54 protein-coding genes, 1 tRNA gene and 1 pseudogene (2 of these 56 cut by a window edge) are annotated in these 55138 nt (G+C 74.6%); 18 read left to right on the forward strand and 38 right to left on the reverse strand.

Translation table 11 applies throughout. The features are described 5' to 3' along the window. The 3 genes in view from ACFC2L_RS04235 to ACFC2L_RS04245 are tightly spaced (at most 56 nt apart) and all read left to right on the forward strand, a layout consistent with a single transcriptional unit that may run on beyond the window. Window positions 1–626 carry the 3' portion of a type II toxin-antitoxin system HipA family toxin gene (locus ACFC2L_RS04235; RefSeq protein ID WP_375823052.1) on the forward strand. It extends 316 nt beyond the left edge of the window, so only the last 626 of its 942 coding nucleotides appear in the window; its start codon lies beyond the left edge, outside the window; it ends in the stop codon at window positions 624–626. A gap of 56 nt (window positions 627–682) precedes the next feature. Next, a complete protein-coding gene (locus ACFC2L_RS04240; protein WP_375823053.1) occupies window positions 683–985 on the forward strand; it encodes a DUF1778 domain-containing protein in 303 nt (100 codons plus the stop codon). Continuing rightward, window positions 982–1143: a hypothetical protein gene (locus ACFC2L_RS04245; protein WP_375823054.1), complete on the forward strand. Its 162-nt coding sequence runs from the start codon at window positions 982–984 to the stop codon at window positions 1141–1143. The genes ACFC2L_RS04240 and ACFC2L_RS04245 overlap by 4 nt, the downstream gene beginning before the upstream one ends. Before the next feature lie 119 nt (window positions 1144–1262). Here the strand turns inward: ACFC2L_RS04245 and ACFC2L_RS04250 are convergent, their stop codons facing one another. The 5 genes from ACFC2L_RS04250 to ACFC2L_RS04270 form a co-directional block, all read right to left on the reverse strand. Next, on the reverse strand, window positions 1263–2123 hold the full coding sequence (locus ACFC2L_RS04250) for a hypothetical protein (RefSeq protein WP_375823055.1): 861 nt from the start codon (window positions 2121–2123) through the stop codon (window positions 1263–1265). Continuing rightward, window positions 2120–2278 (reverse strand): hypothetical protein, encoded by a 159-nt coding sequence (locus ACFC2L_RS04255; protein ID WP_375823056.1) that lies wholly within the window; start codon window positions 2276–2278, stop codon window positions 2120–2122. Before ACFC2L_RS04255 ends, ACFC2L_RS04250 begins: the two co-directional genes overlap by 4 nt. 469 nt (window positions 2279–2747) lie before the next feature. Continuing rightward, window positions 2748–3887: a restriction endonuclease subunit S gene (locus ACFC2L_RS04260; RefSeq protein ID WP_375823057.1), complete on the reverse strand. Its 1140-nt coding sequence runs from the start codon at window positions 3885–3887 to the stop codon at window positions 2748–2750. Further along, entirely contained in the window at window positions 3880–5460 is a 1581-nt protein-coding gene (locus ACFC2L_RS04265; protein WP_375823173.1) for a type I restriction-modification system subunit M, read from the reverse strand. Before ACFC2L_RS04265 ends, ACFC2L_RS04260 begins: the two co-directional genes overlap by 8 nt. Window positions 5461–5552: 92 nt before the next feature. Next, window positions 5553–7712 carry a hypothetical protein gene (locus tag ACFC2L_RS04270; RefSeq protein ID WP_375823058.1) on the reverse strand — a complete coding sequence of 720 codons (2160 nt, stop codon included), beginning with the start codon at window positions 7710–7712 and terminating at the stop codon, window positions 5553–5555. A 393-nt stretch (window positions 7713–8105) separates the two neighbouring features. Here ACFC2L_RS04270 and ACFC2L_RS04275 point away from each other — a divergent pair, with 393 nt between their 5' ends. Together ACFC2L_RS04275 and ACFC2L_RS04280 are read left to right on the forward strand one after the other, a co-directional pair. After that, window positions 8106–8387 carry a DUF3892 domain-containing protein gene (locus tag ACFC2L_RS04275; protein ID WP_375823059.1) on the forward strand — a complete coding sequence of 94 codons (282 nt, stop codon included), beginning with the start codon at window positions 8106–8108 and terminating at the stop codon, window positions 8385–8387. A gap of 43 nt (window positions 8388–8430) precedes the next feature. Then, complete coding sequence (locus ACFC2L_RS04280) at window positions 8431–9171, forward strand: hypothetical protein (protein ID WP_375823060.1); 741 nt, start codon at window positions 8431–8433, stop codon at window positions 9169–9171. Here ACFC2L_RS04280 and ACFC2L_RS04285 read toward each other — a convergent pair. The 4 genes from ACFC2L_RS04285 to ACFC2L_RS04300 form a co-directional block, all read right to left on the reverse strand. After that, a complete protein-coding gene (locus tag ACFC2L_RS04285; protein ID WP_375823061.1) occupies window positions 9168–9629 on the reverse strand; it encodes a DUF779 domain-containing protein in 462 nt (153 codons plus the stop codon). The two genes, ACFC2L_RS04280 and ACFC2L_RS04285, sit on opposite strands and share 4 nt — an antisense overlap. A gap of 112 nt (window positions 9630–9741) precedes the next feature. Continuing rightward, a complete protein-coding gene (gene adh, locus ACFC2L_RS04290) occupies window positions 9742–11265 on the reverse strand; it encodes an aldehyde dehydrogenase (RefSeq protein ID WP_375823062.1) in 1524 nt (507 codons plus the stop codon). Between the two features lie 151 nt (window positions 11266–11416). Continuing rightward, entirely contained in the window at window positions 11417–12727 is a 1311-nt protein-coding gene (locus tag ACFC2L_RS04295; protein ID WP_375823063.1) for a transcriptional regulator, read from the reverse strand. A 71-nt stretch (window positions 12728–12798) separates the two neighbouring features. After that, the gene (locus ACFC2L_RS04300; protein WP_375823064.1) at window positions 12799–13749 is read right to left on the reverse strand and encodes a LysR family transcriptional regulator; all 951 of its coding nucleotides are present in this window, start codon (window positions 13747–13749) and stop codon (window positions 12799–12801) included. Between the two features lie 102 nt (window positions 13750–13851). Between ACFC2L_RS04300 and ACFC2L_RS04305 the strand changes: the two genes are divergently transcribed. The 3 genes from ACFC2L_RS04305 (at window position 13852) to ACFC2L_RS04315 (ending at window position 16953) form a co-directional block, all read left to right on the forward strand. Then, window positions 13852–15249: an aspartate aminotransferase family protein gene (locus tag ACFC2L_RS04305; RefSeq protein ID WP_375823065.1), complete on the forward strand. Its 1398-nt coding sequence runs from the start codon at window positions 13852–13854 to the stop codon at window positions 15247–15249. 173 nt (window positions 15250–15422) lie between these two features. Next, the gene (locus tag ACFC2L_RS04310; RefSeq protein ID WP_047232734.1) at window positions 15423–16334 is read left to right on the forward strand and encodes a sulfurtransferase; all 912 of its coding nucleotides are present in this window, start codon (window positions 15423–15425) and stop codon (window positions 16332–16334) included. 160 nt (window positions 16335–16494) lie between these two features. Next, the gene (locus ACFC2L_RS04315; protein ID WP_375823066.1) at window positions 16495–16953 is read left to right on the forward strand and encodes a SufE family protein; all 459 of its coding nucleotides are present in this window, start codon (window positions 16495–16497) and stop codon (window positions 16951–16953) included. 85 nt (window positions 16954–17038) lie between these two features. Here ACFC2L_RS04315 and ACFC2L_RS04320 read toward each other — a convergent pair whose 3' ends face one another. The 5 genes from ACFC2L_RS04320 to ACFC2L_RS04340 all read right to left on the reverse strand — a co-directional run bounded on the left by ACFC2L_RS04320 (window position 17039) and on the right by ACFC2L_RS04340 (window position 20542). Beyond that, a complete protein-coding gene (locus ACFC2L_RS04320; RefSeq protein ID WP_375823067.1) occupies window positions 17039–18025 on the reverse strand; it encodes a bile acid:sodium symporter family protein in 987 nt (328 codons plus the stop codon). Between the two features lie 21 nt (window positions 18026–18046). Beyond that, the gene (locus ACFC2L_RS04325) at window positions 18047–18817 is read right to left on the reverse strand and encodes an SDR family NAD(P)-dependent oxidoreductase (protein ID WP_375823068.1); all 771 of its coding nucleotides are present in this window, start codon (window positions 18815–18817) and stop codon (window positions 18047–18049) included. A 25-nt stretch (window positions 18818–18842) separates the two neighbouring features. After that, window positions 18843–19307: a zf-TFIIB domain-containing protein gene (locus tag ACFC2L_RS04330; protein WP_375823069.1), complete on the reverse strand. Its 465-nt coding sequence runs from the start codon at window positions 19305–19307 to the stop codon at window positions 18843–18845. 136 nt (window positions 19308–19443) lie between these two features. After that, on the reverse strand, window positions 19444–19815 hold the full coding sequence (locus ACFC2L_RS04335) for a hypothetical protein (RefSeq protein WP_375823070.1): 372 nt from the start codon (window positions 19813–19815) through the stop codon (window positions 19444–19446). A 109-nt stretch (window positions 19816–19924) separates the two neighbouring features. Then, window positions 19925–20542, reverse strand: a complete 618-nt coding sequence (locus tag ACFC2L_RS04340; protein WP_375823071.1) for a TetR/AcrR family transcriptional regulator — start codon at window positions 20540–20542, stop codon at window positions 19925–19927. A gap of 105 nt (window positions 20543–20647) precedes the next feature. Here ACFC2L_RS04340 and ACFC2L_RS04345 point away from each other — a divergent pair, with 105 nt between their 5' ends. After that, the gene (locus ACFC2L_RS04345; RefSeq protein WP_375823072.1) at window positions 20648–21442 is read left to right on the forward strand and encodes an SDR family NAD(P)-dependent oxidoreductase; all 795 of its coding nucleotides are present in this window, start codon (window positions 20648–20650) and stop codon (window positions 21440–21442) included. Window positions 21443–21496: 54 nt separating this feature from the next. On the opposite strand, the gene ACFC2L_RS04350 is transcribed toward ACFC2L_RS04345, so the two are convergent. Both ACFC2L_RS04350 and eda read right to left on the reverse strand, forming a co-directional pair. After that, complete coding sequence (locus ACFC2L_RS04350; protein ID WP_375823073.1) at window positions 21497–22618, reverse strand: PfkB family carbohydrate kinase; 1122 nt, start codon at window positions 22616–22618, stop codon at window positions 21497–21499. Between the two features lie 3 nt (window positions 22619–22621). Next, a complete protein-coding gene (gene eda / locus ACFC2L_RS04355) occupies window positions 22622–23281 on the reverse strand; it encodes a bifunctional 4-hydroxy-2-oxoglutarate aldolase/2-dehydro-3-deoxy-phosphogluconate aldolase (RefSeq protein WP_375823074.1) in 660 nt (219 codons plus the stop codon). A 73-nt stretch (window positions 23282–23354) separates the two neighbouring features. Between eda and ACFC2L_RS04360 the strand changes: the two genes are divergently transcribed. Further along, a complete protein-coding gene (locus ACFC2L_RS04360) occupies window positions 23355–24260 on the forward strand; it encodes an IclR family transcriptional regulator (RefSeq protein ID WP_375823075.1) in 906 nt (301 codons plus the stop codon). A 43-nt stretch (window positions 24261–24303) separates the two neighbouring features. Then, the gene (locus tag ACFC2L_RS04365) at window positions 24304–24687 is read left to right on the forward strand and encodes a universal stress protein (RefSeq protein WP_375823076.1); all 384 of its coding nucleotides are present in this window, start codon (window positions 24304–24306) and stop codon (window positions 24685–24687) included. A gap of 63 nt (window positions 24688–24750) precedes the next feature. Here ACFC2L_RS04365 and ACFC2L_RS04370 read toward each other — a convergent pair whose 3' ends face one another. After that, window positions 24751–25629 (reverse strand): SDR family oxidoreductase, encoded by an 879-nt coding sequence (locus ACFC2L_RS04370; RefSeq protein ID WP_375823077.1) that lies wholly within the window; start codon window positions 25627–25629, stop codon window positions 24751–24753. Window positions 25630–25770: 141 nt separating this feature from the next. Between ACFC2L_RS04370 and ACFC2L_RS04375 the strand changes: the two genes are divergently transcribed. Continuing rightward, entirely contained in the window at window positions 25771–26181 is a 411-nt protein-coding gene (locus ACFC2L_RS04375) for a winged helix-turn-helix transcriptional regulator (RefSeq protein ID WP_375823078.1), read from the forward strand. 3 nt (window positions 26182–26184) lie between these two features. Here ACFC2L_RS04375 and ACFC2L_RS04380 read toward each other — a convergent pair whose 3' ends face one another. Continuing rightward, window positions 26185–27510 (reverse strand): GYF domain-containing protein, encoded by a 1326-nt coding sequence (locus ACFC2L_RS04380; RefSeq protein ID WP_375823079.1) that lies wholly within the window; start codon window positions 27508–27510, stop codon window positions 26185–26187. Window positions 27511–27658: 148 nt separating this feature from the next. Here ACFC2L_RS04380 and ACFC2L_RS04385 point away from each other — a divergent pair, with 148 nt between their 5' ends. Further along, window positions 27659–28372 (forward strand): NTP transferase domain-containing protein, encoded by a 714-nt coding sequence (locus ACFC2L_RS04385; protein WP_375823080.1) that lies wholly within the window; start codon window positions 27659–27661, stop codon window positions 28370–28372. A gap of 51 nt (window positions 28373–28423) precedes the next feature. Here the strand turns inward: ACFC2L_RS04385 and ACFC2L_RS04390 are convergent, their stop codons facing one another. Genes ACFC2L_RS04390 through ACFC2L_RS04400 form a run of 3 tightly spaced genes read right to left on the reverse strand, consistent with a single transcriptional unit; the run spans window position 28424 to window position 33623 of the window. Beyond that, window positions 28424–31381 (reverse strand): molybdopterin-dependent oxidoreductase, encoded by a 2958-nt coding sequence (locus tag ACFC2L_RS04390; RefSeq protein ID WP_375823081.1) that lies wholly within the window; start codon window positions 31379–31381, stop codon window positions 28424–28426. Further along, window positions 31378–32253: an FAD binding domain-containing protein gene (locus ACFC2L_RS04395; protein WP_375823082.1), complete on the reverse strand. Its 876-nt coding sequence runs from the start codon at window positions 32251–32253 to the stop codon at window positions 31378–31380. The genes ACFC2L_RS04390 and ACFC2L_RS04395 overlap by 4 nt, the downstream gene beginning before the upstream one ends. Then, a complete protein-coding gene (locus ACFC2L_RS04400; RefSeq protein WP_375823083.1) occupies window positions 32244–33623 on the reverse strand; it encodes an XdhC family protein in 1380 nt (459 codons plus the stop codon). The genes ACFC2L_RS04395 and ACFC2L_RS04400 overlap by 10 nt, the downstream gene beginning before the upstream one ends. A 258-nt stretch (window positions 33624–33881) precedes the next feature. Here ACFC2L_RS04400 and moaA point away from each other — a divergent pair, with 258 nt between their 5' ends. Together moaA and ACFC2L_RS04410 are read left to right on the forward strand one after the other, a co-directional pair. Further along, the gene (moaA, locus tag ACFC2L_RS04405; protein ID WP_375823084.1) at window positions 33882–34988 is read left to right on the forward strand and encodes a GTP 3',8-cyclase MoaA; all 1107 of its coding nucleotides are present in this window, start codon (window positions 33882–33884) and stop codon (window positions 34986–34988) included. Window positions 34989–35086: 98 nt separating this feature from the next. Beyond that, window positions 35087–35359, forward strand: a complete 273-nt coding sequence (locus ACFC2L_RS04410) for a hypothetical protein (RefSeq protein ID WP_375823085.1) — start codon at window positions 35087–35089, stop codon at window positions 35357–35359. A 197-nt stretch (window positions 35360–35556) separates the two neighbouring features. Here the strand turns inward: ACFC2L_RS04410 and ACFC2L_RS04415 are convergent, their stop codons facing one another. From ACFC2L_RS04415 to ACFC2L_RS04430, 4 genes are all read right to left on the reverse strand, one after another. Continuing rightward, entirely contained in the window at window positions 35557–35967 is a 411-nt protein-coding gene (locus ACFC2L_RS04415; RefSeq protein ID WP_375823174.1) for a molybdenum cofactor biosynthesis protein MoaE, read from the reverse strand. A 53-nt stretch (window positions 35968–36020) separates the two neighbouring features. Next, window positions 36021–37325, reverse strand: a complete 1305-nt coding sequence (gene glp, locus ACFC2L_RS04420) for a gephyrin-like molybdotransferase Glp (RefSeq protein ID WP_375823086.1) — start codon at window positions 37323–37325, stop codon at window positions 36021–36023. An 83-nt stretch (window positions 37326–37408) separates the two neighbouring features. After that, window positions 37409–38884, reverse strand: coding sequence for an NCS2 family permease (locus ACFC2L_RS04425; RefSeq protein ID WP_375823087.1), 1476 nt, complete (start codon window positions 38882–38884; stop codon window positions 37409–37411). A 68-nt stretch (window positions 38885–38952) separates the two neighbouring features. Continuing rightward, the gene (locus ACFC2L_RS04430; protein WP_375823088.1) at window positions 38953–39432 is read right to left on the reverse strand and encodes a nucleoside deaminase; all 480 of its coding nucleotides are present in this window, start codon (window positions 39430–39432) and stop codon (window positions 38953–38955) included. Window positions 39433–39850: 418 nt separating this feature from the next. Between ACFC2L_RS04430 and nhaA the strand changes: the two genes are divergently transcribed. Beyond that, complete coding sequence (nhaA, locus tag ACFC2L_RS04435; protein ID WP_375823089.1) at window positions 39851–41266, forward strand: Na+/H+ antiporter NhaA; 1416 nt, start codon at window positions 39851–39853, stop codon at window positions 41264–41266. A gap of 50 nt (window positions 41267–41316) precedes the next feature. On the opposite strand, the gene ACFC2L_RS04440 is transcribed toward nhaA, so the two are convergent. Next, a complete protein-coding gene (locus tag ACFC2L_RS04440; protein WP_375823090.1) occupies window positions 41317–41865 on the reverse strand; it encodes a DsbA family protein in 549 nt (182 codons plus the stop codon). Between the two features lie 166 nt (window positions 41866–42031). Then, the gene (locus ACFC2L_RS04445; RefSeq protein ID WP_375823091.1) at window positions 42032–43162 is read right to left on the reverse strand and encodes a DUF2235 domain-containing protein; all 1131 of its coding nucleotides are present in this window, start codon (window positions 43160–43162) and stop codon (window positions 42032–42034) included. 147 nt (window positions 43163–43309) lie between these two features. Between ACFC2L_RS04445 and ACFC2L_RS04450 the strand changes: the two genes are divergently transcribed. Further along, window positions 43310–44428, forward strand: a complete 1119-nt coding sequence (locus ACFC2L_RS04450) for a M15 family metallopeptidase (protein ID WP_375823092.1) — start codon at window positions 43310–43312, stop codon at window positions 44426–44428. A 72-nt stretch (window positions 44429–44500) separates the two neighbouring features. On the opposite strand, the pseudogene ACFC2L_RS04455 reads toward ACFC2L_RS04450, so the two are convergent. The 3 genes and pseudogenes from ACFC2L_RS04455 to ACFC2L_RS04465 form a co-directional block, all read right to left on the reverse strand. Beyond that, a pseudogene (locus ACFC2L_RS04455) lies at window positions 44501–44737 on the reverse strand (acylphosphatase); the annotation flags it as partial. Further along, window positions 44734–45210, reverse strand: a complete 477-nt coding sequence (locus ACFC2L_RS04460; RefSeq protein ID WP_375823093.1) for a dsRBD fold-containing protein — start codon at window positions 45208–45210, stop codon at window positions 44734–44736. The pseudogene ACFC2L_RS04455 and the gene ACFC2L_RS04460, both read right to left, overlap by 4 nt. A gap of 73 nt (window positions 45211–45283) precedes the next feature. Next, window positions 45284–47287, reverse strand: coding sequence for a thioredoxin domain-containing protein (locus ACFC2L_RS04465; RefSeq protein ID WP_375823094.1), 2004 nt, complete (start codon window positions 47285–47287; stop codon window positions 45284–45286). Between the two features lie 97 nt (window positions 47288–47384). On the opposite strand from ACFC2L_RS04465, the gene ACFC2L_RS04470 reads away from it, so the two are divergent. Then, a complete protein-coding gene (locus ACFC2L_RS04470; RefSeq protein ID WP_375823095.1) occupies window positions 47385–49592 on the forward strand; it encodes a serine/threonine-protein kinase in 2208 nt (735 codons plus the stop codon). A gap of 7 nt (window positions 49593–49599) precedes the next feature. Here the strand turns inward: ACFC2L_RS04470 and ACFC2L_RS04475 are convergent, their stop codons facing one another. The 8 genes from ACFC2L_RS04475 to ACFC2L_RS04510 all read right to left on the reverse strand — a co-directional run. Continuing rightward, entirely contained in the window at window positions 49600–50175 is a 576-nt protein-coding gene (locus tag ACFC2L_RS04475) for a hemerythrin domain-containing protein (protein WP_375823096.1), read from the reverse strand. A 279-nt stretch (window positions 50176–50454) separates the two neighbouring features. After that, on the reverse strand, window positions 50455–51258 hold the full coding sequence (locus ACFC2L_RS04480) for an amino acid ABC transporter ATP-binding protein (RefSeq protein ID WP_375823097.1): 804 nt from the start codon (window positions 51256–51258) through the stop codon (window positions 50455–50457). Next, window positions 51255–52184 carry an amino acid ABC transporter permease gene (locus ACFC2L_RS04485; RefSeq protein WP_375823098.1) on the reverse strand — a complete coding sequence of 310 codons (930 nt, stop codon included), beginning with the start codon at window positions 52182–52184 and terminating at the stop codon, window positions 51255–51257. Before ACFC2L_RS04485 ends, ACFC2L_RS04480 begins: the two co-directional genes overlap by 4 nt. Before the next feature lie 7 nt (window positions 52185–52191). Then, complete coding sequence (locus ACFC2L_RS04490; RefSeq protein WP_375823099.1) at window positions 52192–53073, reverse strand: ABC transporter substrate-binding protein; 882 nt, start codon at window positions 53071–53073, stop codon at window positions 52192–52194. A gap of 156 nt (window positions 53074–53229) precedes the next feature. After that, window positions 53230–53643: a PIN domain-containing protein gene (locus ACFC2L_RS04495; RefSeq protein ID WP_375823100.1), complete on the reverse strand. Its 414-nt coding sequence runs from the start codon at window positions 53641–53643 to the stop codon at window positions 53230–53232. Then, complete coding sequence (locus ACFC2L_RS04500; protein WP_375823101.1) at window positions 53640–53852, reverse strand: type II toxin-antitoxin system VapB family antitoxin; 213 nt, start codon at window positions 53850–53852, stop codon at window positions 53640–53642. The genes ACFC2L_RS04495 and ACFC2L_RS04500 overlap by 4 nt, the downstream gene beginning before the upstream one ends. A gap of 287 nt (window positions 53853–54139) precedes the next feature. Continuing rightward, window positions 54140–54213 (reverse strand) — tRNA-Met (locus ACFC2L_RS04505). A gap of 62 nt (window positions 54214–54275) precedes the next feature. Next, a protein-coding gene (locus tag ACFC2L_RS04510) for an aldose 1-epimerase (RefSeq protein ID WP_375823102.1) crosses the window boundary here: on the reverse strand, window positions 54276–55138 show its 3' portion. Its footprint extends 178 nt past the window's final position; only the last 863 of its 1041 coding nucleotides appear in the window; the start codon falls outside the window, past its right edge — the gene reads right to left on this strand; the stop codon is at window positions 54276–54278.

The following is a 55138-nucleotide window of genomic DNA, read 5'->3' on the forward strand; positions in this document are numbered from 1 at the left end:
CCCGCAGCGAGCTGATCGCGGTCGACGGGCGGGACGTGATCGTCGTCGAGCGGTACGACCGCACGGGCGGGCGACGGTCGCACCAGGAGGACCTCGCCCAGGCGCTCGGTCTCGCCGCGCAGGACAAGTACGAGCCGTCCGGACGGTCGCCGGGACGACTCGCCAGCGTCGCACGCACGGCCTCGGCCGAGGCGATCGACCCCGCGGCCCTCCGCCACGACCTGCTCCGGCTCGTCACCTTCAACACGATCGTCGGCAACGGCGACGCGCACGCGAAGAACTACTCGCTGCTCGTCGACACCGAGGCGTCGTACAGCGTCGCACCGCTGTACGACGCCGCGCCGGTCTACCTCGTCTCGTCCGCGTACCGGCACTCCGGGCTCGCCGTCGCAGGCCGGAACCGGCTCGACCTCGTCACGGGTGCACTCCTGGTCGAGGAAGCGGTGTCATGGGGAATGGGACGCGCGACGGCGGTGGAGACCATCGCCTCGATAGCGGACGCCGTTCTGCACGGCCTCGATGCAGTCCCGACCGATGTCCCACACGCCCAGGTTCCGGAACGCGTTGCCGAGAGGGCGACCGCGGTCGCCAGATCGGCGATGGGGAGTCCCCCCAATTCAGCGTGACCATCGACGGGGCGTGTCCGTACGGTGTCCGTACGGGTTGAGTCCTGGGGGAGATCATGGCGACCGCACGTCAGACAAAGAACCGACGCATCGAGGTCCGCGCCACCGAACGCCAGGAAGCGCTGGTCCGGCAAGCTGCGGCTGCAAGCAGTCAGACCATCGCCAGCTTCGTCCTCTCGTCCGCGGTCGAGCGAGCGGAGCGCGTGCTCGCCAAGCGTCGATGGTTCACCGGGTCGCCCGGCGAGCACCAGGCGCTTCTCCGGCTCCTCGACGAGCCGCTCCCCTCGACCGTCGCGTTCGAGAAGCTCTGGTCGCGTCCGTCGCCGTTCCGGCAGCCGTTCACACCGAACGCTCGATGAGCGAAGAGTCCCTTGACCCTCCGCGTCGCCTGCGGCGGGACGACGACCGGGAAGCCTTCGAGGGCGGCGCGAGCGAGCTGGACGACTGGTTCCAGCCGATGCACCTGGTTCTCCCGATGAAGGAGATCCGGAGAAGCCTGCGGAATCCGGCGCCGTGAGCGACGCTCACACGGGCTCGCCCCAAGCGCCCAGTGCCTAGGAGTGCACGACGAACCGCACCACTCGTCGAGGTAGGTCTGCGTGACCCGGTCGTCGGTCCAGACCCTCGCGACCGGCCCTACGGCGAACCTCGGACGACACCCCCGGGCGACCCGTCGAACGGCTGGTCCTTGGCCCACCAGAGGAACTCCGCCGCGTGCTGCTGGTTCTCGAACCCGTCGCCGACGAGCGCCCGCAGGAGAGTGTTGCTCCACACGATGAGCCGACCGATGGTCCAGGTGACGCGGTGCGGGTCCGGCAGCTCGACGCCCCAGATCGCGCGTGCGACCTCGACCTTCCCGGCCGTGCCGGTGTACTTGAGGATCGTCAGGTACTCGTCGGGGTGGACGATGCACAGCACCTTGGTCAGCAGCGCCTCCTTGAACCCCTTCATCCCGAGGGACGTGGTGTCGTCGATCAGCTGCGTCAGCCGGTCCTCGAGCGGGGTGGACTCCGGGCCGCGGAGCAGGTGCTCGACGGCCGTGCGCACCTGCGCGGCGGCCGCGTCGTCGCCGATCCGGTTCCACTCGGTGTTGAACACGGACATGTTGCCCGGGTTCGCCCCGACGGACAGGTTCGCGAAGTCCTTGAGGTCCTGAGGCGCTGCCGTCGGCAGACCCTCAGCACTGAAGATGCGCTGGTACTTCGCCCAGAAGGGCGCCACGGCAGGGTCAGGCGTCGGGCTGCCCGCGAGGAATGTGGCCTTGAGCTTCCGCGCGTGCTCGACCCGTTCTGGTGCGACGTCCTCGGGGCGCGGGAAGGTCGTCCGCAGCTCGTCGTAGGTCGGCAAGGGTCTCGGGCGCGTCGGCGCGTTCGCCGTCCCGCGCACCCACGTGTGTCCGCACTCGACACAGCTGACCCGACGGCGCCCGTCCGACAGGACGTCGAGCAGGTCGACGTCGTCGGAGCCGCACGCGCTGCACACGAGGTCGGTGATCACGGCTGCAGCTCCGAGGGGCCGGCAGGCATCCGCTCCGCGGCGGCGAGGAAGCGCTCGGCCGCTGTCAGGTTCTCGACGACGGCGAGACCGTCGCCGTCACTGACCAGCCGGACCTCGCCGACGGAGTCGGCTCCTCCGGCGGTGCTGTCGATCATCGGTGTCCCCTTCCGAGGGTCGGGAGGCCGCCCCGGGACTCGCAGGCGCGGTGGAGCGTGTCGTCGAGGTCCTCGCCGGCCGGGCCGTCGTCGAGGTCGAGGATCGCGCGCTCGCGGAACCGGGCCTCGCGACGCTCGAGGTACGTCGGGCGGCCCTCGTCCGTCTCGTCCCGCGAACGACGGCGCGGGGTCTCTGCCAGAGCGTCCGGGTCCGGGGTGCTCGGGCTCGCGCCGGTCGGGGCTGGGGCGTTCCGGGTAGCCGTGCCCGACGACGCAGCGTCCGTCCGCGCGGCACCTCGCCTCGCGGTGCGGCGTGGGCCGGGGCAGACGGCGGTGCCGGTCGCATTCAGGTGTGGCGGCCACAACCCGTCCGGGTTCGCCGCGAGCGCGCGTCCGCACGTCGGACAACCCCGGCGTGCGGACGACGCGGGCGCGGGCGTGCTGGACCCCGGCGACACGGGAGGCATGGTCACAGCCCTGCCATCTCGGCCGCCTCGCGCACCCGGAGCTTCCCGGACATGAGTTGCGGCAGCAGCGTGTCGCGCGTCGCAGAGAGCACCGAGTTCTCACGAAGAGCCGCGCTCGCCCGCTCGTGAAGCACCCGCGCCTCCGCTTCAAATCGCCGTTCGGCCTCGATCGAGAGTCGACGAACCCGTAGCTTCTTGAAGTTCCCCCGCGAGAGTTCGAGGAACGTCGCTCCGTTCGCGTGGTCGAGGAACTCCGGGACCCGGCTCCGCATCTCGTGGAACAGCCAGTACCGCGACACCCCGTCACGAGGTTGAAGGGCGATAAACCCTTGGTTCGCAGCCATCGGCTCTTCGGCGATCGCGAAGGCACCGATCGTCGCGCGCGAGGTCATGAAGATCGTGCCGCGCGGGTAGAGCAGCGACGAGATCGCGGCGAGCCCTTCCTCGCTGATCGTGCGCTTCGTCTCCCAGACGTACGGTCCGGTCAGCGCAGTCACGTCAGTCGGCGTCAGCCAACGCACTCCGCCGTCCCAGTACTCCGGCACTTTCGAGCGTGGCGTCGCACCACCACCGATATGCGCGACATCGGCGAAGGTCTCTTCCGACAGTCCGGTACCTTCGACAGCCTGCGCGAAGCGAGCACTCGCGAGGGCGTCGGCGGTAGCGGCGAGGCGGCTGTTGGCCGCGATCTTGTCGTCGAGTGCACCGAGCACCTCTGCGATGGCACGACGCACTGAGAGGTCAGGAACGCGAAGACGAATCGCGTCCATCGACCCTCGAGATAGTTTAGGTTGCGCCGATCCGGTGAGATAGCCGGTAATGTCGGTCAACGCCAGCGCGTACTTTAGAAACGCAGTGTCTACCGACTCCTTTCCACGCAGTACATGCACATGGTTATTGGGCCAGAACTTGCCTGAGACCGTGAAGGCGATCGGCGTGGTGCGCGATCGCAAGTTCTCACCGTCCTCCGAAACAAGGAGATACTCACCGTCCAGCAGGTAGTCGTCTACCCAGTCCACAACACCAGAGGCACCGTAGTACGGATGTGGACCTTCACGGCGTTCAGATGCCTTGACCGGGAGCCGTTTCGAATCGAAATTGTCAACAAGGTCGCCAAGTCGGACATCGTGCCACTCAGCCATCGATCCGGCCCAGCTGCTCGCGGACGACCTGCTCGAGCCGTGCCGACTCCTCGAACTGCTCGAAGAGGTCCTTGGTGAGTCTCACGATCTTGTCCTCGACGGGCTCGCCGTCGTCCTCGACCTCGGCGGCGCCGACGTACCTGCCAGGAGTCAGGGCGTAGCCTGCGTCCTTGATCTCTCCGAGCGTCGCGGAGTAGGCGAACCCGGGGACGTCCTCGTAGGAGAGCCCTGCCTCGACGGCCGACTTCGTTCCGCGCCAGGCGTGGAACGTGCCGGCGATCTTCGCGATGTCGTCGTCGGACAACGCACGCTCGGCGCGGTCGACCATGTGGCCGAGGTTGCGGGCGTCCAGGAAGAGCACCTGGCCGGTGCGGTCGACGGACCCCCGGGAGCCCGCCGCCTTGTCCTGGGCGAAGAACCACACGCATACGGGAATACCGGTGGACCGGAAGAGCTGCGTGGGCAGCGCGACCATGCAGGACACGAGGTCAGCCTCGACGAGCTGGGCGCGGATCTCGCCCTCGCCCCCCGAGTTGGACGACATGGACCCGTTGGCCATGACCACACCGGCGGACCCGCCGGGCGCGAGCTTGGACAGGATGTGCTGGATCCAGCCGTAGTTGGCGTTCCCTGCGGGCGGAACGCCGTAGCGCCAGCGGGCGTCGTCGGTGGCGCGGGCCCAGTCCTTGATGTTGAAGGGCGGGTTGGCCATGACGTAGTCCATCTGCACGTCGGGGTGCAGGTCGCGCGCGAACGTGTCGCCCCAGCGCGAGCCGAGCTGGCCGGTGAGGCCGTGCACGGCGAGGTTCATCTTCGCCATGCGCCAGGTGCGCTCGTTGAGCTCCTGCCCGTACACGGAGATCGCCTGCGGGTCGGCGCCGTGGCGCTCGAGAAACTTCTCGGCCTGGACGAACATGCCACCGGACCCGCACGCCGGGTCGTACACGCGGCCCGAGTACGGCTCGAGCATCTCGACGAGCACGCGCACCACGCCGGGGGGCGTGTAGAACTCGCCGCCGCGTTTGCCCTCGGCGGCGGCGAACTTCGCGAGGAAGTACTCGTAGACCTCACCGAGCACGTCGCGCGCCCGGATCGCGCCGACGCCGGTGAACCGCGCCGAGCTGAACAGGTCGACGAGCTCGCCGAGGCGGCGCTGGTCCACGCTGTTCGAGTTGAAGATCGTCGGGAGCGTCGCGGCGAGCGCGGGGTTCGACCCCATGATGTGCACCATGGCGTCGTCGACGAGCTCGCCGATCGTCGCGCCAGGCTCCTCGGTCGTCGCCGCCCGCCCCTTGGCGTGCTGCGCGAGGTAGCCCCAGCGCGACCGCGTCGGGACCCAGAACACGCCCGCGCCGCGGTACTCGTCCTGGTCCTCCAGCAGGGGCTGCGCGTCCTCCTCGCTCAGGCCGTCCGCGACGCACTCGGCGAGGATCGCGCCACGCCGCTCCTCGAACGCGTCGGACACGTACTTGAGGAACACGAGCCCCAGGACCACGTCCTTGTACTGGCTCGCGTCCATGGAGCCGCGGAGCTTGTCCGCGGCCTTCCACAGCGTGTCCTTGAGCTCCTTCATGGTGGTCGCCGTGCTCGGCGTGGCCACCGCCTGCTTCGTCCTCGGGGGCACTTCTGCTCGCTTCCTCGAATGGTCCTCGTGAACAGCCCTGCTCACGAGCCGGGCTCATCCTTGCGCATGCGTACGACACCGCTCGTGACGCCGTCGACCAGCACCTGCTCCAGCTCCTCGAGCCGCACCAGCTCGGCGCGCGCTGTGGCCCGCCTCTCGCGCACCCGCGCGAGCGCCGACGCGACGTCGTCCGCCTGCTCGGCGGGGACGAGCCGCACGTCCCACGACCGCCACCGGGTCCCCCTGGCCTGCGCCGCGACGTCGCGCGCGAGCACCTCGGGCACGAGCAGCGCGTCGGCCCCGACAGCGCCCGGGCGCTCCCCCGGGCCGTGCGCCCGCAGGCGCAGCACCCGGGCCGGGAAGGCGACCACGGAGAAGCCTGCGGTGTCGACGATCGCGGCGGGGTGCGGCGTGGTGCAGAACACGACGTCGCCCGGCTCGGTGACGCGGCCGGCGGGATACCGGGCGGCGAACTCCAGGCGGTCGACGACGCGCGTCCCGACATCCAGGTCACCGAGCAGCTCGGGGACGCCCAGGACCCGCGACTCGCCCGCCGGGTCGTCGCCGGGCGCGCGCACGTCGGCGTCGTCGATCCGATTGCCCGGCACGCGGCGCACGACGCCTCCGTCAACAAGGCTTCCCAACCGCGCCCGCCGCACCGGCTCGGCGTGGCCACGATCGACCCGGACGTCGAGCGCCGGGCGCGGGACGCCGTCGAGCGCGTCCACCAGCTCGACGGCGCGCGCGACGGCAGCACCGCCGTCGTCGCGTGCGACCGGTGCGAGCGGTCGCACGACCTCGACGAGGCTTCCCCGCGCGGCGAGCAGCTCGCGCACGTGCACGAACCGGGAGAACCGAAACGCGTGCCGCGCCACGTCGTCCCGCGTGCCGAGGGCCGCGACGACGTCGGTCACGAGGTCCTGGACCACCCCCGGCGGGAACGCGCCGTGCACGGGCGAGACCCCCGAGAGGTCGGCCACGGTCGTCCAGCGATCCGCGATGTCGAGGTTCGGGTCGGGGTCGCCGCCCCGGAGGACCCAGAGCGCGAGGCGCTCGCGCGAGCGCTCCACGAGCAGGCCGGCGGGCAGGAGGACCGCCGCGCGCAGGCGGTTCGGTCGCAGCAAGGCCGCGCGCACCGACTCCGCCTCGGGCGACGACGACGCGTCGATCAGCGCGCTCGCGGGGCCGATCACGAGCGCGAACTGACCGTCGGCGAGGCCGAGCACGAGGTCGTCCACGAGGTCGAGGACGGCGACGTCGTCGAGCACACCGGAGCCGACGGACGGGACCTGGGTCACCACGAGCGGGAGCTCGTGCGACCCGGGAGCACCGGCGACGGGCTCGGTCTCCAGGGGCCGCACGGACCAGCCGTGCGCGCCGAGCCGGCGGCGTACCAGACGGTGGGCGTCGCCCGTCGGCACGTGGGCCGTCGGAGACTCCACGACCTCGCCGCGGCCGAGGACGACCGCCAAGAGGTCCCCGCAACCCGGGTACGGGTCGGCGACGGCGCGCTCCACCGTCACGCCCGACGCCGCGTGGTCGCCCCCGACCGCGCCGGCTAGGTCCGCGACGAGCGCGAGCGCTGCGGGCGCGAGCGCCGATCGGGAGAGCTCGTCGCGTCCCGTGCGGAACCGGTCGGCGAGCAGTGCCTCCACCGCGGCGCCGGGCGTGTACGCCGACCCGGCGGCGAGATCCGCGAGCGCGGCGAACCGGTCGAGGTGATCCCCGAGCGCTTCGACCTCCGCGTAGAGGGCGTCGTCGCCCGGGTCGAGCTCGTCCGCCAGGTCGAGGACGTCGTCCGCGTCGAGGGATCCGAGGGGCTCGGACACGTAGGCCTTGAGGCGCAGGAGCGCGGTGAGACCCGCGAAGGCGACGTCGCGGTCCGGGCCGGACGCGTCGTCGAGCATCGCCCGCAGCGCGACGTCCGCGCGGAAAGCGCGGTTGTTGCCGAGGCCGCTCGCCTCGATCCAGTCCGCCACGTCCGACGCGCGGAACAGCAGCGCCTCCGAGCGCGGTCGACCCGGGACGGCCACCGCCCGTCGCACCGGCGCGGGGAACGGCGTGGGGCCGGTGGCGTGGCGCCGGCGCCAGACCGACACCACCGGACGGCGCACGCGGGCGAGCTCGGCGACGTCGGCGAGCGTGAGGCGCAGGTCCGTGAGCAGCGGCTGCGGCGCGGGGACTGCAGGAGAAACGGTCACGGTGGGGCACCTCCTCAGGTCGTGTTCGTCGTCGATTCCCGACCCTATCGGGATCGAACACGTTCCCATGCACCCCCGCGATAAGCCCTCTTATCACGTCTCGCATCGCCGCCCGACCGGCTGTTCGAGAACGCTCCTCCATGACCGGTCACCACGGCCGGCGCAGGGCGAAGGAGCTCGTATGACCTCGATCAGCCACGTGAGGTGCCGTTGCGGGTCCGTGTACCCCGTCCACGAGGGACGCGGCCTGTGCCCGCACTGCGTGTCCCTCACCCCGCCCGTCGACCGAGCCGTCGCCGAGCCGGACGCCGACGAGGACTGAGCTCCGACACCCCGTCTCGTCGCACCCGCACCGCACCGCACCGCACCGCACCGCACCGCAAGGAGGCCACCATGCCGTTCATCCGCTCCGTCCGGGTCGCGCACCCGGGCACGACCAACGAGCACGTCGTCGACGTCCGCTACTCGACCACCACGACCGGACCGCTCCGCGCCGGGACGCGCGAGGCCGTGCATGCCGCCATCCGCCGCGGCGAGCGGTTCCGGACGTTCGACGAGCGCACGCACAACCAGGCCGACGTCGTCGCCCGCGTCAGCCCGCGCGGGACCCGCTACATCGCGACCGTCGCGAACGGACGCGAGACCGACAACCTCCTCCACCTCCCCCGCCACTGATCGCGTCCGACCCACCGAAGCCGCACCGAACCGAAGGAGCACCATGTCCCCGTACAGCCAGCCCCTGTCCGTACCGCCGCTGCGCGGCGCTCGCGCGATCGCGGTCGCGTTCTCACTCACCGGGTCGCTCACCGCGTGCGGCCTCGCGGCGCCGGTGGCCCCGGAGGTGACCCCGACCGCATCGTCGGCGGCGTCCGAGGCCCCCGCCGCCGAGGCGACCCTGATCGGCACGTACCAAGAGGGCTACGGCCTCGGGTACGAGCACGGGTCGACGACCGGAGCCCGGGCGGGCACGGACTTCCTCGCCGCCCGGACCGAGCAGTTCAACGATGGCTACGAGGCCGGGTACTCCACGGGGAAGGACGAGGCGGAGGCCGCGAACAAGAATCCCGTGACGTCGTTCGGCACCCCCATGGAGTGGGAGGACGGGCTCACCCTCACCGTCACCAACGACGGATACTTCACGCCGAGCGAGTGGGCAGCGGTCGGCGAGTTCTCCACCTACCTCAGCTTCACCTTCACGGTGACCAACGGGACCGCCACCACCTGGTCCTCGTCGGGCTACACACAGGTCACGAGCGGGGGCGTCGCCGGCGACGAGGTGTACGACTCCGACCAGGGATACGGCGGCGCACCCACCGCTCCCGTCCTCCCGGGGCAGTCGATCACCTGGAAGCAGGGGTTCGGCGTCACGGACCCGGCGGACCTCACGATGAACGTCTCGCTCGACTGGGACCACGTCGATGTCGTCTACACGACGGTCGAGGACGCCTGGACCTTCTAGTGCCCCGCGAGGGCGTCGAGCGCGGCCCACTCGTCGTCGGTGAGGAGGCGCGACCGGATGATGAAGCGCACACCCTCGGGCGCCTCGACGCTGAACCCGGCGCCGCGGCCGGGCACGACGTCGATCGTCAGGTGCGTGTGCTTCCAGTACTCGAACTGGGCGCGGCTCATCCAGACGGGCACGGTGAACGTGCGCGCGCCGTCGGGCGCGCCCGGGACGTCGACCGCGTCGTCCACGACGACCAGGTCACCCAGGTGGACGTCGGCGTCGCCGAGCAGGAAGTCGCCCTGCGGGTAGCACATGGGCGACGACCCGTCGCAGCACCCGCCGGACTGGTGGAACATGAGCTCGCCGTGGACCGGGCGCAGCCGCGCGAGCAGCGCCGCGGCGTCGTCGGTGACCGCGACCCGCGCGGGAGCCGAGCCGCCCGCGCGGGGCGAGAGAACGTCGTCGTGCATGAGAACCTCCACGTGTCGGAGCCGACCAGGCGATCCCGGCACCCCGACCAGGCGGTCCTGGCTCGTCGGCGTCGCAGGACGAGCCAAGACCACCTGCTCGGCGGCCGGGGGCCTAGAAGAAGCCGAGCTTCTGGGCCGAGTAGGAGACCAGGAGGTTCTTCGTCTGCTGGTAGTGGTCGAGCATCATCTTGTGGTTCTCGCGCCCGACGCCGGAGCCCTTGTACCCGCCGAACGCGGCGGCCGCGGGATAGGCGTGGTAGCAGTTCGTCCAGACGCGCCCGGCCTCGATGGTGCGGCCCGCGCGGTAGGCGGTGTTCCCCGACCGTGACCAGACGCCGGCGCCGAGCCCGTAGAGGGTGTCGTTGGCGATGGTCATGGCGTCGTCGAAGTCGGAGAAGTCGGTGACCGCGACGACGGGACCGAAGATCTCCTCCTGGAAGATCCGCATCGAGTTCTTGCCCTCGAAGATCGTGGGCGTCACGTAGTACCCGCCCGCGAGGTCGCCGCCGAGCTCGGCGCGCGTCCCGCCCGTGAGGACCTTCGCGCCCTCGGCCTTGCCGATCTCGATGTACGACAGGATCTTCTCGAGCTGGTCGTTCGACGCCTGCGCGCCGATCATCGTCTCGGTGTCGAGCGGGTTGCCCTGCTGCACGGCCTTCGTGCGCTCGACCGCGTCGCCGAGGAACGTGTCGTAGATCGACGACTGGATGAGCGCCCGCGACGGGCACGTGCAGACCTCGCCCTGGTTGAGGGCGAACATCGTGAACCCCTCGAGCGCCTTGTCGTAGAAGTCGTCGCGCGCGTCGGCCACGTCGGAGAAGAAGATGTTCGGCGACTTGCCGCCGAGCTCGAGCGTGACCGGGATGATGTTCTGGCTCGCGTACTGCATGATCAGGCGGCCGGTCGTCGTCTCGCCCGTGAACGCGATCTTGCGGATGCGCGGGCTGGACGCGAGCGGCTTGCCCGCCTCGACGCCGAACCCGTTGACGACGTTCACCACGCCGGGCGGCAGCAGGTCGCCGACGATGTCCAGGAGGAACAGGATCGACGCGGGAGTCTGCTCGGCGGGCTTGAGCACGACGCAGTTGCCGGCCGCGAGCGCGGGAGCGAGCTTCCACACGGCCATGAGGATGGGGAAGTTCCACGGGATGATCTGCCCGACCACCCCGAGCGGCTCGTGGAAGTGGTACGCGATGGTGTCCTCGTCGATCTCGGAGATCGACCCCTCCTGCGCGCGGATCGCGCCCGCGAAGTAGCGGAAGTGGTCGATCGCGAGCGGGATGTCGGCCGCGAGCGTCTCGCGGACGGGCTTGCCGTTCTCCCACGTCTCCGCGACGGCGATCCGCTCGAGGTTCTCCTCCATCCGGTCGGCGATCTTGTTGAGGATGTTCGCACGCTCGGTCGCGCTGGTGCGGCCCCACGACCGGGCGGCGCCGTGCGCGGCGTCGAGCGCCCGCTCGATGTCGTCGGCGTTCCCGCGGGCGACCTCGGTGAAGGTCCGGCCCGTGACCGGGCTGGGGTTCTCGAAGTACTGCCCGCTCGCCGGCGCGACGTACTCGCCGCCGATCCAGTGGTCGTACCGGGGCTTGTACTCGGCGATAGCCCCGTCGGTGCCGGGGGCTGCGTAGACCGTCATGCGTCTGCCTCCTCGCAGTGCTGACCCGCCGCGCCCCAGGGAGGCCGGGCGGGGGGATGCCCGACGGCGGTGCGCGGCACGGCGCCTCGTCGCGCCGTGGCACGACGCTAGGCACCCGAGGGTTGCAGGACCGTTGCAGCGGGGGTGGCGGTCAGCCGAGCTCGTCGTCGAGCAGGTCGAGGTGGGCGCGGGCACGGACCCAGCGCGGGCTGCCGTGGTCGGCGACGCGCTGGAGGCGCGTCCACGCGGCGTGGTCCTCGGCGCCGTCGTCGGTGCGGGTCCAGGCGTCGAGGACGTCGGCGTCGCCCGCGGAGACGACGGCCGCGCGGAGCTCGGCCGCGAGCTCGGCGCGCAGGTGCTCGACGGCGGGCGCCCCGGAGCGCGGGAGGAGCGGCGCGCCGTAGGCCGCGACCGCTCCCCGGACGTCGCCGACGGCGAGCCGGTCGCGGACGACGTCGGCGTCGGTCCGCAGCGGGCGCGCGAGCCGGTACGGGCGGGACCCGGCGAGGAGGGGCCCGGCGACGCGGCGCAGGCGCGAGACCTCCGCGCGCACGGTGACGTCCGAGAGCGCGCCCGGGTGCAGGAGCACGGCGAGCTCGTCGGCGGAGAGGCCGCGGGGGTGCGCGGCGAGGAGCGCGAGGATCTCGGCGTGCCGCAGCGAGAGGCGGTGCTCGAGGCCGTCCGGTGCGCGGAGCACGGGCGCCGGCCCGAGCACGACCAGCTCCGGCGCCCCGTCGCGCGGCGGCGCGGGGACGGTCCCGGCGCCGTCGGTCGTCGGCGCCGCCGCGCGCTGGGCCAGCTCGCGCTCGAGGCTCAGCACCGTGGCCCGCACGAGCGAGAGCACGACGCCCGAGGCGGCCGACTGGCGACCCGTGACGTCGAGGACGCCGAGGACGCGGCCCGTCCCTGGCTCGTGGATGGGGACCGCCGTGCAGCTGAACGCCTGGACGGGGCGCGAGAAGTGCTCGGCGCCGAGGACCTGCACGGCGCGGCGCGCGGCGAGCGCAGTCCCGGGGGCGTTGGTCCCGACGCGCTCCTCGCGCCACACCGACCCCTCGACGAACCCGACGCGCTCGACGGCGTCCCGCAGGGAGCGGCTGCCCTCGACCCACAGGAGCCGGCCCGCGTCGTCGGACACGGCGACGGCCAGGCCGTCGTCCGCGGCGGCGTCGACGACGAGCTCGCGCACCACGGGCATGACGGCCGCCAGCGGTTGGGTGTCGCGGTAGGCGACGAGGTCGTCGTGGGCGAGCCCAGAGCCGGTGCGCGGGCCCTCGGGGTCGACGCCGCTGTGCACGGACCGGCGCCACGAGTCGGCCACCACGGGGTGGATGCCGGGCGGGAGCACGCCGTCGACGAGGAAGGACCGGTAGGCGGCACGGACCGAGCGGGCGTCGCGGCGCGCGTCGGGGCGGCGCGGGTGCGCGTCCGAGCGCAGCGGCGGTGCGAGAGTGCGCGGCACGGGACCTCCCACGTCGTCGTGCGGTGCTGGGGTCCAGTGTAGGGGTCGCCCCGCGCGGCGCGACCGGGCCGTCAGCGACGTGCGGGGCGAGCACGTGCCGCGGCGGTGCTCTCGCTCGCGACGCGGCGCAGCCCGGCGAGGACGACGCTCGTCGCCGCGGTGGGCGGGGCGCCGCGGCGCACGGCGGCGTAGACCGGGCGCGTCCGGGGCACCCGCAGCGGGCGGGCGACGACGTCGTAGCGCGGGTCGACGGCGAGGCCTGGCAGGAGCGCGACGGACAGTCCCGCCTCGACGTGGGCGAGCAGCAGCTCGTAGCTCGGGAGCCGCGCGACGACGCGCGGCTCGAACCCGGCCTCGCGGCACGCGCTCTCGACGAGGGTCGAGAGGTACCGGCCGGGCAGGTCGGCGGCCCAGCACGCGTCGGCGAGGGCGGCGAGGTCGACGGGACCGTCCCCCACCGACACCCCCGCCGTCGTCCGTGCCCACGCACCCGCCGGCGCCACCAGGACGACCGGGTCCTCGAGCAGCGGGACGGTCGCGACGTCGGGACCGGCGAGCCGCGCGCCGTCGAGCAGGTCGGCGGTCACCGCGACGTCGACGTCCGCGCGGCGGAGCGCGGGCCCGCTCTCGCGGGGATCGAGCTCGACGACCTCGACCTGCACCCGCGGATGCTCGACGGCGAGCCGCCGCGCGAGGGGGATCACGAGGGCCCGGACGCCGCTCGAGAACGCCGCGACGCGGACGACCCCGGCGGGCTGGCCGTCGGGGTACGCGAGCTCCGCCTCCGCGAGCGCCATCTGGTCGAGGATCACGCGGGCGTGCCGGGCGAGGGTGCGGCCGGCGGGCGTCAGGCGCACGCGCCGTCCCGTCCGTTCGACGAGGCGCGCCCCGGTCTCGGCCTCGAGGGCCGCGAGCTGTGCGGACACCGCGGACGGGCTCACGTGCAGGGACGCGCCCACCGCGCGCACGGTGCCGAGGCTCTCGAGCCGGGCGAGGATCTGCAGCCGGGCGGCGTTGAGCACGCGGTCCTCCGTTCGGGCGGGTCCCGCTGTGCGGGTTCTCCGCACAGACTGTACGAGAACTCGTGCTGTACGCGCACAGGCCGGCGTCCCTACGCTCGGAGGATGGCCGTCGTCCCGTCCCCCGCCCTCGCCGCGTCGACCCGCGCGGTCCCTCCCGCCGCCCCGTCCGAGACGGCGGACGACGCCGCGACGTTCTGGGCCGACGCGGACCAGCACCTCGTGCGGTACGGCGGGCCCTTCACTCCGGAGATCGTGGAGAGCGCGTCGGGCAGCTACGTCACGACGGCCGACGGCCGCCGGGTCCTCGACTTCACGTCGGGCCAGATGAGCGCCATCCTCGGGCACAGCCACCCGGCGATCGTCGAGACGGTGCGCAACCAGGTCGGGAGGCTCGACCACCTCTTCTCCGGGATGCTCTCGCGCCCGGTCGTCGACCTCGCGCGCCGGCTGGCGGCCACGCTGCCCGACCCGCTCGAGAAGGTCCTGCTCCTCACGACGGGCGCCGAGTCCAACGAGGCGGCGATCCGCATGGCGAAGCTCGTCACGGGTCGGCACGAGGTCGTCTCGCTCGCCGGGTCGTGGCACGGCATGACGCACGCCGCCGCCGCGGCGACGTACAGCGCGGGGCGCCGCGGGTACGGCCCGACGGCGCCCGGCAACCTCGTCATCCCCGTCCCGAACGCGTACCGGCCCGACCACGTCACGCCCGACGGCGCGCACGACTGGCGGCGCCAGCTCGACCTCGCGTTCGACCTCGTGGACGTGCAGTCCACGGGCAGCCTCGCCGCGTGCATCGTCGAGCCGATCCTCAGCTCGGGCGGGATCGTCGAGCTGCCGCCGGGCTACCTCGCGGCCCTGCGCGACAAGTGCCACGAGCGCGGGATGCTCCTCATCCTCGACGAGGCGCAGACCGCGTTGTGCCGGACCGGCTCCTGGTACGCGTTCGAGGGCCGCGACGGCGAGGAGCCCGTGGTGCCGGACATCCTCACCCTCTCCAAGACGCTCGGCGCCGGGCTGCCGCTCGCGGCCGTCGTCACGAGCGCCGAGATCGAGGCTCGTGCGCACGAGCGCGGCTTCCTGTTCTTCACGACGCACGTCTCCGACCCGCTCGTCGCGGCGGTCGGCAACACCGTCCTCGACGTGCTCGAGGCGGAGCAGACGGACGCCCGGGTGCGCGTGCTCGGCGGCCGCCTGCGTGCCGGGCTGCTCGATCTCCAGGAGCGGCACGCCACGATCGGCGACGTGCGCGGACGGGGTCTGCTGCAGGGCATCGAGCTCGTGCTGGACCGCGAGACCAAGGAGGGGGCCGACGCCCTCGGCGCCCTCGTCACCCGGCGGGCGCTCGACCTCGGGCTGCACATGAACGTCGTGCAGCTCCGTGGGATGGGCGGCGTGTTCCGCATCGCGCCCCCGCTCACGGTGAGCGAGGAGGAGCTCGACCTCGGGCTCGAGCTCCTCGACCGCGCGCTCGACGAGGCAGAGCGCGAGCTCCTCGGCTGAGAGCGCCCCGCCGGGGCGAGCGGGGCGGCGAGCGCGCCCGGTCCGGCCGCGCGCGGACCCGTCGGCAGCCCGCGTTTACACCGTCTCAGCATGCGCGACGGCCCTTCCGTGATGCGGACAGCAGACCTAGCCTGACGCTCGGACACCCCAGCTCCCGCCGCACGGAGGACACCATGCCCGCACCGCTCGACACCAGCGAGAAGATCACCCAGTACGCCCACCCCGACCGCCTCGTGAGCACGGACTGGCTCGCCGAGCACCTCGGTCAGCCGGGGATCGTCGTCGTCGAGTCCGACGAGGACGTGCTGCTGTACGAGACGGGCCACATCCCGGGCGCGGTGAAGATCGACTGGCACACGGACCTCAACGACCCCGACACGCGCGACTACATCGACGGCAAGGGCTTCGCGCAGCTCCTCGGCGACAAGGGCATCGGCCGCGACACGACGATCGTCGTCTACGGCGACAAGAACAACTGGTGGGCCGCGTACGCCGCGTGGGTCTTCACGCTGTTCGGCCACGAGGACGTGCGCCTGCTCGACGGCGGCCGCGGCAAGTGGATCGCGGAGGGCCGCGAGGTCACGACCGACGTCCCCGCGCCGGAGGCCGTCGAGTACCCCGTCGTCGAGCGCGACGACGTGACGATCCGCGCGTTCAAGGAGGACGTCCTCGCGCACATCGGCAACGGCCCGCTCGTCGACATCCGTTCTCCGCAGGAGTACACGGGCGAGCGCCTGCACATCCCCGACTACCCGGAGGAGGGCGTGCTGCGCGGCGGGCACATCCCGACGGCGCGCAACGTCCCGTGGGCGACCGCGGTCGCCGAGGACGGCACCTACAAGTCGCGCGAGCAGCTCGAGGCGATCTACCAGGAGGGCGGCCTCGGCCTCGCGACGGACGACGAGGTCGTCACGTACTGCCGCATCGGCGAGCGCTCGAGCCACACGTGGTTCGCGCTGACCTACCTGCTCGGGTTCGACAAGGTCCGCAACTACGACGGCTCGTGGACCGAGTGGGGCAACGCCGTGCGCGTGCCGATCGTCAAGGGCGAGGAGGCCGGCGAGGCCCCCGCGTCGCTCAACTGACGCACCGCTCGTCCCTCACGCCCGACCGCGCGCGGCCGCTCCCTCGTGGAGCCGCCGCGCGCCGTCGGCGTCTGCCGCCGGGCATACGTCGCGCCGGCCGGGTGTTCCGCACGGTGGGACTCCGTCCCGGCCGCACGCCCCCGATGCAAGGATCGACACCATGAGCTCCCCGTCCGACGCCTCGTCCCTGCCCGCGGCCCTCGCGGAGATCCGCGAGGACTTCCTCGCGCTGCCCGAGCGCGAGCGGCTGCAGCTCCTGCTCGAGTTCGCGAACGAGCTGCCCGACCTCCCCGAGCGCTACGCGAGCGCGCCCGGCCTGCTCGAGCGCATCGAGGAGTGCCAGTCCCCCGTGCGCGCGTTCGCGGAGGTCGACGGCGACGGCGTCGTGCACTTCTTCGCGACCGCGCCCGCCGAGGCGCCGACGACGCGCGGGTTCGCGTCGATCCTCGCGCAGGGCCTCTCGGGCCTGACCGTGCAGGAGGTGCTCGACGTGCCGGACGACTACCCCATGTCGATCGGCCTCACGCGGGCCGTGAGCCCGCTGCGCATCGGCGGCATGAACGGCATGCTCACGCGCGCCAAGCGCCAGGTCCGCGAGCAGGTGGCCGAGCGCCCCTGACCGGAGGTTCGCACCAGCACCGGCCGAGCATGCGGTTGCGGCCCGTCCGGACGTCCTGACGAGACGCGACGTCATGCCCGGCGCGTCAGTCGCGGAGCGCGAGGCGGCGCGCGAGGACCGCGCAGACGACGAGCTGGAGCTGGTGGAACACGATCACCGGGACGGCGACGACGCCGGCGACCGCCACGGGGAACAGCACGCTCGCCATGGGCAGCCCGGTGGCGAGCGACTTCTTGGACCCGCACATGAGGAGCGCGATCCGGTCCTCGGTCGACAGCCGCAGCGCCGCCCCGCCCCACCACGTGAGCGCGAGCATCGCGGCGAGGACGAGCGCGCTCACGACGAGCAGCGCGACGATCGACCAGCCGGACACGCTCGACCACACGCCCGCCGAGGACGCGGCGGCGACGGCGCCGAACACGACGACGAGGATCGTGCCCCGGTCGACGCCGAGCGTGAGCCAGCGCCGCGCGCGGACCCAGTCCCCCACCCACGGCTGGAGGAGCTGCCCGACGACGAACGGCAGCAGGAGCTGGAGCAGCACCGTGCGCAGGCCGCCGAGCCCGCCCGTGGGACCGTCGGCGCCCCCGGCCGCGCCGCCGGGACCGCTCATGAGCCAGAGCACGAGCAGCGGCGTGACGATCATCCCGGCGACGTTCGAGACGGTCGCCCCGCAGATCGCCCCGGCGACGTTGCCGCGCGCGACCGACGTGAACGCGACGGACGACTGCACCGTCGAGGGCAGCAGGGACAGGTAGAGCACCCCCGCGGCGAGCGGTGCCCCGACGAGCGGCTCGACGACCCACGCCGTGACGAGCCCGAGCACCGGGAAGACGACGTACGTCGCCGCGAGGATCCCGCCCTGGAGGCGCCAGTTCCGCAGGCCCGCCCAGACCTCGCGCGTGGACAGGCGCATGCCGTAGACGAGGAAGAGGACCGTGACCGCGACGTCCGCGACGGCGTCGACCACGCGCTGCGCGCCCGGCCCCACCGGCACGACGAGCCCGAGCACGAGCACGACCAGCAGCGTGACGACGAACGGGTCGACCCACCGGCTCAGGACTGCACGCACGGGGACCGAGCCTAGCCCGGCTCAGAACAGGGTGTAGCCGCCGTCGACGGTGACGACCGCGCCCGTCATGAAGCTCGACGCCGCGCTCGCGAGGAACACGACGGGCGGTCCGATCTCCTCGGGCTCGGCCCAGCGCCGCATCGCGGCGGGCGCGACGCAGTCGTCGTAGTACTCGGGCTGGTCGACGGGCGACGCCTCGGTGCGCACGTAGCCGGGCGCGACGGCGTTGACGCGGATGCCGTGCGGCGCCCACTCGGCCGCGAGGCCCTTGGTGAGCTGGTGCACCGCCGCCTTGGACGCGAGGTAGGCCGGCTGCCAGCGCGGCCGGTTGACGATCGACGCCGACATCGAACCGACGTTGACGATCGTGCCCGGGCGGCCCTCCGCGACCAGGGCCCGCGCGACCGCGCGCGAGCAGTACCAGACGCCGTCGAGGTTGGTCGTGAGCGTGCGGTGCCACACGTCGTCGTCGATCTCGAGCGCGGCTCCCCCGATCGAGATCCCCGCATTGTTGACGAGGAGGTCGACCGTCCCGAGGTCCGCGGCCGCGCGCCCGACGACGTCGTCGACCTGCGCGCGGTCCGTCACGTCGAGCGCGTACCCGCGCGCGTCGATCCCGCCCGCCCGCAGCGCGGCGGCCGCGTCCTCGGCGGCCGGCGCGGTGGTCGCGGTGAGCGCGACCCGCGCCCCGGCCTCGCCGAGCGCGCGGGCGACGGCCCGCCCGATGCCCCGGCTCCCGCCGGTGAGCAGGGCCGTGCGGCCGACGAGCGAGAACGAGTCGAGGACGGTCACGCGGGACAGTCGACCACGGGCCGCGTCAGAAGTCGAAGAGGTCCTCGAGCCACGACTCCTTCTTCTTCCGCTTGCGGTAGCGGGGGTCGTACCCGTCGCGCCCGTCGTAGCGGCGGTCGCGGTCGTCGCGGTAGCGGTCGTCCCGGTACCGGTCGTCGCCGTACTGGCCGCCCCGGTAGCGGTCACGGTCGTCGTACCGGCGCTCGTCGCGGTGCCCGTCGTACCCGGGCGTGCCGTAGTCCACGGCCGGCGCCGGCGGGTACGACGTCGGCGCGGGGGCCGGGGCCGCGGGCGGCACGGGGGCCGGGGCGGGCGCGGCGGCGGCCGGGCCCGCGGCCTCGGCGGCGATCTCGCTCTCCAGCGAGCGGTCGATGATCTTGTCCAGCTCGCCACGGTCGAGCCACACGCCGCGGCACGTCGGGCAGTAGTCGATCTCCACGCCCTTGCGCTCGGTCATGACGAGCACGGTCTGGTCGGTGGGGCACAGCATGAGGTCCTCCGCTCGGGTGGGCGTCGTCCGTCCGACTCGCGGCACGGGTGCTGGCAGTCCAACGCGCCACGCGCCGCCCGGGTTCCCGCACGCTCGCGGTCCGTGCGTGCGACGCCCCGGGCCGCGCCGCCGCGCTTCAGTCCTCGTCCGCCGCGAGCTGCTCGCGCAGCTCCTCGGCGAGGTGCCGCTCGTCGTCGAGGGCGGCGAGCGCGTCCGCGAGCAGGGGCAAAGCCTCGGCGCCCGCGAGGAACCGGGCCGCCCCGGCGTCGTCGTGCAGCCGCAGCGCGAGGTCGGCGCGCAGCACGAGCGCGCGGAACCGGAGGGGCTCGGAGACGGTGCGGGCCCGGACGCCCTCGGCGTCGAACGCGCGGTCGAGGACGCGGGCAGCCCCTGCGGCGTCGCCCGCACCTCGCAGGATCCGCGCGTGCTCGACGGCGCGTGCCAGGTCGAGCGCCGGGTCCACCCTGCGCCGGGGCAGGCTCGCCGAGGCAGCCCGGCCACCAGTCACGACGACACCTCCCGCCCCCGACGCGTCCTGTCACCCTAACCCGCGGCCCAGGACCACGCCGGGGAGCCGCCGGCACGGGTGGCCCGACCCATTGGTCGACCCCGGTCGGTCACGCCTCCGGCGCGAGGACGGTGGCGAGGACCGCGTCCACGAGCGCGCGGCGGTCGTCGACGAGGTCGCCGGGCCACTGCTGGTGGGGCTTGTGCAGGCGGAGCGAGACGAGGCCGTGGAGCGCGACCCACACCCGGGTCGCCGCGAGCCGCGCGCTCTCCCGGTCCGCGCCCCCGTCGACGAGGATCTGGGCGGTCTCCTCGACGAGCCTGTCGCCGGGCAGGTCCTGCCCGCCCTCGATGTCCAGCGAGTCGATGCTCTCGAAGAGGAGCTGGTACGCACCGGGATGGTCGAGGCCCCACGCCACGTACGCCGCGGCCCCCCGGTGCAGGCGCTCGCGCGCGTCGAGCGCCGGGTCGTCGGCGGCGCCCAACGCTGCCGCGAGCCCGTCGAGGTGACGCTCGAGGACCGCCCAGACGAGGTCCGCCTGCGAGGCGAAGTGGAGGTAGACGGCGGCGGGTGAGACCCCGACGGCCCGCGCCACGGCGCGCAGGGACGGGGCCGGCACGCCCCGGGGTCGTGCGAGGAGCGTCGCGGCGGCGTCGACGAGCTCACGACGGAGCTGCTCGCCCTGCCCCCGCGCGTGCGGCACGCGACGGCTCGGCGCGGCGGTCATCGGCGTCGACCGGGGCTTGCGGCGGGCGCGAGTTCGGTGTACACCTGTTCACCATACTCGGTGAACAGGTGTACACCTTCGATCCCACCACCCTGGAGGACCGCCATGCCCCTCGACTACCGCGGGACCACCGCCCTGGTCACCGGCGCGAGCTCGGGCCTCGGCCGCGAGCTCTCGAGCCGCCTGGCCGGGCGCGGCGCCGACCTCGTGCTCGTCGCCCGTCGCGCCGACCGCCTGGAGGAGCTCGCCGCCGAGCTGCGCACCCGCACGCGGGCGACCGTCACCGTGCTCCCCTACGACCTCGCCACCCCCCGGCCGGGCGCCGCCCTCGCGGCGATGCTCCGGGAGCGCGGCATCACCCTCGGCACGCTCGTGAACAACGCCGGGTTCGGCTCGCACGGCGCGCTCGCTGACGCGGACGCGGACCGCGTCGCCGCCGAGGTCCAGGTGAACGTCGCGAGCCTCGTCGACCTCACGCGCACGTTCCTGCCCGAGCTGGTCGCCACCGGGCGCGGCGCGCTCGTCAACGTCGCGAGCACCGCCGCCTACCAGGCGACGCCCGGCATGGCGGTGTACGGCGCGACCAAGGCCTTCGTCCGCTCCTTCACCGAGGCGCTCTGGTACGAGACGCGGGGCACCGGCCTGCGCACGCTCGCCCTGTCCCCCGGACCGGTCCCGACCGAGTTCTTCGACGTGCTCGGCGCGGAGGAGGCGAAGATCGGCCAGGTCCGCAGCGCCGAGCAGGTCGTGCGCGACGCGCTGCGCGCGCTCGACCGCCGCGACGCGCCGCCCGGCGTCGTCCCCGGGCTCGGCAACCGCCTCCAGACGCTCGCGGCGCGCCTCGCCCCGACGCGCGCGATCGTCACGCTGTCCGGGCGGATGCTCTCCCCGGCGCACTGAGCCCGTCCTCCCGGGCGCACCGCGACCCGCGGTGCGCCCGGGACGAGCGGGACGTCAGCGCTGCACGCGCGCGCTGCCGCCCGAGGCGAGCTTGCGCACCTCGGCGAGCGACGCCGTCGACGTGTCGCCCGGCGTCGTCATGGCGAGGGCGCCGTGCGCCGCGCCGTACTCGACCGCCTCGTGGATCGAGCCGAGCTCCATGAGCCCGTACGCGAGGCCCGACGCGAACGAGTCGCCGCCGCCCACGCGGTCGAGGATCTCCAGGCCGGGGCGGTGCGTCGCCTCGGCGAAGCCCTGCACGCGCGACCACGCGATCGCACCCCAGTCGTTGACGGTCGCCGTCCTCACGCCGCGCAGCGTCGTCGCGACGACCTGGAAGTTGGGGTACTCCGCGGCGGCCCGCTCGATCATCGCGCGGAAGGCCCCGGTGTCGAGGTCGGTGAGGTTCTCGTCGACGCCCTCCACCTCGAAGCCCAGCGAGGCCGTGAAGTCCTCCTCGTTGCCGATCATCACGTCGACGTAGCGCGCCAGCCGGCGATTGACCTCCTGCGCGCGCTCGACGCCCCCGATGCCCGTCCACAGCGACGGGCGGTAGTTGAGGTCGTAGGACACGACCGTGCCGTGGCGGCGCGCGGCGGCCATGGCCGCCTCCGCGACGTCGGCCGACGACTCGGACAGCGCCGCGAAGATCCCGCCGGTGTGGAACCAGCGCACGCCACGGCCGAACACGTCGTCCCAGTCGACGTCCTCGGGCCGGAGCTGGGCGATCGCGGTGTTGCCGCGGTCGGAGACGCCGACCGCGCCGCGCACGCCGAAGCCGCGCTCGGTGAAGTTGAGCCCGTTGCGCACGGTGCGGCCGATGCCGTCGTACTCGCGCCACTGCACCCAGCGCGTGTCGAGCCCGCCGGTGAGCATGAGGTCCTCGACGAGGCGGCCGACCTCGTTGTCCGCGAGCGCGGTGACGACCGCGCCGCGCAGGCCGAAGGCGCGGCGCAGGCCGCGCGCGACGTTGTACTCGCCGCCGCCCTCCCACGCGTCGAAGCTGCGGGCGGTCTTGATGCGGCGCTCGCCCGGGTCGAGGCGCAGCATGACCTCGCCGAGGGCGACGACGTCGTAGGCGCACTCGCCCGCGGGGCGGAGAGCGAGCGGGGGCTGGTTCTGGGTCGTGTCGGGCACGGGTCAGGCTCCTTCGGCGGGGTGCGGGGCCGTGGCGGCGAGCTCGACGGCCTCGCGCGTGCGGCGGGTGATCTCGGCGGTGTCGCCCGCGCGCACGAGGGCGGCGTCGACCATCCAGGAACCGCCGGCCGCGAGCACCGACGGCAGCGCGAGATAGTTGAGCAGGTTGGCGGCGCTCACGCCGCCGGTCGGGACGAAGCGCAGGCCCGGGAAAGGCGCGGAGAAGGCCTTGACCGCCGCGGGGCCTCCGACGACGTTCGCCGGGAAGAGCTTCACGGCGTCCAGGCCCAGGTCGAGCGCGGCGATGACGTCGGACGGCGTCGCGACCCCGGGCAGGACCGGCACCCCGAGCTCCTGCGCGCGGCGCACGACGGCGGCCGAGAGCCCCGGCGAGACGAGGAAGCGTGCCCCGGCCTCGACGGCCTCGTCGACCTGGGCCGCCTTGACGACGGTCCCCGCGCCGACGAGCACGTCCGGCACCTCGCGCGCGATCGCCTCGATCGCGGCGCGGGCACCCGCGGTGCGGAAGGTGACCTCCGCGACCGGCAGCCCGCCGTCGCGCAGCGCGGTCGCGACGAGCACACCCTGCTCCGCGTCGTCGACGACGACGACCGGCACGACGCGGACGCGTGCGATCGCCTCCAGGGGTCCGTGGGATGACATCCTCGCTCCGTTTCGCTATGGTGAACGCCTGTTGTTCACTACGGAACGCACTCTAGGCGAAGGAGCCACGACGATGGAAACCGGGAGCACGGCGTCGGGCCCGCGGGAGGGCAGCGAGCACGCGGCGGGCGGGCACGCCGCGAGCCCGCTCGGGAGCGTCGACAGGGCGCTGACCGCGCTCGAGGCCCTCGCCGCGGCGGGCCCCACCGGGGTCGCGCTCGGCGACCTCGCACGCTCGCTCGGGCTGCACAAGGCCTCCCTCCACCGCACGCTCGCGGCGCTGCGCTACCGCGGCTACGCCGAGCAGGACGCCACGACCGGCGACTACCGGCTCGGCCCGGCGGCGACCGCGCTCGCGACGGTCTACCTCGGCGAGGAGAACCTGCCCGCGCTCCTGCACCCGGTGCTCGTCGCGGTCTGCCGGGCGACGGACGAGCTCGTGCACCTCGGAGCCCTCGCCGGGACGGAGATCGTGTACCTGGACAAGGTCGAGCCCGCGCGCGCCGTGCGCGTCTGGTCGGCCGTCGGCCGACGTCGCCCCGCGGCCACCACGGCCCTCGGGCGCGCGCTGCTGGCCCACCGGCCGCTCGACGAGGCCGCGCTCGCCTGGTACGCGGCGGCCGCCCCCGACGAGCATCCGGTCACCGCCGCCGCGCTCCGCGCGACGTGCGACGCGACGCGGACGAGCGGCTTCGCGACGGAGACGGAGGAGAACGAGCCGGGCATCAGCTGCGTCGCGGTGCCCGTGCTGCGCGACGGCCAGTCCGTCGCCGCGGTGAGCGTCACCGCGCCGGCCGAGCGGCTCGGGGCGCGCCGGCGCCGTGAGATCGAGACCGTCCTCCGCGAGGTGGTCCCGCCCCTGCTGCCGCCGACGCTCACCGTGCCGGACGCCGTGCTCGGCCGGCCCGGCCGGCACGGCCCGCACGACGACCCCGCCGCGACCGGAGCGCGTCGACCGGCGACGCCAGCGGGGCTGTGAGAGAGTTCAACCGCAGCACGACGGAATGACGGAAGGGCCCGCGATGACCGTCCTCGTGGCGTACAACGACTCCCCGCAGGGCGAGACCGCGTTCCGGGCGGCCGTCGCCGAGGCGGTCCACCGCTCGACCGCCCTCGCGGTCCTCGTCCTCACCCCGCAGGACGCCGACGCGGGCGTCCCCGCGACCCTCGCGCACCTGCTCGACACGCTTCCCGCCGAGGTCGCCCGTCCCGAGATCTCCTACCGCTCGGAGCACCTCGACCCCGCCGAGGCGATCATCGCCGCGGCCGAGCGCACCGGCCCCGACCTCGTCGTCGTGGGTGCGCGCAAGCGTTCGCCGGTCGGCAAGTTCCTGCTCGGCAGCACGACGCAGCGCGTGCTCCTCGACTCGCCCGTCCCGGTGCTCGTCGTCAAGGCGTCGCACTGACGCCCTCCTGACGGGTGCCGCGACGCGGCCTCCCGGTACCCCGGACGGCCACGTCGCGACCTCTCAGTCCTGCGCGACGGCGGCGCGCAGCCCGTCGACCAGCGGGGTCGTCGGGCGGCCCAGCAGGCCTGCGAGCTCCCCCGACGTCTCGGCGAGCAGCCCGTCGCGGATGTTGCCGTCCAGCGCGACGACGAACCCGGCGGTGCCCTCGTCCAGTCCAGCCCCCAGCAGGAACGCCCGGTGCGCGTCAGGGCTCACGCGCCGATAGGTGACGGGGCGCCCGAGCACCTCGGCGGCTGCGGCGGCGAGGTCGTCGAACGTCCACGCGACGTCGCCGCTCAGCTCGTAGACGGCCCCCGCGTGCGCGGAGGCGTCCGCCTGCGCGGCGAGCGCGACGACTGCCGCGGCCTCGGCGTAGTCCGCACGGGTCGCGCTCGCGACCCGACCGTCGCCGACGCTCGACACGAGCTCGCCGGACTCGCGGGCGCCCACGACGTCGCCGACGTAGTTCTCCGTGTACCAGTTGTTCCGCAGGATCGTGGTCGCCAGTCCCGAGGCGGCCAGGAGCTCCTCCGTGGCCTTGTGCTCGGGCGCGAGGACGAGCGCGGAGGTCGTCGCGTGCGGCGCGCTCGTGTAGATCACGCGGGAGACCCCGGCCGCGGCGGCCGCCTCGACCACGTTGCGGTGCTGTGGCACCCGCTGCCCGACCTCGGAGCCCGACACGAGGACGAGCACGTCGACGCCCGCGAGCGCCGCCGCCAGGGTCTCGGGGCGCGCGTAGTCGGCCTCGCGGACCTGGACACCACGGTCGGCGAGGTCGGCGACCTTGGCGGTGGTCCGCGCGGCGGCGATCACCTGGGACGGGTCGGCGCCGCGGGCGAGGAGGGACTCGACGACGAGGCGGCCGAGGTGGCCGCTGGCTCCGGTGACGGCGATGGACATGCGAGGACTCCTTCGGTGCGGGGACGCGACCGGGCGGTCGCGCCGTCCCAGCATGCACTTACTTTTCGATAGTGCCAACTAGGAGCAGGTGCGGTCTATCTCACAGTGCCACCCAACGTGCACGCGCCGTATCCTGGGGCGATGACGACCGACGCCCGCCCCGCGGAGGACACCGGACCTACCGACGCGATGGTGGCCGACGTCTTCCAGCGCGGCTGCACGTCGCGACACGTCCTCGAGACCGTCACCGGACGGTGGGGCGTGCTCACGGTCGCGGGCCTGCGCGACGGCGCGGTGCGGTTCAACGCGCTGCGGCGCCGCATCGACGGGGTCAGCGAGAAGATGCTCGCCCAGACCCTCCAGTCCCTCGAGCGCGACGGCATCGTCGTGCGCGAGGTGCGCGCGACCATCCCGCCGCACGTCGAGTACTCCCTCACCGACCTCGGGCGCCGCGTCGCCGACAGCCTCACGGGGCTGCTCGACGTCCTCGAGGGCTCGGTCACGGAGGTGACGGCGTCCCAGCACGCGTACGACGCGCGCCGGGACGCCTGAGGCTCACGTCTGCGAGCGCACGTACCAGAACACGAGCGCGCCGACGACGAGCAGGCCCGCCAGCACGGCGAGCACGATCTTGCCGACGCTGTACGGGCGCCGCCCGATCACCTGGCCGGTGTTCGCGTTGACCATGACCTGCCACTGCTTGCCCGCGTACACGTACGTCGCGATCCACAGCGGCAGCAGCACGAGCTTGAACATCACGTCCGCGTAGGCGGTGCGGATCGAGCCGACGCGCTGCTCGTCGCCCCCGATGTCGCGCTCGACGTCGTCCTTGATCACCGGCGCCATCTTCTGCTTCGCGCGGTCCAGGCCGACCGGGGGCTCGACGTCGTACCGGGCAGCCGCGAACCCCGCGAGGTACTCGGCGCGGAACGGCACCGCGTGCGACAGCGGCCACGGGCCGAGCGTCGCCAGGTCCCGCTCGGCCACCTGCGAGGACGCGGGGCCGAGCACGTCGTCGAAGTCGCGCGCGACGTGCCCCGAGACGTGCGTCCAGGCCACCCGTCGCTCCCGGGTCTCCTCGTCCCCGTTCTTGACGGTCACGTAGTAGGCGTCGCCGCGCTGCCCCGAGTACGCCGACGACGTGCGCGCGTCGAACGTCCAGTGCGGCACGTACGAGCCGTGCAGGGACTCCGTGTCCCCGACCTTCTTCAGCTCGCCCGGCGCGAACCAGCGCGAGCGCACCCAGCGCCGGAACGCCTCGCGCGCCTGCGCCTGCTCGACGCCGAACGGCACGACCGCCTCCGGCTGCACCAGGCCGTCCGTCTCGGCCGCCGCGACGAGGTGGCCGCCGCAGAACCGGCACGCGACGGACAGGTCGGTCCCCTGCGTCGTCGCGCCGCACCCGTCGCACGTGAGGACCCGCGCGTCGAGGATCCCGGCGCGCACCCCGCCCTGTGCGGCGGCCCACGCGTCGAACGAGTGCTCGTCGACGGCGTCGCCCGGCGCGTGCACGATCGCGACCGTCCCGCCGCACGCCACGCACCGCAGGTGCTGCGTCCCCGGCGCGTACGCGAGCTGCGACCCGCACGCCTCGCAGCGCGTGCGGACGAGCTCTCCCTGGGCGTCGCTCACCGTCAGCCCCGCCACCTGTCCGGTCGGGTCTCCGGTCGGGGCGCCGGTCGGAGGCAGCGGCGGCGGTGTCGCGGCGAACAGCGCCGCGAGCGCGGGGACCTCGCCCGCGGCGGTCCACGCGGCCATGCCCTCCTGCCACACGAGCGACGCGCGCGTCACCTCGCCGGACCGGACGCGGCCGGCGAGGTCCGCCGTCGTGCCGGGCCCGGCCTGCGTGCCGCCGACCGCCCAGTACCAGGGCGACTCCACGGCGGGAAGGGGCGGCGGCCCCGCGGGCGGCGCCGGCGTCCCGGAGCTCGGCGCCGTCCGCATCCGCGCGTTCGGGACGTACGCGCTGCAGGTCGTGGACCCGTCGGCGCTAGGGACCCCGGGTTCGGCGGCGACCTATCCTGGCCGGGTGCCGAACCCGCCGACGACCGCGCCCGCGACGCCCACCGTCGCCGTCCTGCTCGCCGCGGGTGCCGGGACGCGGCTCGGGCGCGGGCCCAAGGCGCTGCTCCCCCACCGCGGCGGGACGCTCGTCGAGCACGCGGCCCGGGTGCTGCTCGCGGGCGGGTGCGACGCCGTCGTCGTGGTCCTCGGCGCCGGGGCCGAGGACGTGCGGGCCGCGACCGCGCTCGACGACCCCCGGGTGCGCGTCGTCGACAACCCCGGCTGGGCGACCGGCATGGCGTCGTCGCTGCGGGTCGGCGTCGCCGCGGCGCTCGACCTCGCACCCGCAAGGGTCGTCGTCGCGCACGTGGACCAGCCCGGCGTCGTGCCCGACGACGTCGCGCGCCTCCTCGCGTCCCACCACCCCGGCCGCGTGACGGCGTCGCGCTGGACGACGAGCCCCGCGCGTCGAGCACGACCTGGAGGTCGCCCCGAGGCGGAGAACGACCCTCAGGCCGTGCTCGGCGCCGAACCGACCCCGCGGTGGGCGCACCCGCTCGTCCTCGACGCCGCGCTCGCCGAGCCCGCCGTCGCGAGCGCCCGGGGCGACCACGGCGCCCGCGACTTCCTGCGCGCCCACGCGGACCTCATCGACGTCGTCGACCACCCGGGCGACGGCCGCGACCTCGACACGGAAGCCGACCTCGACCTCCTGGACCCGCGCCCCCGCGCCCGCTGAGTGCTGGGTCTCTGTCGTCGGACAGCCGGGAGGACGACAGATAGCCAGCACTCAGCGGGTGGACGCGGCCTTGATGGCCAGGTAGACCCGGTCTCGGGCCAGCGGGAGGTCGGTGAACCGCACGCCCGTCGCGGCGCGGAGCGCGTTGGCGAGCGCGGGGGCCACCGGGTTGAACGGGCTCTCGCTCATCGACTTCGCTCCCATGGGCCCGACCGTGTCCGACGTGCGCGCGAAGTAGACCTCGCTGCGCGGGGTGTCCGCGAAGGTCGGCAGGTGGTACTGGCGGAAGATGTCGGTCGTGACGCGGCCGGTCTCGTCGACGATCACGTTCTCGTAGAGCGCCGCGCCGAGGGCCTGCGCGATGCCGCCCTCGACCTGGCCGCGGCACTGGCGCGGGTTGACGACCTCGCCCGCGTCGGCGGCCTGGACGGACTGCAGGATGCGGATCTCCCCCGTGCCGTGGTGGACCGCGACGCGGAACCCGTGCACGTTGAACGCGACGGAGCGCGGGGTGCCGCCCCAGCGCCCCTCGGCGACGAGCTCGATCCCGGCGTCGGTGGCGGCGCGCGCGACGTCGGCCAGCGGCAGGACGGTCGTCGCTCGATCGCTTCCCGTGCAGTCGACGCCCCCGGGCACGAGCCGGCAGTCCCCCGGCGCCGCGCCGGCCATCCCGGCGGCGACCTTGAGCACCGCCTCCGCGAGGTCCTGCGCCGCGGCGAGCGACGCCTTGCCCGCGACGACCGTGCCCGTGGACCCGAACGCGCCGGTGTCGTGCTCGAGCAGGTCGGTGTCCGACTGCCGCACGACGACGTCCCCGGCGTCCTGCCCGAGCGCGCTCGCGACGAGCTGGGCGTGGACCGTCGTCGTGCCGTTGCCGAACTCGGCGGTGCCGACCTCGGCCTCCACCACGCCGTCGGCACGCAGCCGCACGCGCGCGTGGGAGTAGTGCCCGCGCGGCGGCACGGTGTCGATCATCGACAGCGCGGTGCCCTCGCCGACGCCCCACTCCGGACCGAGGTCCGGCAGGGCGTCAGCACCCGACCCGGCTCCCGCCCCGTACGCGGCGACGTCGCGGGCGCGCCCGCGCGCGAGCGCGTCGGCGGCGAGGTCGAGGCACTGGTCGAGGCCGTAGCTGCCGTAGAGCACGTCCTCCTCCGGCGTCGGGTGCGTGGAGAGCATGGGGTCGCCGTCGAGCACGACGTTGCGCCGCCGCAGCTCGAGCGGGTCCATCCCGAGCTGCTGCGCGAGCTCGTCGACCGCCGACTCGACGGCGAAGATCATCTGCGACAGCCCGTAGCCCCGGAACGCGCCCGCGGGCACGGTGTTCGTGTAGACGCAGTGCGCGTCGACCTTCTTGTTCTCGCACCGGTACACCGCGAGCGACTCGCCGCACCCGTGGAACATGACGCCGGGGCCGTGGTTGCCGTACGCGCCCGTGTTGGTGAGCACGTCGAGGTGCAGGGCGGTGAGCGTTCCGTCGCGGCGCGCGCCCGCGCGCACCCGGATGCGGAAGGGGTGGCGCGTCGTCGTCCCGACGAACTGCTCCGTGCGGGTGAGCTCGAGCTGGACCGGGCGCCCGAGCCGCAGCGCCGCGAGCGCCGCGACGTCCTCGGTGAGCACCTCCTGCTTGCCGCCGAACCCGCCGCCCACGCGCTCGCAGTGCACGCGCACGTGCTCCGGGTCCAGGTCGAGCACGCGCGCGAGGTGGCGCCGCGCGAGGAACGGCACCTGCGTGGACGACCGCACGACGAGCCGGCCGTCGTCGTCGAGCGACGCGATGGCGCCGTGCGTCTCGAGCGCGGCGTGCTGCACGCGGTGGGTGCGGTACGTGGCCTCGTGCACGACGTCGGCCTCCGCCAGTCCGCGCTCGACGTCGCCGAGCTCGCTGTGCACCTCGGCGACGACGTTCGCCTCGGGCCGCGAGACGCGCGCGTCCGCGGCGTCCAGCTCGGGATGGACGAGCGGCGCGCCGGGCGCCATCGCGTCCTCGGGGTCGACGACGGCGGGCAGCACCTCGTACTCGACGCGCACCTGGCGCACGCCCTCCTCGGCCGCCGCGACCGTGTCCGCGACGACGGCCGCGACGCGCTGCCCGACGTGCCGGACCACGTCGTCGAGGACGCGGGTGTCGTCGGGGTCGTCGGTGAACAGCTCGTGCTGCGCGGTCGAGAACCGCGCCGCGGGCGCGTCCTCGTGGGTGAGCACGGCGTGCACGCCCGGCACCGCGAGCGCCGCGGACGCGTCGATCGCGACGACGCGCGCGTGCGCGTGCGGCGACCGGACGAGCTTGAGGTGGAGCAGCCCCGGGTAGTCGGCGGGGTCGACGTCGAGCGTGTACCGCGCCGTCCCGGTGACGACCCCGCGCCCGGCCGGCGCGGGCACGTCCCGCCCGAACGCCGAGGTAGAGGCGTGGTCACCCGAGGTAGAGGCATGGCCACCGCCCGACGGCGTGCGCTCCCCCGTGCCCGGGGCGGTCCCGGTCGTGTCGCCCCGGCCGAGGACGGCGTCCTCGATCGCGCGGTAGCCGGTGCAGCGGCACAGGTTCCCCTTGAGGTTGCGCGGCAGGTTCGCGCGCTGCGCGTCGTCGAACGTCGCGGCGGTCATGATCATCCCCGCCGTGCAGAACCCGCACTGGAACCCCTGCGCGTCGAGGAACTGCTGCTGCACAGGGTGCAGCGCGTCCTGCGGCCCGTGCGGGTCCTGGTCGCACGCGGCGGTCCCCTCGTCCCCGGCGCCGCTGCCCTGGCACGCCGTCGCGGCGAGGCCCTGGACGGTCGTCACCTCGTGGCCCGCCGCGCGCCGCGCCGGGTAGACGCACGAGTGCACGGGGACGCCGTCGACGTGGACCGTGCACGCCCCGCAGTCACCCCCGTCGCAGCCCTTCTTGACGCCGAGCGCGCCCTGCTCGCGCAGGTAGGTGCGCAGGCACTGGCCCGCGCGCGGCTCGGTCTGCGCCGTGCGGCCGTCGATCGAGACGGGCGGGGTCGGGCGGGGGTCGATCGGGGTCATCGGGGGTCTCCGTCCGTGCCGTCGACGAGGCAGCCGAGAAGCTCGGCGCGGATCTCCTCGCCGAGGCGGTAGGTCATGTCCCGGCGCCACGCGGGCAGTCCGTGGATGTCGTCGTGGTAGAGCTCGACGGGGATCGCGGCGTCGAGCGCGGCAGCGAGCCCGGCCGCCGTCGGGAGCGCGTCCGCGGGGAAGCGGAGCTGCACGGGCCGCCGCGTCGAGGCGGTGACCGTGAGGACGAGCCCGCCTCCCGCGTCGGGCGGGTCGACCCGGCCGATCAGGAGGACGCCCGAGCGCCCGAGGTTCGAGAGGGACAGGCGCCGGAACGCGGTGCGCGCGCGCAGCGCGTGGTCGGGCACGCGGATCGCGCGCAGGAGCTCGCCGGGCGCGAGCGTGTTGGCCAGCTCTCCCGTGACGAGCTCGGCGACCGGCTGCTCCCGGCGGGTGCCGCCCGGTCCCCAGACCTCCGCGACGCCGTCGAGCGCGGCCGTGAGGGAGATCATCGGCCCGGCCGGGAGGGACGTGCAGACGTTGCCGCCGACCGTCGACGTGTTCCAGATCTTGAAGGACGCGACGAAGCTGTCGCAGCACGGGCGCACGAGGTCGAGCGCGGTCCAGCGTCCACGCACGGGGGCGGCCTGCGGGCTCTCCTCGAAGCCCCACAGCTCGGCGACCGTGCAGGTCGCGGCGATCTCGAGGCCGTCGTCGGTGACCGTGAGCGCGGGCCAGCCGGCGCTCGTCACGTCGAGCAGGCGCCGCAGCGTCTGGCTGCCGTAGGAGAACAGGACGGTGCCGCCCGCGAGCCAGGCGTCGCCCTCGCGCCAGTCGCCGGGGTCGACGGTCGGGACGAGGTCGGTGACGGTGCTCAGGTCCATCGGGAGGCCTCCTCGGGGATCGGCGCGGACGTGGTCGCGGGGTCGTGGTCGGACGACGCGGCGGGAGGGTCGGCGTGGATCGGCCCGTCCGTGCCGCTGAGCGGGACGACGGCGGCCCGCCCGTGCCGGGTCGCGACGAGCTCCGCGGTGATCGAGACGGCGACCTCCTCGGGCGTCACCGCCCCGAGGTCCAGGCCGATGGGTGAGCGCAGGCGCGCGAGCGCCGCCTCGGTGACGCCCTCCGCGCGCAGGGCCGCGACACGCTGGGCGTGCGAGCGGCGCGACCCCATCGCGCCGACGTACGCGAGCGGCAGGTCGAGCGCGAGGTGCAGGAGCGGCACGTCGAACTTCGCGTCGTGCGTGAGGACCGCGACGGCGGTCCGCGGGTCGACGCGACCGGCGGCAGCCTCGGTGGCGAGGTACCGGTCCGGCCACTCGACGACGACCTCCGCCTCGGGGAACCGGCGCGCGTCGGCGAACACCTCGCGCGCGTCGACCAGGGTCACGCGGTAGCCGAGCAGGCGCACGTGACGCACGAGCGCGCCGGCGAAGTCGTTCGCCCCGCACACGAGGAACCGCGGCGCGGGCAGCCGGGTCTCGACGAGCAGCGTGACGGGCTCGGTCTCGTCGCACGCGCCGCCGTCGTGCGTCGATGCGCCGGTCTGCGGGTCGAGCGTGGTGCCGGGCGCCGTGCCGGGTGTGCCGGGCGCCGGGACCCGCGGCGCTCCGTGCGCCGCGTGGACCGCCGCCGTGCCGCCCGCACGCAGCACGGCGACCACCTGGGCCGCCGCGGCGTCGAGAGCGGCCGGTCCGACCAGGTCGCGCAGCGCCCGGGCGACGCTCCGCTCGTCCGCGGCCGCGGGGTCGTCGACGAGGACCGCGGTGCGCCGCGCCCCGTCGATCCGGCGCACGAGCGCCACGGACCCGAGCCCGGTGGCCGCCGCCGCGCCGTCGGACGGCCCCGCCCCCGGACCCGGTGGGGCGTCCGAGCCCGCGCGCGCTCCGCCGTCGGGCCGTGCCGTCGTCGCGGCGAGCGCCCGTGCCGCCTCGTCGCCCGGGAAGACCGGCTGCACGTGCACGTCGAGCGTGCCGCCGCAGCTCAGCCCGACGGCGAACGCGTCGTCGTCGCTGTAGCCGAACGTCTCGCGGTGGCACCTTCCGGCGGCGATGGCGTCGAGCGCGGCGGCGTGCACCGCGCCCTCGACGCACCCGCCGGACAGGCTGCCGAGGACGGCGCCGTCGGCGCGCACGGCCATCGCCGTGCCGACCGGTCGCGGCACGGAGCCGGACGCCGCGACCACCGTCGCGACGGCGAACGGGGGCTGCCCCGGGCCGAGCCAGGGGGCGAGCCGGTCGACGATCTGGAGCATCGTGGGCCTCGCTTCCGCCAGGGTGCCGGCGAACCGGCGTCCTTCCAGTGAACCCTTGCGGTGAGTCCCCTGCGTGCCCGGGAACGCGTCGGCTGTGACGCTCCGGAGACGCAGGGCTTGAATCCGCCCTTGGACTGCTCTCCTCCGAGAAGAGAGGTGTTCCGCTGAATGGAATTCAACTTCCATCCGATGGACTCGAGGCTAGCACGCGGCCCCGCGTGGGTCACGAGTCCCCGGCCGGGAACGTACGATCGGCCCATGACCGCGGTCTCGCTCGGGATGCCCAGGCTGCGCTCGACCGCGCCCGCCGGCGGCTCACCGGACCTCGACCCGAGCCGTCCCGCGACCGAGGCGCTCGTCGACCGCTACGGCCGCGTCGCGCGCGACCTGCGGATCTCGATCACCGAGAAGTGCTCGCTGCGCTGCACCTACTGCATGCCCGCCGAGGGCCTCCCCGCCATCCCGCGGGAGGACCTCCTCACGCCGGCCGAGATCGGCCGGGTCGTGCGCGTCGCCGTCGGGCGGCTCGGCATCACCGACGTCCGGTTCACGGGCGGGGAGCCGCTCATGCGCCGCGACCTCGCGGACATCCTGCGCGCCGCGCGCGCAGCCGCGCCCGACGTGTCGCTCTCGCTGACGACCAACGCGATCGGGCTCGACAAGCGCGTCCACGAGCTCGTCGCCGCGGGCCTCGACCGCGTGAACATCTCGCTCGACTCCGTCGACCGGGCCGACTTCGCGCGCCTCACGCGCCGCGACCGGCTGCCCGACGTGCTCGCCGGGATCCGGGCCGCGCTCGCCGCCGGGCTCGCGCCGGTCAAGCTCAACGCGGTCCTCATGCCCGAGACGCTGACGGGCGCCGCGGACCTCCTGGCGTTCGCCGTCGACCACGGCTGCCACCTGCGGTTCATCGAGCAGATGCCGCTGGACGCCGACGGGCACTGGACGCGGGACGACCTCGTCTCCGCGACGGACCTCCTCGCCGCGCTCGGGAGCCGCTTCGACCTGCTCGCCGTCGGCCGCGACGACCCGTCCGCGCCCGCCGAGGAGTGGCTCGTCGACGGCGGTCCCCAGACCGTCGGCATCATCGCGTCCGTCACGCGCTCGTTCTGCGGCGCGTGCGACCGCACCCGGCTCACCGCCGAGGGCACCGTCCGGTCGTGCCTGTTCGGCGACGACGAGACCGACCTGCGCGCGATCCTCCGCTCCGCGGACCTCACCGAGGACGAGCGCGACGACGCCCTCGCCCGCGCGTGGCAGGGCGCCATGTGGCGCAAGCCGCTCGCCCACGGCAGCGACACCCGGACGCTCGCCGCCGACGCGTTCGCGCCGACGTCGCGCAGCATGGGCGCGATCGGCGGCTGAACGACGCTGCGCACGGTGGCGCAGATCATAGGGTGAAGCCGGTCACCCTGCCGCGTCTGCCCAGGTCACAGCGGACGGACCTTCCTACCATGGATGCCGTGACGACGATCTCCCCTGCACCCATCAACCGCCCCGCGACCTCCTCCTCCGACGCGCCCACGGCGACGCCGGACAACGGCACCTCCGCGCTGCCGATCTACCGCACCGACGACCGGTCCGGGAGCTGGAAGGCCGGGACCAAGAGCGTCCTGGGCGCGACGATCGGCGCCGTCGTCGGGACCGTCGTGCTGAGCTGGTTCGGCCTCGTCCTCGGCACCGCCGTCGGGCTGGGCATCGGCATGCTGCTCGACAACCGCCCCACCACGCGCTGACCCGTCCCGTCCCACCCACGGTCCGCGCGGCGAGCGCGAGACCGGGAGCGTGCCGCCTGACATCGTCGTCGCACGGCGGATCCGCAGCCAGACGCACGAGAGGCGAGAAGTGGTCCCTCCCCGGCCCGAGCCGGGGGCCACTTCTCGCCTCTCGTCGTTCGTCGGCCCGGTCGGCGGCGCGGCCGGAGCGCGGTCCGCTACAGCCCGACCCACTCCGAGACGCCGTCGTCGAAGTGCTGCCGCTTCCAGATCGGCACCTCCGCCTTGATGCGCTCGACGAGCAGCGAGCAGGCCTCGAACGCCTCCCGGCGGTGACCCGCGGCCGCCGACGCGACGAGCGCCACGTCGCCGATCCCGAGGGTCCCGTACCGGTGGACGGCGGCGACGCGCAGCCCGGTCTCGGCCGCCACACCGGCCACGCACCGCCGGATCACCGCGGTGGCGTCGGGGTGCGCCTCGTAGTCGAGCCGGCTCACGCCGCGGCCGCCGTCGACGTCGCGCACGACCCCGCGGAACGTCACGACGGCGCCGCACTCCGGGCTCGCGACCGCGTCCTCGACGGCGCGCGACACGGCGTCGTCGAGCACGTCCGTCGTCACGCGGCTCACGTCCTCGGACGCACCACCCTGGCCAGCGCCTCGGGACTCGCCCTGCGTCTCGCTCACAGCTCTCGTACCTCCACCTCGGTCCCGGCGTCCCACTCTGTCACGTCCGCCGGGACGTCCACGAGCACGTCCGCCCGCGCCATCGACGCGACGAGGTGCGACCCCGCTCCCCCGACGACGCGGACCGTGCCGTCGGGGCCGGTCGCGCCGCGCAGCAGCTGACGCTTCCCGGCGGGCGAGGTCAAGGCCTCGGCAAGGACGGCCGTGCGCACCCGGTCGACGGCGGGCAGACCCGACGCCCGCTCGAGCGGCTCGCGCAGGAACATCGCGAACGACACCTGGGCGCTCACCGGGTTGCCGGGGAACGTGAGCACGGGCGTCCCGTGCACGGCGCCGAACCCCTGCGGCCCGCCGGGCTGCATCGCGACCGACCGGAACGTGACGCCCGACGACGCACCGCCACCGAGCACGTCCTTGACCACCTCGTACGCGCCCTGCGACACGCCGCCCGACGTGACGACGAGTTCTGCGACCGCGGCCGCCTCGGCAAGCACGGCGGCGAACCGCGCGGCGTCGTCACCGCAGCGTGCCGTGCGCACGACCTCCCCGCCCGCGCGCCGCACGGCGGCGCCGAGCGCGTCGGCGTTGGCGTCGAAGACCTGCCCGGGCCCCGGCGTCTCCCCGGGACCGACGAGCTCCGACCCGGTCGACAGGACGGCGACGCGCGGCCGGGCGACCACCCGCACGCTCCCCACCCCGCACGCCGCCGCGGCGGCCAGGTGGTGCGGCGCGAGGTCCGTCCCGTCCCGCAGGAGCACGTCCCCAGGCCGGACGTCGGAGCCCGCCTCCCGGACGAAGTCCCCCGCCGACCGCGGCACGCGGACCTCGACGGCGTGGCTCGCACCGGGACCGGCAGGGTCGTCGCCCGCCGGACCTGCGGCGTCGGGTCGCGGCGTGCCGGAGAACGTCCCTGCGACGGTGTCCTCGACGGGGACGACGGCGTCCGCGCCGTCGGGCACGGGTGCGCCCGTCATGATGCGGGCCGCGGTGCCCGGGGCGAGCCGCGGCGGGACGCCCGGGGCGGCGGGGATCTCGGCCGCGACGCCGAGCCGGACGGGCGCGTCCGCGCTCGCCCCGGCGACGTCCGCGGCCAGCACGGCGTAGCCGTCCATCTGGGAGTTGCGGAACAGCGGGACGGCGACGGGCGCGACGAGGTCGCCAGCGAGGACCCGGCCGAGCGCGTCGGCGAGGACGACGTCCTCGGTGCGCGTGCGCCGTCGGGCCGCCTCGACGAGGGGGGCGAGGAGCGCCGCGACGTCCGCGCGGTGCTGGTCGACGCTCACGCGTGCAGTCCCGGCCATGCCTGCCCTCCCACGTTCCGTGCACGCCGACGGGCCACCCGGAGGAGCGGGCGACCCGTCGGCCGTGCGGTCGATGTCGAGGCTCAGCCTCCCACGACCGCGGTCAGGGGACCGCGCACGAAGTACACGACGAACCCGGCCGCCACCACCCACAGCAGGGGGTGGACGTCGCGCGCCCTGCCGCACGCGAACCGCAGCAGGACCCACGTGACGAACCCGATCCCGATGCCGTTGGCGATCGAGTACGTGAGCGGCATGGTCACGATCGTCAGGAAGACCGGGAGGGTGACCGTGAAGTCGGTCAGGTCGATCTCCTTGATCTGGCCCATCATCATCGCGCCCACGACCACGAGCACCGCGCTCGCGACCTCGATCGGCACGACCGCCGTGAGCGGCGTGAGGAACATCGCGACCAGGAACAGCCCGCCGGTGACGACCGACGCGAGGCCCGTCCGCGCGCCCTCGCCCACGCCCGCGGCCGAGTCGACGAACACCGTGTTCGACGACGAGGACGTCGCGCCGCCCACGACCGCGCCCACGCCCTCGACGACGAGCGCCGACTTGATGCGCGGGAAGTTGCCGTCCGCGTCGGCGAGGCCGCCCTGCTTGGCGAGGCCCGTCATCGTGCCCATCGCGTCGAAGAAGTTCGTGAAGAACAGCGTGAACACGAGCATCGTCGCCGCGAGCGCCCCGATCCGGTCGAACGCGCCGAACGAGAGCTGCCCGAACAGGCTGAGGTCCGGCACGGAGACGAGGGAGCTCGGCAGCGTCGGCACGGTGAGGTGCCAGCCGCCGGGGTTGTCGTCGGACGCCGGACCGAGCTGCAGCACCGACTCGGCCACGATCGCGACGACGGTCGTCGCGACGAGCCCGATGAGCAGGCCGCCCTTGACCTTGCGCGCCACGAGGATCCCCATGGTGAGCAGCCCGACGACGAACACGAGGGTCGGGACCGAGGTGATCGACCCGCCGTCGCCGAGCTGGACCGGCGGACCTCCCGGGGTGCGCGTGACGAACCCCGCGTCGACGAACCCGATGAACGCGATGAACAGGCCGATGCCGACCGTGATCGCCGCCTTGAGCTGGCGCGGGACGGCGTTGAAGATCGCCGACCGCGCGCCCGTCACGGCGAGCAGCACGATGAGCAGGCCGTTGACGAGCACGAGCCCCATCGCCTCGGGCCACGTCACGTCGCCGATCACGGCGACCGCGAGGAACGAGTTGATGCCCAGCCCGGCCGCGAGCGCGAACGGGAGGTTCGCCACGAGGCCGAACAGGATGGTCAGCCCGCCGGCGGCGAGGCCGGTCATCGCGCCGACCTGCGCCGTCTGGAGCCACCCGCCCGCGACGTCGACGGGAGCGTTCTCGGCGCTCGTCCCGCCGAGGATGAGGGGGTTGAGGATGACGATGTACGCCATCGCGAAGAAGGTCACCAGACCGCCGCGGAGCTCGCGCCCCGTGGTCGAGCCGCGCTCGGTGATCTTGAAGAAGCGGTCCAGCCGGCCGGTGGCCGGGCCGGTGCCGCGTGCGTCGTCGTTCTCGGCGGTCTCCCGCCGCATGCCGAGGAGGGTCACGTCCTTGTGTCCTCTCGGTGCGAGATCGCGGTGCCGATCGGCCGCGCGGCCGCTCAGTACTCGATCCGGGACTCGAGGACGCGCCACGCGTCGAACGGCGCGGTGGCGGTGGCCGTGCGCTCGTGCACGACCTGCATGCTCCGGTCGGCCGGGTCCGCGGCGAAGAAGTCGTAGAACTCCGCGTCGTCGAACCCGGCGCTCGCGGCGTCGTGGCGGTCGGCGGCGAAGTACACGGTCTGCACGCGCGCCCAGAGGGCGGACGCGAGGCACATGGGGCAGGGCTCGCAGCTCGAGTAGAGGGTCGCGCCCGTGAGGTCGAACGTGCCGAGCGCGGCGCAGGCGCGCCGGATCGCGGTGACCTCGGCGTGCGCGGTGGGGTCGTTGTCCTGCGTGACCCGGTTGTTGCCCTCGAACACCTGCCCGTCGGCGGTGACGACGACGGCGCCGAAGGGTCCTCCGGCGTTCGCGACGCTGTCGACCGCGAGGGCGACGGCTCGGTCCAGGTGTGCTGCGTCCACGACAAGAGTGTCCATGGTGAGTCTCCACGGTTCGGGCAGCGACGCCGGGTGCTCCGCCTCCGGCTGTCCGGCTCGTCGGTGAGCCGGGAGGAGGCGGCCGGCGGGCCGCTGCAGGCGAGTTGTCACTTCCGCCTGGTAGGTAGCTGCCGGTGTCGGATCGATCGCGTCGACCACCGAGCGTCCGCTCGGCCCGGGCCCGCCGTTGGCACGCACGACGCTAGCAGCGCGTGACAGGGGCCACAAGGGTTTCGGAAGAACTTTTCCATACTGTGGACAGAGTGGTGGAGATCTCGCCGTCGCCGGGCCGTTGCGGAAGGAACTCCCGCCCGCGAGAGTTGTCCCAGCGCAGGTCCGACGCAGCGTCGGTCCGCAGGTCCCACCCGAAGGTCCGACGCCGGGGGCGTCGCCCCGCTCCCGACCACCCGGAGGCCCCGTGACCGAGCCCGCCCCGCCGTCGTCGTTCCCGGTCGTCCACGTCCCCGCGCGCCCCGGCCCCCCGCTGCGCTTCCAGCTCCGCCCCGTCGCAACCTCCCTGCGCTCGTTCCTCGCCACCGAGGCCGGCGGCGCGGTGCTGCTGCTCGCCGCGACCGTCGTCGCGCTCGTCTGGGCGAACTCCGCCTGGTCGGGGGCCTACGACGCGGTGTGGGCCGCGACCGCGGGCTGGCACGTCGGGCCGTGGTCGTTCGAGATGGACCTGCACCACTGGGTCAACGACGCCGCGATGGCCGTGTTCTTCCTCGTCATCGGGCTCGAGATCAACCGCGAGGTGACCAGCGGCGAGCTGCGCAACCGCCGGACCGTCGCGGTGCCCGCGCTCGGCGCGCTCGGCGGCCTCGCCGTGCCCGCGCTCATCTACGTCGCCTTCAACGCCGGGTCGCCCGCGCAGCACGGGTGGGGCATCGTCATGTCGACCGACACGGCGTTCCTCGTCGGGATCCTCGCACTGTTCGGTCCACGCTGCCCCGACCAGCTCAGGCTCTTCCTTCTCACGCTCGCCGTCGTGGACGACATCGGGGCCATCACCGTCATGGCGCTCTTCTACACCGACGACCTCTGGCTCCCCGGGCTCCTCGTCGCCGCCGTGCTCGTCGTCGTCATCGTCGGACTGCGGTGGCTCGGCGTGTGGCGTCTGGCGCCGTACGTCCTCGTCGGGATCGCGCTGTGGGGCGCGGTCTACGCGTCCGGCGTCCACGCGACGCTCGCGGGTGTGCTCGTGGGCCTGCTCGTCCCGTCGCGCTCGTCGCGTCCCGTCGACGTCGCGGTCGTGCCCAAGTACGCCAAACGTCTCGCCCAGGAGACGACGGCGGAGCGCGAGCACCTCACCGAGCTCGCCGCGCGCGCGGCGGTGCCCATGAGCGAACGCCTCCAGCGCGTCCTGCACCCGTGGAGCGCCTACGTCGTCGTGCCCGTGTTCGGCCTCGCCAACGCGGGCGTGCAGCTCGACGCCGAGTCGCTGCGGACCGCGGCGACGTCGCCCGTGACGATCGGCGTCGCCGTCGCGCTCGTCGTGGGCAACGCCGTCGGCATCTTCGGTGCCGCGACGCTCGCCCTGCGCCTCGGGCTCGGCGACCTCCCCGGCAGGGTGCGCTACTCCCACCTGCTCGGCGGGGCGATCCTCGCCGGTATCGGCTTCACCATCTCGCTCTTCATCGCCGAGCTCGCCTTCGACGACGAGGTGCTCATCGAGCAGGCCAAGATCGGTATCCTCGCCGGCTCGCTCGTCGCCGCCGTCCTCGGCTCCCTCGCCCTCCGGTTCGTCGGCGAACGCTGGCCCCTGTGCTCCCCCGGCGCCGACGGCCCCCCGCCCGAGCTCCCACCCCTCCCCTGGCGCCCACCCGCGACCGCCTGAGCACCCAGCCCCCGTCGAGCCAGAACCCTGGTCCACCGACGTCGTAGGTACTACCTCGGCGGGGCCGTGGCCTCGATCGCAGCGCGGAGGCCGTCCGCGGTGACGCGGCCGCGGTAGCGGACGCCGTTGACGAACAAGGTCGGGGTGCCTTGGACTCCCAGGGTGAGGGCGTCGGCGTAGTCGCGCTGCACGGGCGCGGCATGCTGCTGCGCGGCGTCCCCCACGACCGAGGCGCCGTCGAGGCCGAGCTCCTCGGCCCTGTCGGCGAGGCCGGCCTCGCCGAGCTGGTCCTGGTGCTCGAACAGCGCGGCCTGCATCTCCCAGAACCGCCCCTGCGCCGCGGCGGCCTCGACCGCGAGCGCCGCGGAGAGCGCGTGGGGGTGGATCTCGAAGAGCGGGAAGTGCCGGAACACGAGGCGCACCTGACCGCCGGACGACTCGACGACCTGCCGCAGCACGGGCGCGGCGGCGGCGCAGTACGGGCACTCGAGGTCGCCGAACTCGACGATCGTGACCGGCGCGTCCGGGTTGCCGAGCACGTGCGCGTCGGCGGGGACGAGCTGCTCGGCCGGGACGGGTGCTGCGGTCTGCTCGCTCACGCCGCCCAGCATGGCACGGGGCGGGCGCGTCGCACCTGGCGAGCGGGCGACGTCGTCCCCGCACCCGGGCACCGCGGCGGCGCGTCCACGTCCGGACCGTCGCGGATCACCGATCGCCCGTCGCCGGCCGCCGGGCGCCGGTCGCCGATCGCGTCCGCTCGTTCCCTCACGCGAGGACGAGCGGCCGGTCCTCCCGGGTGCCGCCGGGGATCGGCTCGACCAGGCGGTCCAGGCCGGGACCGGCGCTCTCGCGCCACCACGTGACGTTGCGGGCGTGACGCGCGTACTCGGAGGACGGGTCGGCCGTGAGGTACGCCGCGGTCTGGGCGAGGTACACGGCGTCGACGGTGTCCGGCGGGGTCGGGACGCCCGCGAGGACGCGCCGGTCGCCGCGGAAGCGCGGGCGCGGGTGCAGGCGCTTGAGGAGGTTGAGGGCACCGAACAGCAGGCCGGGTCGGAACCGGCACACGAACTCGTCCTCGTGGTGGAGCTGGGCGAACAGCCGGTCCTCGTCGAAGGTGAGCCCGCGCGCGATCGCCTCGCCGACCATCCACAGGAGCGCGGTGTCGGAGAGCGCGCGGGCCCGGGCTCCGCCGCCGACGTCGCTGTGCCCGCCGGGGAACCACACCTGCTTGACCCGGGCCGCCATGGCGACGGGGACGTCCCAGAGGCAGGGCTCGAACGTGATGCGGCGGTCGTCGATCGCGAGGGCCTGCCGGGCGCACTCGACGTCGGTCGACAGGCGCAGGTCGTGGAACCGGCTGCGGCGGCGCGACAGCCCGGGGACCCCGAGCGCGCCGACGGTGTCGAACACCCCGAGGAACGCGACCGGGACGTGGTCGTGGCAGTGCTCGGCGCGGAACGCGGCGGCCCGCTCCGACCGCTGGGCGGCGTCGCGCACGCGGTAGATCCGCTCGGCGTCGCACAGGTGGTCGCGCGCCAGGGAGTCCTGGGTGAGCAGGCCGACGGTCGCGACCATGCCGACGATGCTGCGGGCCGTGTACGCACCGCGGCTGAAGCCGAACACGTAGATCTCGTCGCCGGGCTCGTAGTTGAGCGCGAGGTGGCGGTAGCCGGCGACGACGTTGCGCGTCAGACCGTACCCGAACGCCCCGCCGAGCAGGCGGTCGACCAGGTAGCCCTGCGCCCCGACGCCCTCGACGGAGAACACCATCTGCTGCACGCCGTCCGGTCCGATGCCGGTGCGGACCGAGCGCGCGATCTTCTCGATGTTCGACACGCTCGCGTTCACCGGCGAGTTCCACGTGCCGTCGCAGCACAGCACCAGCCGCTTCATGGCCCCTCCCCACCTCGCCCCGGCACCGTCACCGGGGTCACCATCTGGGGAGGGTCCGGCGGGGATCGTGATACTTCGGTGAGCGTGTCCACGCTCACCCGGCGAACGGTCCGGGGGCACCCGCGGGGTGGCGTAGGTTCTGGCGGTGTGACCGTCACGAGCACCCCACCCTCCACCGGCCCCTCGGGCTACCCGACCGGGCGGGAGCGGCGGCACGCCCGGGGGACGCGCCGGCACCGCGGCGTGTGGGTCGCGGTCGTCGTGACGCTGACGCTCCTCCTCGGCGCCGCCGGGGGTGGCCTGGTCTGGTACCGGGGGTCGACCTACGACGACCTGGCCGCGCAGACCACCACGGCGCAGGCCCTGCTCACGACCTCCGACGGGAAGGTCGCCGACCCCGCCGTCCGGGACGACCTCGCGGTCGAGGTCGACGACGCGCGCGCCCTGCTCGGGGCGTCGTTCGTCGACCGGATGACGACCGGCACGACGGGCGCGACCGTCTCGCTGGAGGAGGCGTCACAAGCCGTGCACGCCTCGATGCTGGAGCACGCGCGGGCCGCGGTCGACGCGGCCCGCGCGAGCCTCGCTCCCGTCCAGGAGCAGGGCGAGAAGATCTACGCCGCGACAGAGGGCCTGGGCGCCGACGAGGCGGTGCGCGCCCGGCTGCGGGAGGCGCTCGACGCGGCCGCGGCGACGTCGGTGACGGCCGGGACCGGTGCGGCCGCCGACGACCTCGCCGCGCTGGAGCAGGCCGTGCTCGACCTGGAGGCGGACCTGGCGTCCGTCGCCACGTCCACGGAGGAGACGTCGACCGCGCAGGACGCCGTCTCCTGCCCCGCGCCGGACCAGGTGTGGGACCCGGACGGCGGTCGCGTGCCCGACTCCGCCCTGGCCGCGATCCCGTGGTCGCCGTCGGACCGCGTGCGTGCCGACGTGCTCGACGGCCTCGTCGCGCTCGACGCGGCCTACGTCGAGCGGTTCGGCGTGCACCTGACGATCAACTCCTCCTACCGCACCTACGAGGAGCAGGCCGGGCTCTACGACCCGTCGTCGCCGATCGCCGCCCCGCCCGGCTGCTCGAACCACGGCCTGGGGTTCGCCGTCGACCTGGGTGGCGGCGTGCAGGCGTTCGGCACCCCCCAGTACGAGTGGCTCAAGCAGAACGCCGAGGCCTTCGGCTGGACGCACCCCGACTTCGCCGAGCCGGACGGGCGCGTGCCCGAGCCGTGGCACTGGGAGTCGGTCCTCGCCCGCGCGGACGCCTGAGCGGTCGCCCGACCCGGCGCCCGCGTCGGTCCGCGCCCCGCGCGACGGCGTCACCCCGCGCGCGTCGACGTCGACCCGGGTGACGTGCCCCGGCGTCGGGCCGTCGCGCAGCCACGCCACGAGGCGGTCGACGGCGTCAGGCGGCCCGGTGGCGACGACCTCCACCGTGCCGTCGGGACGGTTCGTCGCGGCCCCGTCGAGGCCCAGCACGGTGAGCCGTTCGCGCGTCGCCCAGCGGAACCCGACGCCCTGCACGCGCCCGTGCACGACGGCGCGCACGACGACGGGCGCGTCGGGCGACCCCGTCACAGGTGCACGTGCGCAGGGACGCCCGTCGACGACTCGATGTCGGACTCGGCGTCGTCCAGCAGCCGGTCCGCGAGCCGCCGCAGCGCGCGCCCGACCGCGATCTCGTCGCCGATGAGGGGGACGTCCAGGTCGTGCGGGTCGCGGCGTGCGCGCCCGACCGTCCGGACGTGGCCGGGCGCCTCCGCGACCAGGACGGCCTCCGCCGTCGTACGACCCTCCGACTCGACGACGCTCACCTGCACGCGCCACACCTTGGTCGAGCCGGTCCCGCCCCCGGCCTCCGCGCCGGGGACGTGCTCGACGTAGCTGTCGGACCCCGGGTAGACGAGCGTGCGCTCGCCCGTGTCGGTCCACTCGACGAGGTACGGGGGCGACCCGTCCTCGTGCCGCAGCTCGACCACCACCCCGTCGCGCACCGCTCCGCCGACGACCCCCGAGGCGGTCACGATCCTGTCCCCGACCGATGCCCTCATGGCTCCTCCTCGTGCCGCACCGCTCTTCCATCATGCGACCGGCACGGGCGCCCTGCACCCCCGGGCGGGCCGGTCACGCGCCGAGCTGGAGCCGGAGCGCGTCGGGGTCGTGCGCCGGGAGGCGGCACACGAAGTCGGCGCACAGGTACGCGCCCGGTCCGCGGCCGGCGAGGAGCCCGACGCCGTCGACCGCGAGCGCCGCGGCGTCGCCGGGCGTCGCGCCGAGGAGCAGCGCGCCCGGGTGGTACCAGTCCCGCGCGACCTGCCGGAACGACTCGCGCAGGCCCGGGTCGGCGACGAGCACGAGCTGGTGGGGCGGCTCGGCCAGCCCGACGGCGACGCGCAGCACCCCGGCAGCGCCGAGCGGGTGGTCGCTCGCCGTCGGGGACGCGGCGACGTGCGCGCGGGCGGCGTCCCGGAAGCGCGGCTCGCCGGTCGCGAGGTGGGCGAGCAGCGCGGCCCGCGCGGCGGCCGTCGTGCCGGACGGCACGGCGCCCTCCGACGCGTCCGCGGCGGCGCCCGCCGCGAGCCCGAGGTCGGTGAGCACGGGGTCGGTGCCCTGCGGGGCCCGCAGCTCGCCGTCCGCGCCGAGGGTCGCGTCGACGAGGCGCACGCCCTCGCGCACGTACCGGGCCTCCCCCGTCAGGCCGCCGAGGACGAGGAGCGCGGTCGCGAGCGCGCCGTGGTCCTCGAGCGTCGCGACGGCGCCCGACGCGACGCCACCCTCCGAGGCCCGCACGAGCGTCCCGTCGGACCGCACGTGCGTCGCGAGGAGCCGGTCGGCGGCGGCGCGCGCCGCGTCGGTGAGGTCGGGCAGGTCGAGGTGGTGGCCGGCGCGCGCGAGCGCCTCGATCGCGAGACCGTTCCAGCCGGTGAGCACCTTGGTGTCGAGCCGGGGCGGCTCGTGGCGCGCGCGCTCGGCGGGCGGCAGCAGGTAGTAGCCGCCCTCGACGCGCTCGCCGTCGACGACGGACTCGGAGTCCTGCGCGCTCGCGAACGCGCCGTCGGCCAGGCGCAGCACGCGCAGCAGGAAGCGCCCGACGTCGGCCGCGACCCGCGCGGCGCCCTCGCCCGGGTCGGGCGTCCCGGGAGCGGACGCGGGCGTGCGGAGCGGGCCGTCGACCGGCCCGGTGCGCCGCAGGACGGCGAGGGTCGTCGCGGCCGAGAGGAGCTGCGCGTTGTCGTAGAGCATCCGCTCGTAGTGCGGCTCCGACCAGTCGGGCCGGGTCGCGTACCGGAAGAACCCGCCGTCGACGTCGCGCAGCGGGCTCGCGGCCATCGCGTCGACCGTGCGCCCGGCCAGGACGAGCGCGCGCCGGGCGACCTCGGGGTCCGCGACCGACGACGCCGCCACGTCGAGGAGGAGCTCGAGCGTCGGCGCGACGGGGAACTTCGGCGCGCCGCCGAACCCGCCGTGCACGCGGTCCTCCGCGGCCTCCAGCCGGTCGACGACCGTCCGCGCGTGGTCGGCGAGCCGCCCGACCGGACCGTCGTCGGCCCCGGAGGGTGCGCCGGGCTCCCCCGGGGCGGCGACCGTCGTCGCCGCGGCGCGCGGGACGCCCGTCCGCCGCCCCGCGGCCGCGTCCCGGAGCGCCGCGCGGACCGTCTCCCCCGTCTCGACGGCCTGGTCGCGCCGCAGCTCCCAGGCCTGCGCGACGGCGTCGAGCACGTCCCGGAACGCGGGCCGCCCCGCCACGGGGACCGGCGGCCAGTAGGTGCCCGCGTAGAACGGGGCGCCGTCCGGCGTCGTGAACACGGTGAGCGGCCAGCCCAGGTCGGGCGTGAACGCGCTCGCGGCGGCGAGGAGGCTCGCGTCGACGTCGGGGTGCTCCTCGCGGTCGACCTTCACCGCGACGAAGCCGCGCCCGAGCAGCGCGCCGATCGCGGGGTCGGAGAAGCTCTCGCGCGCCATGACGTGGCACCAGTGGCACGTCGCGTACCCGACCGACACCATCACGGGCACGTCGCGGCGGCGGGCCTCGTCGAACGCCTCGGCGCCCCACGGGTACCAGTCGACGGGGTTGTCGGCGTGCTGACGCAGGTACGGGCTCACGGCGTCGGCGAGGCGGTTGACCATGCGTCCCAGCCTGCCAGGTGGCGGCGCGGCGGCGAGCGGAGTCCAGAACGGGTTTGTCTGCTACGTCCAGGACGTGCGCGCTTGTAACGTTGCGCCCATGCCCGGCCCCGAGCAGTCCGTCCTCGCGGCGGCGACCGACGACGACACCCACCCGAGCCCGCCGTCGCCCGCGCCGCTGCCCCGTCGACCCGTCCGTCAGGTGCCGGCGAGCGGCGACCGCCGGGGCCCGTTCACCCTCGGCGAGGTGCTCGGGCACGGCGGGTTCGCGCACGTCTACCGCGCCACGGACGCGGACGGCGCGGAGGTGGCCGTGAAGGTGCTCACGGGCCTGCAGGAGGGCTCGCGCGAGCGCTTCACGCAGGAGGCGCGGCTGCTGGAGGCCGTCGGCGGACGCGGCTTCCCCGCGTTCGTGCGCTCGGGCCTGGACGACGACCAGCCGTGGTTCGCCATGGAGCTCGTGCCCGGCAGCACGCTGCGCGAGCAGGTCCGCGCGTCGGGCCCGCTGGACGGACGGCAGGCGCTGCGGCTGGCCTCGCAGGTCGCCGAGGCGCTGCTCGTGCTGCAGGAGCAGCACTGCGTGCACCGCGACCTGAAGCCCGCCAACATCATGGTCGACGGCGACCGCGCCGTCCTCATCGACCTCGGCATCGCCAAGCTGTTCGACACCGCGACGTCCACCCAGCCCGTCGGGACGCTCGCGTACATGGCGCCGGAGCTGTTCGCCCGCCGCGTGCACCCCCGCTCGGACGTGTACGCGCTGGGCCTGCTGCTGATCTTCGCGAGCACCGGCGTCGTGCCGGCGGACCTGAACTTCCTCGGCCGCGACCTCGAGGCCGAGGACCTCGTGCGCGAGGTGCCGGACGACCTCGTCGGGGTCCCGGCCGGGATGGAGCTCGCCCCGTCCCCGGCCGAGCTGCCGGAGATCGACCCGCACCTGCAGGACCTGATCCTGTCGATGACGCGGTACCAGCCGAACCACCGCCCCGCGCTCGAGAGCGTCGCCGAGGTGCTCCGCGCCCGGCTCGCCGGGGAGGCCGCCGACGACACCCTGCTCCTCACGCAGCGCATCGTGGCGGACGGCGCCACCGCGGCCGAGCGGGCGCTCGGCCCCGTCGCGGGGCTGTCCGCCGCGACCGGTGCGCCCGTCCGGCCCGAGCCGCCCGCTCAGGACGCGCCCACCGGGACCGAGGCCGGCGCGGGCCGGGCCCGGGAGCCGTGGCACGCCCTCGTGTACGACGCCACGCTCATGAGCGTGCTCGCCGAGGTGCACGGCGACGGGTTCGACGGCGCCGCGTCCGAGGTCATCGCCGACCACGTGGCGAGCATCGGCGCGCACGTCGCCGACGGCCGGACCCCCGCCGAGCTCAAGGACTGGCTCTGGCAGGCGATGCAGTGGCAGGCCGCCACCCCTCCTGCCGGGCACCCGGACACCCTGCGCGGGTGGCGGGCGTACCGTCGCCCGCCGCACGTGACGCCGGCCGGGCCCGAGCCCGCGGCCGGGGTCGCCCGGCTGCGCACCGACGAGCCCGACGTCGTCCCGCCGCGCGGCGCCGCGGGCGGGCGCGCCTGGCCGGTGCCCGTACGGCGGGTGTCCACGCTGGGCCGACCGCCGTCGGGGTCGGCCCCCGCGGAGCCTGCGCCCGCGGCCGTCGCGGGGACCCGGGTGATGGACTCCCCCGACCTCGTCGCCACGCAGGTCGGGCGACCGGTCCCGCCGTCGGTCCCGCCGCGCCGGAGCCCCGTCCAGCACCTCGGGCCCACACCGCGGTCCGCCCGGCCGCGCATCACGGGCGCGCCCGTCGCGAGCGCCCCGGCCCCGCAGCCCTCGATCGCGCGGCCGGACGCACCCGCGTTCCCCGCGCCACCGCACCAGCACCCGGCGTCGACGGCCGCGCCAGCGTCCCGGTCCACGGCGCCGTCGCGGTCGGGGGCTTCCTCGCGGTCGGCAGGATCCTCGCGGTCCGCGGCGTCGTCGCGCGTGGACCGGTCCCGGGTCGGGAGCGCGCTCCTGCGCGCGCTGCCGCGCCTGCTCGCGGTCCTGGCCGTCCTGCGCACGCTGTGGCTCGTGCCCGACGGCGCAGCCCGGCAGAGCGAGCCGTTCATCCCCGTGCCGCCGCAGCTCCTGGAGACCCTGCGCGTCTCGGTCGACCTGGCCCCGCTCGTCGACGGCCCCGTGCTGGCCCTGGCGGCGCTCGCGGTCGCCGTGGTGCTGCGCGTCGCCGGGCAGCGGACGTGGATCTGGCCGTACGCGCTCCTCGCGTCCGCGTCCGTCGTGACCACGGCGGTGCTCGTCGTGCGCGGCTGAGCAGCGCTCAGAGCGGCCCGAGCACGTCGTCGCGCGGGGCCGCGAGGTCGAGCGCGGCCAGGACGCCGCCGAGCGCCCGTTCCTCGTACCGGAAGTGCGACTCCATGATCGCGCCCACCCCGTCGAGATGGCGTCCGACGGCGTCGCGCGACGCATCGGTGTCCGTCGCCCGGTCGAGCGCGTGCTCGAGGTCGGCGACGAGGTACGCGATCATCCCGTGGTCCTGGCGCAGGCGCCGCAGCACGTCGGCCAGGTCGGGGTGGCGACGCTCCAGCTCGGGGAAGAGCACGGCGTCCTCGGCGGTGTGATGGCGGGTCAGCGCGGTGCAGAACCCGCGGCACCACACGAGCAGGTCCGCGGCGGGCGCCGGGTCGGGGCCGGCCCCTTGCGCCCCGCCGTCCCGTGCCGGACGGTCGTGCTCCGCGGCTCCTGTCTCGGCACCAGGTCGCGCCCCGGGGGGCGGCTCTGCTCCGGGTCGCCGGGAGCCGGGTGGTTCGTCCGCCTCCGCTGCCGCCTGACGCACCAGCGCCAGCGCGCGCCGCAGCCGGCCGTGCACCGCCTGCATCTCGTCGTACCAGGCCACGAGCCTGGTCTTCTCGCCCTCACTCACCGGTGAGGAACGAGGAAAGGGTCCGTGCCGTCACGGCTCCCCCTTCCGGGTTCGGCGCCTCCATGCCTGACGTGGTCCGCCACCAGCACGCGACGCTGCGCGCGACCCTACCAGCCGCCCGCAGGGTCGCCCTGCCCCGGGCGCACTGGTCGACGAGAACGACACCACGCGCCGTCGAACACGACCTGAAGGCCGCGAAGACGCTCAGAACGACCCTCATGTCGTGTTCGGCGGCCCCGGGGAGAGAGACAGTCAGGCGTGGAGGCGGCGGAGGAACGTGCGGGTGCGCTCGCGCTGCGGGTCGCCGAGCACCTGATCCGGGGTCCCGCGCTCGTGGACGCGGCCCTCGTGGAGGAAGCAGACCTCGTCGGCGACGCGGCGGGCGAAGCCCATCTCGTGCGTCGCGACGAGCATCGTGCGCCCCTCCGCCCGCAGCTCGGCGAGCAGGTCGAGCACCTCGCCGACGAGCTCGGGGTCGAGCGCCGAGGTCACCTCGTCGAGCAGGAGCAGCTCCGGCCCGTTGACGAGGGCGCGCGCGATGGCGGCGCGCTGCTGCTCGCCGCCCGAGAGCTGGTCGGGGTACGCGGTCACCTTGTGCCCCAGCCCGACCCGGCCCAGCATCTCGACGGCCGCCGCCTCCGCCTCCGCGCGCGCCCGCCGGTGCACGAGGCGCGGCGCGAGCGTCACGTTGTCGAGCACCGTGAGGTGCGGGAAGAGGTTGTAGGCCTGGAAGACCATGCCCATGCGCGCCCGGACCCGGTTGGCGTCGCGGCGCGGGTCCGCGACGTCCTCGCCGTCGAGCAGGATCTGGCCGTCGTCCACCTCGTCGAGGAGGTTGACCACGCGCAGGAGCGTCGACTTGCCGGAGCCCGACGACCCCACGAGCACGACGCACCGGTGCGCGTCGACGTCGAGGTCGATCCCGTCGAGCACGACCCGGCGCCCGCGCGGGGCCCCCGCGGCGGGGAAGGTCTTGCGGACGCCGCGCAGGGAGAGCAGGTGGTGCGCGCCCGCGTCCTGCGGGATCGCGCCGGACGGCGGGACGGACGCGCTCATCGGATGTCCCCCGCCCCGCTCACGGTCGCGAGCGACCGGCCCCAGCCGCGGCGCGCCTGGTAGGCGTCGACCGCCCGCGTCAACGGGAACGACACGAGGAAGAACAGGATCCCCGCGACGACGTACGGCGTGAAGTTGTAGCTCCCCGTCGTGGCGATCTGCGCCGCGCGGATCGCGTCGACCGCGCCGAGCACCGAGATGAGGCCCGAGTCCTTCTGCAGCGAGACGAGGTTGTTCGCGAGCGGCGCGGTGACGTTGCGGACGGCCTGCGGCAGCACGACGCGGCGGGTCGTCTGCGCACGGGAGAGTCCGAGCGAGCGCGCCGCCGCGACCTGCGACGGGTGCACCGACTCGATGCCCGCGCGGAACACCTCGGCGAGGTACGCGGTGTACGTGAGGACGATCGCGAGCGCCCCGAGGAACGCGCCCGACGTCGGCAGCCACTCCAGCCGCAGCGCGGGCAGCCCGAAGCCCACGATCAGCAGGACGAGCAGGAGGGGCACGCCCCGGAACAGGTCGACGTAGGCGGTCGCGAACGCGCGCAGCGGGAACAGCGCCGGGATCCGGCTCGTGCGCGCGATCGCCAGGCCGAGACCGAGCAGCGTGCCGACGACGCCCGCCACGACCCACACGCGCAGGTTGAGCCACAGCCCCTCGAGGATCGCGGGCAGCGACTCCCACGCCATGGCCGGGTCGAAGAACGCGGTCCGCGCGCGCTCCCAGCCGGGCGCGTTGACGACGACGAGCACGACCGCTGCCACGACGAGCACCGTGCTCGCGAGCGCGACGAGGAGCGACCGCCGCCGCTGGGCGCGCCGGAACGCCGCGCGGTCGAGCGCGAGCGGCGACGGCGTCCACGCGACTCCCGGGCCGCCGTCCGGCGTCCCGGCCCGCCCGGGCAGGCGCGCGTCGTCGGGCACGGTCACGGCCGGGTCACTCGAGGACGGGGATGTCGTCCGACTTGAGCCACGTCGTGCGCAGCTCGGCGAGCGTGCCGTCGGCCTCGAGCTCGTCGACCGCCTGGGTCACGCAGCCGGTCAGCGCCGAGTCCAGGTCGAGCACGAGCCCGTACTGCTCGACGACGCCCTGGTCCGGCAGCGTGCCGATGACCACGGAGTCGGGGAAGTACTCGGTCGACGCGGCGACGCCCTGGTCGACGTCCATGACCATCGCGTCGATCGTCCCGGACTGCAGCGCCTGCATGCCGTCGCCCGCCGCGTTGTACGGCGAGATGTCCGCGTCCTCGCCCCACGCGGCCTCCGCGAGCGTGAGGCTCGTCTGCGCGGCCGTCACGCCGATGCGCGCGCCGTCGAGCTCGGCGAGCGTCGTCGCGCCGGCGTACGGGCCGTCCTCCATGACGATGACGCCCTGGCGCGTCGTCAGGTACGGGCTGGAGAAGTCGACGGCCTGCTTGCGCTCGTCGGTGATCGAGGTCTGGTAGGCGGCGACGTCGAACGGCTTCACCGCCGGGCTGATGATCTGCTCGAACGTCACGGTCTCCCAGACCACGTCGTCGGCCGCGTAGCCGAGGCGGTCCGCGACCGCGTAGATGAGCGCCGACTCGAAGCCCTCGCCCGAGTCGTGCTCGCCGACGTACCACGGCGCGTACGCCTCGCCCGCGCCGACGGTCAGCACGCCGTCGGTGAGCGTCGGGAGCGCGCCGGGCTCGCACTGCGCGGCGTCGCCCGACGCGCTGCCGCTCGGGCTCGCGGCGTCGCCGCCGTCGGAGCCTCCCGAGGAACAGGCCGTCAGCGCGAGCGCGGCGACCGCCGTGACGGCGGTGAGGACGGCGGGACGGGGACGCAGACGGCGCATGGTGACCTTCCGGGTGTCGGGCGCCCGCGGGAGTGGTGGGCACCGGCCACTGACGATAACGCCGGGCCGTGGGCCGTGGCTTCCCTCGGCCGCTCCTCGGCGGGGTGGGTCGCGTCACAGGGCGGCCCGCTCGATCGTGCGATGACGCCCGTAGCACTACTGCGCGGGCGCGACGTACTCGTGCTGCAGGTCGCTCACCCGGGCGATGTGGTCGAAGTCGTGGTCGGCGGCGAGCACCGTCGCGTCGTTGACGATCGCGTAGGCCGCGACGAGGATGTCGACCGCCCCGGCGGAGCGGACGAGCCCGGAGGTCCAGAGCGCAGCCTGGATGTCGAGGACGAGCGACTCGTCGGGCGCGTGCTCGAGCGGAAACCCGAGAGAGATCTGCTCGCGGTAGAACGCGTGCTCGTCGGGCGTCCGCGCGCTGTGGCAGAACTCGAGGGCCTGCGGCGGGCACGTGACGAACAGGTCGGCGGGGGCACGCTCGACGCGACGCAGGCGCGCGGTGACGGCCGCGTCACCGCGGGCGAGCCTGGCCCACACGGAGTTGTCGACGAGGTAGTCGGTCACGATGCTCCGTCGCTGCGGACGACGGGAGCGTCGAGCCCTTCCGGAAGGTCGGAGAGCCCGGCGATACCGTCGATCATCGCGCCCTTCTGCTTCGAAGCGATGAGTCGGCGCAGCGCAAGGTCGAGGACGGCGCGGTTCGACCGCTCTCCGGTGAGCTCGCGGGCACGCTCGATCAGGCGAGGGTCGAGATCGACACTGGTCATGGCCATGTGAACTCCTCCATCGACGGATATATGGATCATCATATGTCGCGTCGAGCCGGTGTCACAGGACACGACCTGCCGCCCGACCTCGGTGGCGCGGCCGCGCCGCGACCGGCCACTGGCCCCACTGCGCCAGGGCCACGCCAGCTCCGGACTGGAAGCGTGGCGGGGCGACGACGCGTGGTGGTGACCACGGCCGGAGGCGAGAGCGACAGACCGCCAGCACCTCGCTTCACGGAAAAGGCGAAGGGCCCGTGGTCGGCATTTCTGCTGACCACGGGCCCTTCATTTTGTAGCGGGGGCAGGATTTGAACCTGCGACCTCTGGGTTATGAGCCCAGCGAGCTACCGAGCTGCTCCACCCCGCGTCGGTGATCACTACTCTACGTGAGGTTCCGGACCAGGCCAAATCGGGTGGACGAGACGTGGGTCACGCCAGGACCTCGACCCCGAACGCGAACTCGCGCACGGTCCCCGGCTCCAGCCGGACGTCCGCCGCGCAGTCGGGGCGGTTGAACGCGTCGGTCAGGGTCTCGACGGGCTCGACCGCGACGGCCGCCCGCTCGCGCCGTGCCAGGCCGTCGCCCGTGTACACGTGGACGAACCCACGGTCCTGCCACACGGCGAGCCCCTGCCCCGTGGCGGGGTCGCGCACGAGGGTCCGGGCGCGACCGTCGGCGTCGGCGCGCAGGGCGCCGAACGCGTGGTCGAGGCGGACGTCCGCGAGCACGACCGGGCCGAGGCCGTCGACCGCGGCGAACGCCTCGGTCCCCGCGAGCGGGAGCCGCCCGGCGTCGGCCACGACGGCGCACGCGGCCGGGACGGTGAGCTCGAGCCGGTCGATCGTCCCGTGGCCGGGGACGCGCAGGTAGGGGTGCCAGCCCAGGGCGACGGGCGCAGCCGTCGCCCCGACGTTGCGGGCCCGCATCGTGACGTCCAGCGAGCCCGCGCCGAGGACGTACTCGACCTCGAGCGCGAGCGCGAACGGGTACCCGACGTGCGCGTCGGGGGCCACCGTCGCCGCCAGCCGGACCGACGTCGGACGCGCGGCCCCCGGCTCGGCGGGGCTCGTCGGCCCCTCGACCCGCTCGACGACCGTCCAGTCGAGCGTGCGGGCGAAGCCGTGCATCGTGACGGGCTCCCACGGCAGGACGGGCGGCACCTGGTGCCGGGCTCCGTCGAACACGTACTCCCCGCCGGAGAGGCGGTTGACGAAGGGGGCCATGAGGGCCGACCGCGCGGCGTCGTGCGCGGCGACCTCGGCCTCGTCGGCATACCCGTCGACCAGGTCCT

The sequence above is a fragment of the Cellulosimicrobium sp. NPDC055967 genome, from assembly GCF_042269845.1.
Lineage (GTDB): Bacteria > Actinomycetota > Actinomycetes > Actinomycetales > Cellulomonadaceae > Cellulosimicrobium.

Coding starts and splice junctions, on each gene's coding strand:
- ACFC2L_RS04240 (WP_375823053.1), top strand. CDS start 683: ATGGCGACCGCACGTCAGACAAAGAACCGACGCATCGAGGTCCGCGCC.
- ACFC2L_RS04245 (WP_375823054.1), top strand. CDS start 982: ATGAGCGAAGAGTCCCTTGACCCTCCGCGTCGCCTGCGGCGGGACGAC.
- ACFC2L_RS04255 (WP_375823056.1), bottom strand. CDS start 2,278: ATGATCGACAGCACCGCCGGAGGAGCCGACTCCGTCGGCGAGGTCCGG.
- ACFC2L_RS04260 (WP_375823057.1), bottom strand. CDS start 3,887: ATGGCTGAGTGGCACGATGTCCGACTTGGCGACCTTGTTGACAATTTC.
- ACFC2L_RS04265 (WP_375823173.1), bottom strand. CDS start 5,460: ATGAAGGAGCTCAAGGACACGCTGTGGAAGGCCGCGGACAAGCTCCGC.
- ACFC2L_RS04275 (WP_375823059.1), top strand. CDS start 8,106: ATGCCGTTCATCCGCTCCGTCCGGGTCGCGCACCCGGGCACGACCAAC.
- ACFC2L_RS04280 (WP_375823060.1), top strand. CDS start 8,431: ATGTCCCCGTACAGCCAGCCCCTGTCCGTACCGCCGCTGCGCGGCGCT.
- ACFC2L_RS04285 (WP_375823061.1), bottom strand. CDS start 9,629: ATGCACGACGACGTTCTCTCGCCCCGCGCGGGCGGCTCGGCTCCCGCG.
- adh (WP_375823062.1), bottom strand. CDS start 11,265: ATGACGGTCTACGCAGCCCCCGGCACCGACGGGGCTATCGCCGAGTAC.
- ACFC2L_RS04305 (WP_375823065.1), top strand. CDS start 13,852: ATGGCCGTCGTCCCGTCCCCCGCCCTCGCCGCGTCGACCCGCGCGGTC.
- ACFC2L_RS04310 (WP_047232734.1), top strand. CDS start 15,423: ATGCCCGCACCGCTCGACACCAGCGAGAAGATCACCCAGTACGCCCAC.
- ACFC2L_RS04315 (WP_375823066.1), top strand. CDS start 16,495: ATGAGCTCCCCGTCCGACGCCTCGTCCCTGCCCGCGGCCCTCGCGGAG.
- ACFC2L_RS04330 (WP_375823069.1), bottom strand. CDS start 19,307: ATGCTGTGCCCCACCGACCAGACCGTGCTCGTCATGACCGAGCGCAAG.
- ACFC2L_RS04340 (WP_375823071.1), bottom strand. CDS start 20,542: ATGACCGCCGCGCCGAGCCGTCGCGTGCCGCACGCGCGGGGGCAGGGC.
- ACFC2L_RS04345 (WP_375823072.1), top strand. CDS start 20,648: ATGCCCCTCGACTACCGCGGGACCACCGCCCTGGTCACCGGCGCGAGC.
- eda (WP_375823074.1), bottom strand. CDS start 23,281: ATGTCATCCCACGGACCCCTGGAGGCGATCGCACGCGTCCGCGTCGTG.
- ACFC2L_RS04360 (WP_375823075.1), top strand. CDS start 23,355: ATGGAAACCGGGAGCACGGCGTCGGGCCCGCGGGAGGGCAGCGAGCAC.
- ACFC2L_RS04365 (WP_375823076.1), top strand. CDS start 24,304: ATGACCGTCCTCGTGGCGTACAACGACTCCCCGCAGGGCGAGACCGCG.
- ACFC2L_RS04370 (WP_375823077.1), bottom strand. CDS start 25,629: ATGTCCATCGCCGTCACCGGAGCCAGCGGCCACCTCGGCCGCCTCGTC.
- ACFC2L_RS04375 (WP_375823078.1), top strand. CDS start 25,771: ATGACGACCGACGCCCGCCCCGCGGAGGACACCGGACCTACCGACGCG.
- ACFC2L_RS04390 (WP_375823081.1), bottom strand. CDS start 31,381: ATGACCCCGATCGACCCCCGCCCGACCCCGCCCGTCTCGATCGACGGC.
- ACFC2L_RS04395 (WP_375823082.1), bottom strand. CDS start 32,253: ATGGACCTGAGCACCGTCACCGACCTCGTCCCGACCGTCGACCCCGGC.
- ACFC2L_RS04400 (WP_375823083.1), bottom strand. CDS start 33,623: ATGCTCCAGATCGTCGACCGGCTCGCCCCCTGGCTCGGCCCGGGGCAG.
- moaA (WP_375823084.1), top strand. CDS start 33,882: ATGACCGCGGTCTCGCTCGGGATGCCCAGGCTGCGCTCGACCGCGCCC.
- glp (WP_375823086.1), bottom strand. CDS start 37,325: ATGGCCGGGACTGCACGCGTGAGCGTCGACCAGCACCGCGCGGACGTC.
- ACFC2L_RS04425 (WP_375823087.1), bottom strand. CDS start 38,884: ATGCGGCGGGAGACCGCCGAGAACGACGACGCACGCGGCACCGGCCCG.
- ACFC2L_RS04430 (WP_375823088.1), bottom strand. CDS start 39,432: ATGGACACTCTTGTCGTGGACGCAGCACACCTGGACCGAGCCGTCGCC.
- ACFC2L_RS04445 (WP_375823091.1), bottom strand. CDS start 43,162: ATGAAGCGGCTGGTGCTGTGCTGCGACGGCACGTGGAACTCGCCGGTG.
- ACFC2L_RS04460 (WP_375823093.1), bottom strand. CDS start 45,210: ATGAGGGCATCGGTCGGGGACAGGATCGTGACCGCCTCGGGGGTCGTC.
- ACFC2L_RS04465 (WP_375823094.1), bottom strand. CDS start 47,287: ATGGTCAACCGCCTCGCCGACGCCGTGAGCCCGTACCTGCGTCAGCAC.
- ACFC2L_RS04470 (WP_375823095.1), top strand. CDS start 47,385: ATGCCCGGCCCCGAGCAGTCCGTCCTCGCGGCGGCGACCGACGACGAC.
- ACFC2L_RS04480 (WP_375823097.1), bottom strand. CDS start 51,258: ATGAGCGCGTCCGTCCCGCCGTCCGGCGCGATCCCGCAGGACGCGGGC.
- ACFC2L_RS04490 (WP_375823099.1), bottom strand. CDS start 53,073: ATGCGCCGTCTGCGTCCCCGTCCCGCCGTCCTCACCGCCGTCACGGCG.
- ACFC2L_RS04500 (WP_375823101.1), bottom strand. CDS start 53,852: ATGGCCATGACCAGTGTCGATCTCGACCCTCGCCTGATCGAGCGTGCC.